The organism is Rugamonas sp. GW822-FHT03B10 (genome assembly GCF_058801745.1).
Window position 1 is genome coordinate 56,259 of the sequence record NZ_JBXANP010000006.1, and the last position, 56,417, is coordinate 112,675.

Below are 56,417 nucleotides of genomic sequence, written 5' to 3' on the forward strand. Positions count from 1 at the left end.
GGTGGCCATCGGCGTGGCGGCGGGCGCCGTGCTGTCGGCCTGCTTCATCACGCTGCGCAAGTCGCTCACCGTGATCCCGCTCGGCATCGCCATGGGCGGCATCGTGATGGGCATGACGCTGGTGCATTCCGTGTGGCTGGCCTACCCGCTGCTGATCCTGGTGGGCGTGCTGTCGGGCTTCTTCCTGGTGCCGATGAACGCGCTGCTGCAGCACCGGGGCCACGTCCTGATGAGCGCCGGTCATTCGATCGCGGTGCAGAACTTCAACGAGAACCTGTCCATCCTGACCATGCTGGCCATCTACTCGCTGATGCTGCGCCTGCACCTGGAGCTGGATGGCATCATCATCCTGTTCGGCCTGTTCGTGGCCGGCGTCATGCTGCTCATCATGCGCAAGCACGCGGCCAATCAACGCGAGCATGATTCGCTCGCGCTGATCGGCGAGATGAAGCACTAAACCATCACGACGGCAGCGTGCCGGCCAGCCGGCGCGCCGCCGCCTGGCTGCGCCAATCGTCGGGCACCACGAAGCCGCGCGCACGCTCCACCCACCAGTCGCCGCGCCGTTCCAGCACCGCCACCATCTGCGGCGCGGCCACCGTCGCCATGTGGCGCTCCAGCGCCTGCCCCAACTCGGCCCGGTCCAGCACCGGCGCCGTGGCCAGCGGCGCCTTCATGGGCGCCAGCCATTCCAGACGCGGCATCAGCATGAAGTGCTCCCCCTCCAGCGCCACCGACTCGGTCAGCGTGCGCCAGAAACCGTGGCAATGCGGTTGCGAGATGCCGTCCAGCGCGCGCCACACGCCGCCCGGATAGAACAGCCAGCCCTTGACCAGCGCCTGCGCGCAATCAACGGGCTGCGGCAGCAGCGCCTGCGCGGCCGGATGGCTGGCCAGCGCCAGCTGCTTGTCGAGGATCTTGCGCATCTTGGCGCCCAGCGTGTCGGCCAGGTTGGGGCCGATCAGGCAATTGAAGCGGCCATCGTCCACATCGGACGGCGCCGCGCTGTCGAGCAGATAGAATTTTGTCGCCAGTTCCCAGTGCAGCAGGCGGGCGCCATCGCGCAGCAGGAAGTCGAACTCGCCCACCGTGTCGTTGCGGTTGGCGCGCACCTGCAAACCGTGCGCTTCCAGCATGCCATGCTGTTGGAAGTAGAAGGCCATCAGCTTTTCCGCGTACAGGCCAAGGCGGGAATAGGAACGCTGGCCCAGCGCGGCGTCGAGCGGCGCCGGATCGGCCTCCAGCGCGGCCAGCCAGTCGACCACGGCCGGCGTGACCGCGCCCAGCGTGGCGATGCGGCCGCGCCAGTGCGGCGAGGCGGGGTCCAGCAGATCGGGCGCGTCCAGCAACCAGGCCAGCGCACGCACGGGGGAACAGGTCAAATGCCCCCAGCGACGCTCGAAACGCGCCTGGTAGTTGTCGGCGTCGATGTCAGGTGGCCTGGTCACGCGTGGCCCTGGCCAGGCACAGGTCGGCCCATGCCTTGCCTTTGTCTTCCGGTCGTCGCAGCAGGTCGGCCGGATGGTAGGTCGCCACCACGGGCAACGCGCCGTGGCGGTGCACCTTGCCGCGCGAGGCCACGCCCAGCAGGCCCTTGGCGGCGGCCCCGCCGAAGGTGAGCACCATGCCGGCACCCGTCAGCGCCAGCTCCCGCTCCAGGAATGGCCGGCAGGCCGCCACTTCGTCAGGGGTAGGCGCACGGTCGGCGCCGTCGTCGCCGGACGGGCGGCATTTGACGAGGCCAGTCAGGTAGACATCCGATTCCGTCGTCAGGCCGATCGCCTTGAGCATATTGTCGAGCAGTTGCCCTGCCTCGCCGGCCACGGCGCGGCCCTCTTTTTCATCGAGCCTGCTGGGCGCGCCGACAAGCGCCATCCATTGCGCGCCCGTGTGGCCACGGCCTTGGACGGCGGCGCGGCGCGTCGCGCACAGGTCGCAGCGGGTGCAACTGGCGATGGCGGTCTTCAGCGCCGGCCAGTCCATGGCGGCGATGGCTTGCTCGCTGACCGGCGCCGGACGGGCGGGCACAGGCGCATCGTCGAACCATGCCGTCGAATCTTCCTCGCCGATGTCGGCGGCCGACGCGTTGACAACGTCGATCGCGGCCACATCGTCGTCGGCGTCGGGCATGCTGGCGGCAGCAGCCACCGGCACCTCCACCGGCACGACAGGCGCAACAACCACCGGCGCCACTTCAACGGCGGCGGGTTCCGCCTCGCGCGCGGGCGCAGGCGCAGGCGCGATTGCGGGCGCGGGTGCGGGTGCGGGCGCGGGTGCGGGTGCGGGTGCGGGTGCGGGTGCGGGTGCGGGTGCGGGTGCGGGCGCGGTTGCGGGCGCGGCCGCCTCCAGCGGCGCTTCCGTCAATTCGGCTGGCGCCCCGGGCAGCGCCGGCACCGGATGGCGCAACCGCCACTGGGGCCCGACACCCATCTCGTCGAGGAAAACGGAACTGCGCGCAGACTGCTGACTCATATGCCGAACCGCATGACGATCGCGTCCTCGCGTTGTTGATTGGCCGCCGGGTAATACGCCTTACGCCGGCCAATTTGCTGGAAACCATAGCGCTGGTAGATTTCCAGCGCGCGCGTGTTCGAGGGCCGCACTTCGAGCAGCACCGACTCCATGCCCAGTCCGCGCGCGCACGCGACGGCCTGATTCAGCAGGAAGCGCCCCAACCCCTGCCCCTGGCGCTCGGCCGACACGGCCACGTTCAGCAGGTGGGCTTCATCGACGATCACCATCAACAGGAAATAGCCGAGCAACCCGCCGGCCGCATCGCGCAGCACCCAGGCCTGGTAGCCGCTGGCCAGCGAATCGTCGAAATTGGCGCGGCTCCACGGATGCGGATACACGGTCTGCTCCAGCGCCACCACATCGTCCAGATCGGACGCCTGCATCGGCTCGTATTGGAGCCGGGCCAGATCCCACACAGGCTTCATGCGCCCGCCCCATCCGCCTGGGCCGCCTTGGCCGCCTGTATGTCGCGTCGTTCGGCGCTGGTGTAGGCGATCTTGTTGCGCAGGTAGAGCGGCTGCGCCTCGGCGGCAGACACGGTGTGGCCGGCGGCGAACGCCACGGCGGCCAGTTGCGCGATCTGCGCCGCGTGCGGCATCACCTCGCCGTGGGCCGACGGCGCGCAGGCCAGACCGGACAAGGCCTCGGCGTAGGCCGCGAAGCCATTGCCGCAAGCGGCAGGCTGGCCCTGCGGCTGCACCGCCTCGGGCGCCGCCAGTGCCGGCGCCAACACCACGGCCGGCGCCACCGCGCCCGCTTCAAAGCGATACTGGGCCCAATAGACTTCGCCCATGCGCGCGTCGAGCACGGTCAACACCTCGTCCGCGCCGAATTGCTGATGGCAAGCCAGCGCCATCGCATCGAGCGTCACCACCGGCACCACGGGCAGGCCGGCGCCGAACGCCAGGCCCTGCGCCACGCCGCAAGCGGTGCGCACGCCGGTGAAGGAGCCGGGACCGGAACCATAGGCGATGGCGTCGCACTGTTTGAGCGCGATGCCGGCTTCGGCCAGCAGTTCCTGCACCATCGGCAGAATGGACTGGGAGTGGGTGCGCACGCCGGACGAGGCGCGGGCGATGACGGCTCCCTCGCGCAGCAGCGCGCAGGAAGCCAGTTCGGAGGACGTTTCAATGGCAAGTATCGTAGGCATGCCGTATTTTAACCTGCCGTGCCGGGGACAAGTCCAGCGGGCCGCCGAAATCGGCCGGACAGGGAGGCGCCGCCTTTTGCGGGCAACGGCCGCGCCGGCGCCGGTTGAAATACATTTGTACAAATGCATTCTTCATTCCGTAGTACAATAGCGCCCCATCAATATAACGCCCCACCATCAAGAAACGCGGCCGGCCTCCCATGGCCGGCCCGGCATTCTATTTTCGCCTGCAACCAATGGCCGCGCGCCTTGTTGCTTCCGCGCGTGTTGTGCTGCGTCCCGCCGCAAGCCGCACGCTAACTGGTCTGGTGCACTCACCTGGCGCCGGACGCATCGCTGTTAAAGGATGAATTGTTATGACAGTTGTGGAATCTCTCCGCCCATCTTCCCGCCTCCCCCAGGGGCATTTTTTGTTGGCCACGGACTTGGACGGCACATTGCTGGCCGGTAGCACCGAGGGCCGCCGCCACGTGCGCGAACTGTTCACCGCGACGCCGCGCAATGCCAGGCTGGTGTTCGTGACCGGTCGCGGCCTGGAATCCATATTGCCACTGCTCAGCGATCCCACGATCCCCACCCCCGACTACATCATCGCCGACGTCGGCGCCACGATAGTCCATGGCGACGATCTGCGCCCGGTGGAGAACCTGCAGCAGGAAATCGCTGCCCGCTGGCCCGGCTCGCAGGCCGTGTTGAAGGCGCTCGCCGATTTTCCGCAGCTGCGCCGCCAAAGCGTGCCGCAGGAGCGTCGCTGCTCGTTCCTGGCCAGCGAAGCCGACGTGACGCCGGCCTTGCGGGCGGCAGTCGGCGCGCTGGACTGCGACCTGCTGCTGTCGGCCGGTTGCTATCTGGACGTGCTGCCGCGCGGCGTCGGCAAGGGCCCGGCATTATTGCGCCTGGCGCAGGTGCTGAACATCGCCCCCGACACCATCGTGGTGGCCGGCGACACGCTCAATGACCTGTCCATGTTCGAGACCGGATTGCGGGGCATTGTCGTCGGCGGCGCCGAACCGGCGCTGGTGCAGCGGCTGCGCCGTCGGCCGCACGTGCACATCGCCATCGGCGAGGGCTGCGACGGCATCCTGGAGGGGCTCGCCCATCACGGCGCGCTGGTGCGCCCGCGCCATTACGCCACGCCGGCCGACCGGCCGGGCGACGCGGAACTGGTCATGGTCTATCACCGCCTGCCTTTCGACGAGGCCATGGACGGCGGCGTGCCCACGCGCAGCAGGCCGAAAAGCCCGAACGGCATCATCCCGACGCTGCTGCGCTTCTTCGCCGGCGGCCGCAAGGGCTCGTGGGTGGCCTGGTCGCAGCAGGAGAGCCGCGCGCCGGCCGGTTTTGAAGCCCGGCTGATGGTCGACGAGGTCGCCTATCCGCATCTGCGCGCGGCCCGCATCGCCCTCACGGCGGAGGATGTGGACCTGTTTTACAAGAAGTTTTCGAAGGAAGCGTTCTGGCCGATCATCTTTTCATTCCCCGACAAGGCCGAGTTCCATCAGCGGCACTGGGAACGGTTCCTGGAAGTGAACCAGCTGTTCGCCGAACACACCGCGCGCGAAGCGGCGGAAGGCGCCGTGGTCTGGCTGCACGACTACAACCTGTGGATGGTGCCCGCGTTCCTGCGCCCGCTGAGGCCGGATCTGCGGATCGCGTTCTTCCACCATACCGCATTCCCCTCCAGCGACGTGTTCAACATCCTGCCGTGGCGGCGCGACATCATCGGCAGCCTGCTGCAGTGCGATTACGTGGGATTCCATATTCCGCGCTATGTGGAGAATTTTGTCGACGCCGTGCGCTCGTTCTCGCCGGTCGAAACCGGCCCCGCGCAGCCATGCGCGCCGCGCTTCCTGACCTACGGCTGCGCATTGGGCGTCGACACCGTGACGAGCTGGCTCGAGACGAGCGACCGCACCATACGGCTCGGCGTGCACCCGGTCGGCACCGACGTGGCCTTGATCGAGCGCATGGTGATGCAGCCGGATGTGCGGGAAATGGCCGGCACCATCGCCAACTACCTTGCCGGCGTGACGGGCATCGTCTCGATCGAACGGCTCGACTATGTGAAGGGTTCGCTGGAAAAGCTGCAGGCCTTCGAACGGCTGCTGGAGACGCACCCCGAACATGTGGGCAAGGTGACGCTGCTGAACATCATCACGCCGGCGGCGCCGGGCATGGAGATCTACGATGCGCTGCGCCTGGAGGTGGACCGCGCCGTCGGCCGCATCAACGGCCGCTTCTCGACGCTGGACTGGGTGCCGGTGCGCTACTTCTACCGCTCGCTGCCCTTCCACGAGATCGTCGCCCACTACGCCGCCTGCGACATCGCCTGGATCACACCGCTGCGCGACGGCCTGAACCTGGTGGCCAAGGAGTACGTCGCCGTGCGCAAGGCGGTCGACAGACCCGGGGTGCTGATCCTGTCGGAGTTCGCCGGCGCCGCCGTGGAGGTGCACGGCGCCCTGCTGACCAACCCGTACGACAGCAACGCGATGACCGCCTCGCTGCATCAGGCGCTCACCATGGGCATCGAGGAGCGCGCCTATCGCACCGCGCGCATGGCGATGATCGTCACCGAGCATGATGTCACGCGCTGGGGGGACGATTTCCTCGCGGCCGTCATGGCGCCTGACGTCGGCGAAGCATTGGCCGCGGCATGAGGGCGGAGCGATGACCTACATCCTGCTTGGCAATACGCTCGGCGCCTGGCTGGTGGCGCTCGGCATCGCCGCGGTGGCGGCCATGCTGCTGAAAACGGTGCATGCGCTGGTGTTGCGGCGCCTGGGCCAGATCGCCGTCAAGACCGAGACTTTTCTCGACGACCTGGCCGTTGCCGTGCTGGCCGCCACCAGCGAGCTGTTCCTCGCCGGCATCGGCATCTACGCCGGCGCGCAATGGCTGGTGATGACGCCCAAGACCGCCGGATTGCTGTCGCATGGCGCGATCGTCGTGTTGCTGCTGCAGGTGGCGCACTGGGGCGATGTCGGCATCCGCAGCTGGCTGGACCATTACCGGACGCGCCGCAGCGCGGAGGACATGGCCAGCACGACCTCCACCGCCGCGCTCGGATTCATGGTGCGCGCGGCGTTGTGGCTGATCATAGCGTTGATGCTTCTGGATAACTTCGGCGTCAATATCACCACGCTGATCGCCAGCCTCGGCATCGGCGGCATCGCGGTGGCGCTGGCGTTGCAGAACATCCTCGGCGACCTGTTCTCGTCGCTGTCGATCGTGTTGGACAAGCCGTTTGCCGTGGGCGACTTCATCATCGTCGACAGCATCGCCGGCACCGTGGAATACGTCGGCCTGAAGACCACCCGCATCCGCAGCCTGGACGGCGAGCAGATCGTGTTCTCCAACAGCGACCTGCTGAAAAGCCGCATCCGCAACTTCCAGCGCATGGAGAGCCGGCGCGTGGTGTTCAGCGTCGGGATCACCTACGAAACGACGGAACAGCAGCTGGAGCGGGTCCCGGGGATACTGCGCGAGATCGTCTCAAGTCAGCAGCCGGTTCGTTTCGATCGCGCGCATTTCAAGAGCTACGGCGATTCCTCGCTGGACTTCGAGGTGGTCTATATCATTGAATCGGCGGACTACACCCGGTACATGGACATCCAGCAGGCCATCAATCTCGCCATGTTCAAGCGTTTCGCGCGGGAAAAGATCGAGTTCGCCTATCCGACCCGCACGGTCAAGCTGTTGACCTCCCCCCCGGCCTGAAGGCGGGGACGACGACGGCGCCTGGTCGCTTGCGCGGCCGGGCGCGGCCTGCCGGCCACCGAAGCATGCCTCGACCGGCCGGCTGCCATGTAGAATATGCACGTTTGGCGCTGCGGGCGCCCCTGAAAGCCGATTTCCCATGCACAGTCTGACCCTCAGCACCGACAACCATCGCGACATCGCCGCCGCCCTCGCCGGCGAGCGCTGGATCGTGGCCTGCCTTTGCGCCGCCTGGTGCGGCACCTGCACGTCCTACCGCAACACGTTCGAGGAACTGGCGGCCCGCCATCCCGACAAGTGCTTCATCTGGATCGACATCGAGGACAACGCGGACGTGGTGGGTGAACTGGACGTGGAGAACTTCCCCACCCTGCTGATCCAGCATGGCGAACAGGTGGCCTTCTTCGGCACCATGCTGCCCGACGCGGGTGTGGCGCACCGCCTGGTGCAGGCCCAGTCGGGCCACAGCGACGCGGAACTGGCCGCGCTGACGGCCGCCAGCGAGGAGCGCCGCCAGTGGCAGCACGACTGCAACCTGCGCACGCTGCTGCGCGCCGCGCGCGGCTGACCCCGGCGCGCATCCGGGCGGCCGCCGCGGCGGCGCCCCGTTGAACGACCGCCTTACGCCGGCACGCGCCAGCGCAGCAGCATTTCCTCGGCCAGCATCGGCTTGCTGTACAAATAACCCTGCGCCAGACGGCAGCCCTGGCGCAGCAGGAAGGCGGCCTGCTGCTCCGTCTCCACCCCTTCCGCGATCACGGACAGATTCATGCTCTTGCCGAGCTGGATGATGGCGATGGCGATCGCCTCGTCGTTCACGTCGGTCGAAATGTCCTGGATGAACGAGCGGTCGATCTTCAGCGTCTGCACCGGCAGCTGCTTGAGGTAGGCCAGCGACGAATAGCCGGTGCCGAAATCGTCGATCGCCAGTCCCACGCCGATCGAGTGCAGGTCGTTGATGAAGTTGAGCGCGTCGCCCGTGTTCATGATGACGGACTCCGTCACCTCCAGCTGCAGGCGCTCCGGTTCCAGCCCCGTCTCGCGCAGGATGTCGGCCACCATGTTGACGATGCTGCCCCGCTCGAACTGCTTGACCGACAGGTTGACGGCGATCTTGGGCACATGCAGCCCCGCCTCCTGCCAGCGCACCATCTGGCGGCAGGCCTCGTACAGCACCCACTTGCCGAGCTGGTTGATGAAGCCCGTGTCCTCGGCCAGCGGGATGAAGCGCACCGGCGGCACCAGCCCCAGTTCCGGATGGTTCCAGCGCACCAGCGCCTCCACGCCCACCAGGCGTCCGGTGTCGATCTCCACCTGCGGCTGGTAGTTGAGGAAGATCTCGTCCTTCTCGATCGAGCGGCGCAGGAAGGTCTCCAGCCGCAGGCGCTCGACGCCCTCGCCCGTCATGGACGGCGCGTAGAAACTGTAGCCGTTGCGGCCGCGCGCCTTGGCCTGGTACATGGCCACGTCGGCGTTGCGGATCAGCATATTGAGGTCGGTGGCGTCGGTCGGGAACAGGCTGATGCCGACGCTGCAGGTGACGAACAGTTCGTGTCCGGCCACCATGAACGGCTGCTCGAACATGGCCACCAGCTTTTCCGCCACCAGTCCGGCGCCGCGCTGGCCATCCACGTTCTCCAGCAGCACGATGAATTCGTCGCCGCCCAGCCGCGCCAGCGTGTCGCCCTCGCGCAGCTTTTCCTGCAGCGCCTTGGCCACCTGCTTGAGCAGCTCGTCGCCGATGTGGTGGCCCAGCGTGTCGTTGACGTTCTTGAAGCGGTCCAGATCGATGAACAGCAGCGCCAGTTGCTCCTGGTCGCGCGAGGCCCGCTGCAGCGCGTGCTGCAGGCGGTCGTTGAACAGCAGGCGGTTGGGCAAGGCCGTGAGCGGGTCGTGGTGGGCCAGATGGTCGAGCTTCTCCTGCGACTCCTTGACCTGCGTGATGTCGCTGAACACGCCCACGTAGTGCGTGGTCTGGCCCCGGTTGTCGCGCACGGCGCTCACCGTCAGCCATTCCAGGTACAACTCGCCGCTCTTGCGCAGGTTCCACATCTCGCCGCGCCAGAAGCCGGTGGTCACCAGTTCCGTCCACAGGCTCTGGTAGAACGCGTCGTCGTGGCGGCCCGAACGCGTGAGCGTGCGGTCCTTGCCCAGCGCCTCCTGCTCGCTGTAGCCGGTGATCTGCGTGAAGGCCGGGTTGACGGCCACGATCCTGCCGTCCGCGTCCACCACCATCACGCCGTCGGCGATGTGTTCGAGCACCGTGGCCGACAGGCGCAGCTTCTCCTCGGCCTCCTTGCGGGCCGTGATGTCGGCGTAGACCCAGATGCTGCCCTCGTTGGGGCGGTTCTGGTCGATCGCGCAGCCGCTCACCATGCACCAGAACAGGGTGCCGTCCTTGCGCCGGTAGTGGCGCTCCTCGCTGAAGTAGTCGCCCGAGGCCAGCGACGAATACTGGCGCGCGCCGGCAGCCTCGAAGTCGAAGGCGTTGGGGAACACGATGGCGGTGGAACTGCCCGTCATGGCGCCGGGCTCGTAGCCGAACAGTTCCTCGCAACGGCGGTTGACGGACACGATCACGCGGTTACGCACGAACATCACGCCGAACATCACGTTGTCGAGAATGGCGCTCTGCTCGGCCAGCAGGGCTTCGATGCGCATCTCGTTGTGCTTGCGCTGGCTGATGTCGGAGATGATGCCGTCCACCCACGGCGCGCCGCCGTCGCCGTCGGCCACCTGGGGCTGGCCGTTCTCGGCCACCCAGCGCTCGGTGCCGGTGGCGTCGATGATGCGGTATTCGATCTCGTAAGGCTGGCCGTCGCGCACGGCCTGGGTCACGCAGCGGCGCTGCGCCTTGCGGTCCTCGGGGCAGATCAGGTTGGCCCACGCGTGGGTGGTGCTGCGCATGAACTGGGCCGCCGAATAGCCGGAGATGTCCTCGATGGCGTCGGACACGAAGTCGATCGGGCCGTCCGGACGGAAGCGGAACACGGCGCCCGGCACCTGGGTGACGATGGTGCGGAAACGCTCCTCGCGCTGGCCGATGTCCTCGAACAGGTGCTTGATGGCGACCCGCATCTGCTCCAGCTGGCCGGCCAGCCGCCCCAGCTCGTCGCTGCCGGTCAGGTCGAGCCGGGTCTCGAAGTCGCCATGGGACAGGCGGTCGGAAAAGCGCATCAGCTTGCGCAAGGGCTTGAGCAGGCGCTTGTTCAGGAACAGCACGATCAGCAGCAGCGACACGGTGAGCTGGGCCGCCAGCACGAACACGTACGACAGCTGCTTCTCGCGCAGGTCCTGCTGGCTGCGCGCGTCGTCCATCTCGACCATGATGCGGCCTATATGCTCGCCGCGCACCAGGATCTCGCGCTCGGCGCGGAACACGTGGCCGGTGGCGCGGCGCGGCGACTGCACGCTGATGAACTGGGTGTCGGCCTGGCCGGTCACCTCCACCTGCAGCACGGAGCGGTCGCGCATGACCGATTCGACCAGCGAATGGGCCGATTCCGCGTTCATGTTCCACAGCGATTCCTGCATGCCCAGCGCCAGGATGTCGGCGTTGCGCTGCAGCGCCTCGTTCAACGCGACCTTGGCCGACTGCTGCTCGTGCACGCCGATCAGCAGGTAGCTGCCTATCATGGCCGGAATCACCAGGCCGCCGAACACCACCAGCAGCAGCGCGCCGTAGATGGACAGGCCATACAGCGCGGTCAGCCGGGCGCGCACCTGCTGGTAGAGGGCACTAGTCATGCATGTGCCGCGCCACAGCGGCCTGTTTTGTCAGTTTGCATCATCAAGCTGTGTTGGTTCGATTCGTGTGGCGCCGCCGACCGCCGCGGCACCGGATCTCTTAAAACGCAAACTCTGTTTGTCCTGCACGGAATTATGCACGGAAAAACACGGAAAAGTCATCCGCAAGCCGTTTCGATGTAACAGTCGTGGCGCTATCAGCGAAAAAACCGCAGGCAGGCTATGATCTGCGCTCCCCCAACCTGAGGAATCGCCATGACCCTATCCATGTACTCCGCATCCGTGCCCGTGTTCAAACAAATGTTGAACAGCCTGCTGGCCATCCTCGACAAGGCCGAAACCCACGCCGGCGAGAAGAAAATCGACCCGCAAGCCCTGCTGCAGTTCCGTCTGTATCCGGACATGCTGCCGTTCACCCGCCAGATCCAGATCGCCTGCGACTTCGCCAAAGGGTGCAGCGCCCGCCTCGGCGGCATGGACGTGCCCGCATTCGAGGACAACGAGCACAGCTTCGCGGAACTGAAGGCGCGCATCGCGAAGACGCTGGCCTTCATCGACACCGTGCCGGCGGAGCAGATCGCCGGCAGCGCCGAGCGCGCCATCACCACCGGCAGCGGCGAGAAGACCAAGCACTTCACGGGCCAGACCTATCTGCTGCATTACGCGCTGCCCCACTTCTTCTTCCATGCCACCACGGCTTACGACATCCTGCGCCATAACGGGGTGGAGATTGGGAAGAAGGATTTCATCGGCAGTTATTAATTACTTCTGAAACCGGCCTCTGACCCCATGAAGCTCTTCTGAAACCGGGGGCAGCCCCCTTGGAGCCGCTTCGGAAACCGGGGTCAGACCCCTTGAAGCCGGGGTCAGACCCCAGACTTCCGGAGCCGCCTCCAAAAAAACGCCGGGGGGCGTCGCTTGGGATCAGGTGTTGCGGCGCGGGTAGCCCTGCGCCAGGATGCGCTGCCACACCGTTTCCTTCTGCTCGGCCGTCATGGCCACCCAATGCGCCACCTCCACCACGCTGCGCCCGCAGCCGCGGCAAATCTCGTCGAAGGTGGTGGAGCAGACGGCCACGCAGGGGGTGTCGGGCCGCACCGGCAATTCGTTCGTCATCTCAGTCCACCTTCAGGCCCAGCTTGTCCCAGCCTTCGTGGCCGAGGGCCTCCAGGGTGGCGATGTTCTTCTCGAAAATGTCGCTCGCCTCGGGGAAGGCCTCCACCGCCCGCTCCACGCTGGCCTCGCGCAGCAGGTGCAGGGTCGGATACGGCGAACGGTTGGTGTAGTTGCTGATCTCGTCGGGCGCGGTGTCGGCGAACTGGTATTGCGGGTGGAAACTGGCCACCTGCAGCTCGCCCGCCAGATCCATGTCCTCCAGCGCGGCGTCGGCCACGTCCAGGAATTCGTTGTAGTCCTGGAAATCGGTCAGCACCTTGGGGTGGATCAGCAGCGTGGTGTCGACGGCTTCCGGGTCGGCGTCGGACAAATATTGCAATTCATCCATCAGCGCCGACAGCAGCGCCTCCGGCGTGTCGGCGTCGCACACGACGTAGCGCACCTGTTTCTTGACGTGCACGGCCTTCGCGAACGGGCACAGGTTCAGGCCGATGACGGCCTTCTCCAGCCATTGTTCAGTCGCGGCGATGATGGCGGCGTGGTCGTCGGCGGTGGTGCGCATAGTGTGTCCCTGGATTCAAAACCCGAATTGTACGCACTCTTTGCGCCATCTCATATATGTATCGCGCCCGCCCTGGCGCGCCGCTTGCGCCAGCGCCCGGCCCGGTCCATGCTGGCCCGGTGGCGCCGCCGATGAGCGGCCAATTACCCTGAATTCCACGACAACTGTATTGTACTCACCGGCAATTATTGCCAAAAAGCACCAACCGGCGAGGCCGTCACGCGGCTGACATATTTCTTGACTCCGCTAGTCGACCTTCGTACACTCCACGTTTATTCATGTCCGTCCGGTGTTTCTGCGCCGACAACAATGGAATACTATGCAAGCACGCAATAACACTTCCGCTGCACTGGCGGCGCTGGCCCTGATGCTGGCACCGGCGTTGAGCCAGGCCGCCGACGCGGGCCTGCCGGCCGTCCCGGCCTTCCAGCCGGCCCCGGCCAAAGCCCCCGACCTCACCCTCACCACCAAGGCCGACACCAAGTCGGCCCGCCCCGCCAGCGAAGACGCGCTGCGCGAGACGGACGTGTGGGGCCGCATCCGCTCCGGCTACGCCATCCCCGATCTGGACAATCCGCTGGTGGCCAAGCACATCACGTGGTACAGCAGCCGTCCCGACTACATGGCCCGCACCACGGCGCGCGCCTCGCGCTACCTGTTCCACGTGGTCACGGAACTGGAAAAGCGCGGCATGCCGACGGAACTGGCGCTGCTGCCCTTCATCGAGTCCGCCTTCAACCCGCAGGCGCTGTCGAGCGCCAACGCGGCCGGCATGTGGCAGTTCGTGCCCGGCACGGGGCGCGACTTCAACCTGAAACAGACCGTGTTCAAGGATGAACGGCGCGGCATCGTGGCCTCGACCGACGCCGCCCTCACCTACCTGCAGCGCCTGTACGACATGTTCGGCGACTGGCAACTGGCGCTGGCCGCCTACAACTGGGGCGAAGGCTCGGTGCAGAAGGCCATCCAGCGCAACCGCGCGCTGGGCAAGCCGACCGACTTCGAGAGCCTGTCCGAGCTGATGCCGGCCGAAACCCGCAACTACGTGCCCAAGCTGCAGGCCGTCAAGAACATCATCGCCAACCCCGGCCAGTACGGCCTGACCCTGCCGCTGATCGACAACCAGCCCTACTTCACGGCCGTCGACAAGACCAGCGACATCGACCTGACCATCGCCGCCCACCTGGCCGAATTGTCGGTCGACGAATTCAAGGCGCTCAACCCGCAGTTCAACCGCCCCGTCATCACGGGCGGCGAACACACCAAGATCCTGCTGCCCCAGGAGAACGCGGAGAAGTTCCACCTGAACTTGGCCCAGTGGGGCCGCGCCCTGTCGACCTGGACCACGCACAAGATCACCAGCGCGCGTGAGCGGATCGAAACCCTGGCCTCCAAGTTCCACACCACGCCCGAAGTGATCCGCCAGGCCAACAACATCCCGCAAAAGACGCTGCTCAAGGCCGGCTCCACCATCCTCGTGCCCAAACTGGCCACCTCGGCCAACGTGGACATCGCGCCGGAAGTGGCCGACAACGCCATCGTGGCGCTGGAGGCCGACCGCGGCTTCAAGCGCGGCCGCGGCTACAAGGCGGCCCGCCGCCAGAGCGATGACGGCGCCAACGCGCCGGTCAAGCTGGTCAAGGCCCGCGTCTCCCGCTACCACAAGTCCCGGCACCGCAGCGAGGACTGAGGCCCGTGTTGGCGACGATGAAAAGTTGCCAGCGCGGCGCACACGCCCTACAATCTCGGTCTTGCGGCAGCCAGACCTTGAGCGCGCAAAGTTGCGTCCCAGGACGGCGCGAATCGCCGCGCCGGCCTGGCCACCACTACCAAACAACCCATACTGTCGCCGTCACCGCCTATCGGGCGGCGCCGCGGCGCAGCAGTAGCAATCGGAGTCTATATGGCGTTCTTGCAAGGCAAAAAAATCCTCATCACCGGTTTGCTGTCGAACCGTTCCATCGCCTACGGCATCGCCAAGGCATGCCACCGCGAAGGCGCCGAGCTGGCCTTCACCTACGTCGGTGAGCGCTTCAAGGACCGCATCACGGAATTCGCCGCCGAATTCGGCAGCACGCTGGTGTACGATTGCGACGTCTCGAGCGACGAGCAGATCGCCGCCCTGTTCACCGACCTGGCGCAAAGCTGGTCGCAGCTGGACGGCCTGGTGCACGCGATCGGCTTCGCGCCGCGCGAAGCGATCGCCGGCGAGTTCCTGGACGGCCTGACCCGCGAGAACTTCCGCATCGCCCACGACATCTCCGCCTACAGCTTCCCGGCCATGGCCAAGGCCGCGCTGCCGCTGCTCAAGGAAGGCTCGTCGCTGCTGACGCTGTCGTACCTGGGCGCCATCCGCGCCATCCCGTACTACAACACCATGGGCCTGGCCAAGGCCTCGCTGGAAGCGTCGGTGCGCTACCTGGCCGAGAACCTGGGCAAGATGGGCATCCGCGCCAACGGCATTTCGGCCGGCCCCATCAAGACCCTGGCCGCCTCCGGCATCAAGGACTTCGGCAAGCTGCTGGGCTTCGCCTCCTCGCACGCGCCGCTGCGCCGCAACGTCACCATCGAGGAAGTGGGCAACACGGCCGCCTTCATGCTGTCGGACCTGGCGTCCGGCATCACGGGCGAAATCACCTACGTGGACGGCGGCTTCTCCCACGTGATGGGCCTGAACGCCGAAGACTACACCTGATCGCCCCCCGGCGCATCCGACCAGCCGCCCCGCCGGGCGGCTTTTTTACATCCGGGCCCGACCGGCCCACCTGCCCCCCCCCCCCGCCACCACCATGAGCCCCACCCAACTCTCCGCCCCCTTGTCCGACGACGAATACGAAGCGCTCGGCGTGCTGCTGGCCGCGCCCGGCGCGGGCGCGCGCCTGACCGACGTCTCCACCCTGGAAGGCTTCCTGACGGCGCTGGTCGTCGCCCCCGGCCTGACCACGCCTGGCGACTGGCTGCCGGCCGTGTGGAACATGGAAAGCGGCGCGCCGGAGCGCGAACGCGCGCTGGAACTGGTGCTGCGCCATTACAACCATCTGGCGCAGTGGTTCGCGGACGACGCGGCCAGCTTCGAGCCGATCTTCCACTGCGGCCCGGAATGGGGCATCGCGGCCTGGTGCCAGGGCTTCCTGGCGGGCATGGAACTGGACGCGGCCGGCTGGGCACCGCTGCAGGCGGCGCAGCCGGACTGGTTCACCCCCATGCGCGCACTGGCCGCGTCCGACGGGCGCGAGCCACCGATGCCGGACGAGGAAACGGAACAATGGATGGATGCCGTGGCGCCGGCCATCATCGCGATCCACGGCGCGCGGCCACGCCCGCAGGGTGCGGGCCGCCCGGTCCAGCGCGCCACGCCCAAGGTGGGGCGCAACGATCCCTGCCCTTGCGGCAGCGGGAAGAAGTACAAAAAATGTTGCGGCGCGGCCGACGCCTGACGTAGGACGGCCCGCGCGCCTAATCCGACCCGCCCAGCGCCTGGGTGATCTTGTCCGTCTGCGACGCCTGCGCGATCACCTGCCGCACCCGGGATGGCTTCCTGGCCGCCACCTTGGGCGCCGGCCGCGCCGCGCTCGCCTGTTCCAGCGCCGGCCTGGGCGCCGTCATGTCGCGCATGACATGCATGGCGCCCAGGGCCGTGCCCAGCGCCACGCCGCCGACGATCAAGATATGGGGAAAACTCCTGCCACGCATGATGCACCTCGTGCGCCAGCCCATGGCTAGCTTTTAGAAAGTAGCTAACGTTATACTTTTTATAAAGTATAGCGTCTCATACGCGCTTGTTTCTCTCCAATTAACACGCCACCCCGGTCACAAGGAGATTTTCCACACCTGCACCGGCCACGACCACCCGGTGCCCGCGTACAACGTGCCGTGGCCATCGGACACCAGCGTCATGATGTAGGGCATGTTGCCGTTGGCGAAGTGGATGGCGTCCACCGTGCCGTCCGGCGCCACGCGCTGGATCGCGCCATCCGTGGGCACGTAGATGTAACCATGATCGACGGCGATCGAACCATCGGCGGGGTTGACGCGCTTGGGGATCCTGGCCACCGTCGTCACCGTCCCGTTCGGCAACACCTTGCGGACCGCGTCGTAGTCGTTGACCAGCAGCGCGCCATCGGCGTCGACGGCCAGGCCGGACGGCCCGTGGAAGGCCGCGTTGACGCCGACCCCGTCGTTGCCGTCGCCCGAGCCGCCGCCGGCCAGCACGCTGACCACGCCGGCGGCCGTGATTTTCAGGATGCGCCGGTTGCCGTAATCGGCGCGGTAGATGGTGCCGGCGCCGTCGATGGCCAACTGGCCGCCGTTATTGACCATCACCTTGCTCCAGTCCGGGCCCCACGGGCGCTCGACGCCATCGGGGGTGCGGCGGTACAGCGCGTTGGTGGCGCTGTCGGTGCCGTAGATATTGCCTGCGCCATCGACCACCACGCCCTCGAACGTGAGCGTCGCGGAGGCGGCCAGCGTGCTGACGACGCCGGCTGGCGTGATGCGGCGCAGGCGGCCCCGGTCGGAGCCGATCAGGTTGCCCGCGCCATCGGGCGTCAACTGGAACAGGCCGCCGAAGCGGACCTGGTCGCCGGTGCCGTCGACCGGCTGATACGCGCCCACGGCGGATGGGCCGGCCAGCAATTGCGCGCTCACCGTGGCGCCCGCGACGGCCGCGCTGGCCACCACCGTGTTGTCGGCCGTGCCGGTGGCCGAGGACGGCACCCGCACCACCGCGCCCGCCGCCACGTTGACCGTGTTGTTCGAACCGCTGAGATTGATCGTGCTGCCGTCGGACGTGATGATGGTGCCGGCCGGCACCATCACCTTCTCGCCGGCGGCCATGGTATGGCTGCCGCCGGCCGGGATGATCTGCGCCCCGTTCGCGCCGCTGAAAGGGGTGTCGAGGTACGGCGCCACCACGATGGGGCCGCTGGGCACGCCCGCGCCGCCGCCGCACGCGGCCAACGCCAGCGCCACCACGGCGCCCAGATAGTTGCGGGTAGGGATGCGGACAGTTGCCATGATGAGTATGCAAAAAATTAAGCAAAGAACATCTTACTATGAATCGGCAAGCTTATCTTTTTGAAAATTAGAACCGCACATCCATAAGCGCATGCATATTAAAGCGTGCAATCGCAGTGGAAATCGGGTATAGTCCTGCCTCTGCGCTACCTCACGGTGGTCGCCCGAAAAATAACTAGCAGCTTCGCAAGCCTTAGCGCATCGCACTGATGTCGCTTATAAAGCCCTCCCGCCTTGTGTGTCGCACCTGACACCGTCCCGGCGCAAAGCTTTTGTGCCGAAATTTCTTTCGATTTAGATTGAGTCATTTCGTTTTGGTTGGCGTTGCTATTTCGCGTTCTGCTTGTTTGCACGAACGCTGATTTTTACGAAAGATAAGAATGACATTTGAAGCACTTGGTCTCAACACGTCCATCATCAAAGCCCTGACCGACGCCGGCTACACCGCGCCGACCCCGGTCCAGCAGCAGGCCATCCCTGCCGCCATCGCAGGCAAGGACTTGTTGGTATCCTCGCAAACCGGTTCCGGCAAGACGGCGGCCTTCATGCTGCCCTCGCTGCACCGCCTGTCCGAGATCGAACCGGGCGCCGCCGGCCGCACCAACAACCAGGAAATGCAGGCCGCCCGCGCCCGTGGCGAACGCCCGCGCTTCAAGGCCGCGCAGCCGAAAATGCTGGTGCTGACCCCGACCCGCGAACTGGCCCTGCAGGTGACCACCAACACCGACAAGTACAGCGTCAACCTGCGCCGCCTGAAGGCCGTCTCCATCCTGGGCGGCATGCCCTACCCCAAGCAGATGCAACTGCTGGCCAAGAATCCTGAAATCCTGGTGGCCACGCCGGGCCGCCTGATCGACCACATGGAGTCGGGCAAGATCGACTTCTCGCAACTGGAAATCCTGGTGCTGGACGAAGCGGACCGCATGCTGGACATGGGCTTCATCGACGACATCGAAAAGATCGTCGAAGCGACGCCGGCCACGCGCCAGACCATGCTGTTCTCGGCCACGCTGGACGGCGTGGTGGGCAACATGGCGCGCCGCATCACCAAGGATCCGCAAGTGATCCAGATCCTGAGCGCGGCCAACAAGCATGAGAACATCACCCAGCGCGTGCACTTCGTGGACGACCTGTCGCACAAGAACCGCCTGCTCGACCACCTGCTGCGCGACGACTCGCTGGACCAGGCCGTGGTGTTCACCGCCACCAAGCGCGACGCCGACACCATCGCCGACCGCCTGAACATCGCCGGTTTCTCGGCCGCCGCCCTGCACGGCGACATGCACCAGGGCGCGCGCAACCGCACCCTCGACAGCCTGCGCCGCGGCCAGGTGAAGATCCTGATCGCCACCGACGTGGCCGCGCGCGGCATCGACGTGCCGACCATCACCCACGTGTTCAACTACGACCTGCCCAAGTTCCCCGAGGACTACGTGCACCGCATCGGCCGCACCGGCCGCGCCGGCCGCAACGGCCTGGCCATCTCGCTGGTGAACCACGCCGAGGGCATGAACGTGAAGCGCATCGAGCGCTTCACCAAGCAGCTGATCCCGGTCAACGTGATCGAGGGCTACGAGCCGAAGAAATCGGCGCCGGCGCGTTCGACCTCCCGTCCGGGCGGCTGGAAGCCGGGCGACAACCGTACCGGCGCCAAGCCGGGCCAGCGCACCTTCAGCAAGCCCAACGCACCGCGCCGTGACGGCGCCAGCGGCGGCGGCTACAAGGGCAGCAACCCGCGCAGCACCGACGGCGCCCGCCGCAGCTACGGCGACCGCTAATCGCGCACCGCGCCCGTCCTGACGGCCGCGCACAACCACCCCTCCTCGCGGACGGGTGGTTTTTTTACGCCCGTAGCCGCAGCCCCCGGTGTCGCGATTCGACCGCGTCGAAGTCGCAGCCGTCCGGTCATCCATCAGGAAGCGGTCTTCCCCTATCACGACATCCCTACCGGCCATGCTGCGGGCCCGGCGATCCGGCATGGCCGCGATCTCAGCGCAGTCGACTGCCTTGGCGACGCACAGCTTGCACAACGGGCTAAAATTTGGCAATATGTCCAATCCTAGACAAAATATCTTATTCCAATGCAGCCATCCTCATTCCTCGATCCCGCGCCTTGCCGGGCGCGCCCACAGGCATGTTCGGCCGGGCACGACGCACGGGCCAAGGACAAGCATTTGCAGGGCCGGCCATGACGCGTGACACCGATGCATCCGGCGCTAAGCTCCAGGCCGCACTGATCGAGCAGGTCAAGCAGATTGCCGACGGCCTGGCCCAAACGTTTGCGCCGTTTTGCGAAGTAGTCGTACACGATCTGCGCAATCCTGAGCATGCGGTGCTCGCCATCCACAACAACCTGTCCGGGCGGTCAGCGCGCGACCCGGCCACCGAACTTGGCCTGGCGCGCATCGAGGACAACGCCTATCCGCAGATCGTGGCCAACTACGCCAATCAGTTTGCGGACGGCCGGCCGGCCAAGAGCACTTCTATCGGCATCCGTGATGCGGAAGGGCGCTATATCGCAGCCCTTTGCCTGAACGTGGACCTGACTTTGTTCCGCTCGATGCGCAGCGCGCTGGAACAGTTCACCGCAACCGACGCCTCCCCAGTACCTGAAACGCTGGACCCAACCAATGCCGAGATGCTGCGCAAACGCATCGACCAGTATGCCGCGCGCCTGGCATCGTCGCCGCAACTGCTGAAGGCCGACGAGCGGCGCGCACTGATGCGGGAACTGAAGAACGATGGTTTCCTGGAGGTGCGGCGCGCCATGGAAATCGCCGCCTCGTGCCTCGGCATCTCGCGTGCCACGGCCTACAACGACATCAAGTAATCGAAGGAATCCAAGATGAACACGCTTAACCTGCCCACATACGATGACGTGGTCCAAGCGACAGCACGCATTGCGAACGCCGCCAACCACACCCCCGTGCTGACTTCGCGCACCGTCAACGAAGAATTTGGCGCCGAGCTGTACTTCAAATGCGAAAACATGCAAAGGATGGGCGCATTCAAGTTCCGCGGCGCTTATAACGCGCTGTCGAACTTCACTCCCGAGCAGCGCGCCTCCGGCGTGGTCGCTTTCTCGTCCGGGAATCATGCCCAAGCCATCGCACTGGCGGCCAGGTTGCTCGGCATGCCAGCGACGATCGTGATGCCGCACGACGCACCGGCGGCGAAGGTGGCGGCAACCAAGGGTTATGGCGGCAATGTCGTGGTCTACGATCGCTACAAGGAAGACCGCGAACAGATCGGCCGCGAACTCGCGGACAGACACGGCCTGACGCTGATTCCGCCGTACGACCATCCGGACGTCATTGCCGGCCAGGGCACCGCCGCCAAGGAGCTGTTCGAAGAGACCGGGCCGCTCGACGCCTTTTTCGTTTGCCTGGGCGGCGGCGGCCTGCTCGCCGGATCCGCTTTGTCGACCCGGGCCCTGTCGCCTCGGTGCAAGCTGTACGGCGTCGAGCCAGAGGCCGGCAATGATGGGCAGCAGTCGTTCCGCTCGGGCGCCATCGTCCATATCGACACACCGCAGACCATCGCCGACGGCGCCCAGACCCAGCATCTCGGCCAATACACGTTTCCCATCATCCAGCGCGACGTCGACGATGTCCTGACCGTGTCGGACGACGAACTCGTGCAATGCTTGCGCTTCTTCGCAGAGCGCATGAAGATCGTTGTCGAACCGACAGGCTGTCTTGGTTTCGCGGCCGCACGGCGCATGAAGAACGAGCTGCGCGGCAAGCGAGTCGGCATCCTTGTGAGCGGCGGCAATATCGATCTGGCCCGCCTCAGCGGCTTCCTGGCTGCTTGACTGCCGGCGCTGGCCGCCTCATCCCCTGGCCTTGCCAAGCCCGTTCAGCGAACCATTGGTTTCGCTCGATCAGACGCGCTTCAGGCGACCGCGATAGCGACCAGATGATCGTCGACTGCCCCCCCCCCCGCCGCCCGCCAAGGACATGCCACACCCGGTCGCGCCACCCCGCATCCGGCCGGTTGCAAGGGGACGCGGGCGCCGCGACGTCACCACAGGCGCTATCGCAAACAACTCTTGCAAATATTTTCAATTGCCATATACTTGCGTACTCAAGCATTATTCAACAATCAATCAAGTAATGCGCAAGCATTTTTTGGCGAGGCACACCATGAGCGAACACATCAACGACACCACCGACTCCATCAGCCCGCAGCTCGACGTCGCCCTGCGCCTCGCGCGCGCGCAAGCGATGCTGGTGCGCCGGCTCGACACCACGCTGGGCGGCCACCACGGCATCAGCTTCAGCGACTTCATGCTGCTGTTCTACCTGCAGCGCGCGCCGGGCGGCCGGTTGCGCCGGGTCGACCTGGCCGAGCGCCAGGGCTTGACGGCGTCCGGCGTCACCCGCACCCTGCTGCCGCTGGAGAAGATCGGCCTGGTCGAGCGCCAGCAAGACCCGCGCGACGCGCGCGTGGGCTACGCCGCCATCACGGCCACGGGCCGCGAACTGCTGGCCAACGCCACCGTCATCGCCCAGCAGACCAGCGCCGAACTGCTGCGCAGCTGTCCGCCCGACCAGCTGGCCGCGCTGTCGGCCGTGCTGGGCCAGATCGCCGGCATGGGGCCGTCGAACTCCTGAGGGGCACACCATGACCACCCACAACACGGCGCCGCCCGCCCCGCGCGGCGCGGCGCTGCGCGATCCGAACTTCCGCTGGCTGCTGCGCGGCGGCGCCATCTCCATGCTGGGCGACCAGCTGACCATGATCGCCCTGCCCTGGCTGGTGCTCAAACTGACCGGCGACACGCTGGCCCTGGGCCTGGTGATCGCCCTCATGAGCGCGCCGCGCGCGTTGTTCATCCTGATCGGCGGCGCGCTGGTGGACCGCCATTCGCCCAAGCGCGTGCTCATGCTCAGCAAATTCGCCAACGCCGCGCTGCTGGCCATGCTCACGCTGCTGGTGCTGAACAACGCGCCCACGCTCACGCTGGCGCTCACGTCCTCGCTGTCGGTCACGCTGGCCCTGAACGCGCATGTGACACTGTGGCTGGTGTACGCGCTGGCGCTGGGCCTGGGCCTGGCGCAAGCGTTCGGCATCCCGTCCGGCACCTCCATCCTGCCGCGCGTGATGGCGCCGCAGCAGCTGGAGCAAGCCAACGGCATCCTGATGGGGATGCGCCAGCTGACCACGCTGGCCGGCCCGCTGCTGGCGGCCCTGCTGATCGCGCTGGCCGGCGACAGCGGCGGCGCCTTGCGCGACGCGCGCGGCCTGGCGCTGGCGTTCGGCTTCGATTGCGCCAGCTTCCTGGTGTCCGCGTGGACGCTGGCCAAGGTGCGCGAACTGCCCGGCGCATCGGCGCCGCACGCGGCGCGGACGACACAGGCGGCACAGGCAGCACGGGCGAGCCAAGCGGACGAAGCACCCCAACCGCCCCACCCCGGCGCCAACGATCATCCACCATCCGTCTGGCGCGCCGTCGGCGCCGGCCTGGTCATGGTGTGGCGCGACACGGCGCTGCGCCTGTGCTTCAGCTACTGGGGCATCGTGGCCCTGTTCATCGGCGGCGCCATGCAGGTGGCCCTGCCCGCGCTGGGCAACGAGCGCCTGCACGGCGCCACCGCGTACGGCCTGCTGATGGCGGCCAACGGCGCCGGCAGCCTGGCCGGCATGGCGGCCGCCGCCATCGCCGGCGCGCGCCTGCGCATGGCCAGCTTCGGCGCCATGGTGCTGCTGGCCGACATGCTGGTCGGCGCGCTCGTCATGCCGCTGGGCCGCATCGACAGCACCTGGCAAGGCGCCCTGCTGCTGCTGGCCGTGGGCGCCGTGTCGGGCTACATGCAGGTGGCCGTCTTCACCTGGATACAGCGCCGCGTGCCGCCCCACATGATGGGCCGCACCATGAGCATCTTCATGTTCATCTTCATGGGGCTGGCGCCGCTGTCGGCCGCCGTCACCGGCTGGCTGCTGCAATCGATCACGCTGGCGCAACTGTTCAGCGGCGGCGGCGCCGTGCTGATCGCGCTGGCCACGCTGGCCTGGCTGTTCACGCCCATGCGCGCGATCCGCACCAGCACCACCTCGGCCGCCACCCAGCAAAACTAAGGAGCAATACGATGGAAACCAAATGGCTGGAAGACTTCATCTCGCTGGTCGAAACCAATAACTTCAGCCGCTCGGCGGCGCTGCGGCACGTCACGCAACCGGCCTTCTCGCGCCGCATCCAGTCGCTGGAGAACTGGCTGGGCACGGACCTGATCGACCGCACGTCCTACCCCACCCGGCTGACGTCGGCCGGCATCGTGTTCTACGAGCAGGCGCTGGAGATGCTGGCGCAGATCAACGGCGCGCGCGACATGATGCGCAACAAGCGCGCCGCCGCGCTCACCAGCATCGACCTGGCCGTGCCGCACACGCTGTCGCTGACCTTCGTGCCGAAATGGCTGTCGGCGCTGGAGCACGATTTCGCCCCCATCAAGAGCCGCCTGATGGCGCTCAACGTGCACGACGCCGTGCTGCAACTGGTCGAAGGCGGTTGCGACCTGCTGCTGTGCTACCACCATCCGCGCCAGCCGGTGCAGCTCGATCCGGGCCGCTACGACATGCTGGTGATGGGGCGCGAGGCGCTGCGCCCGTACGCGCGCTGCGACAAGACGCGCACCCCGGCCTACGCGCTCCCCGGCGCGCCGGACGCGCCGCTGCCCTTCCTGTCGTACACCAACAATGCCTACCTGGGGCGCATGGTGGACCTGATCCTGGGCGACGCCAAACAGCATCCCTACCTCGATCCGCGCTACGAGACGGACATGGCCGAGGGCTTGAAGATGATGGTGCTCGAAGGGCGCGGCATGGCCTTCCTGCCCGAATCGGCGGTCACGCGCGAGATCAAGCAAAAGCAGCTGGCGTGCGCCGACGGCGGCAGCGGCGGCTGGGAGATCGAGATGGAAATCCGGCTCTACCGCGAGCGTCCGTCGCCGCAGCGGCGCGGCAAACCGATCGTCGAACGGCTGTGGGAGTTCCTGGAAACGCAGCAGAAAAAGGCCAATCGCAAGCGCCGCGCGCCCGTCTCGGAGCGCTGATTTTCCGGCCGCGCACGCTGCCGGCCGGGCGCCGGCCGGGTGTTGATAGTGCCTTGATTTTGCGCTGATTTTGCGGCGATGCCGCCGCAAAATCCGTCCTCGAAAAGCACGTTCGTTCATGCACCGTTACAGTGCATAACTATGCAAAATTTGCATAATAGGATGCGCATACAGCATTGGCCGGGCCAACTCATCCGGGCCTATGATTCGTCCCACTGATCGCAGCCAAGAGCCGCGTCACTCACGAACCCATAGGAGTTATGAGCATGACCACCGAACACGCACTGCCTTCCTACCTCAACGCCGACGACCTCGGCCCCTGGGGCGTCTACCTGCAGCAGATCGACCGCGTCACCCCGCACCTGGGCAACCTGTCGCGCTGGGTCGAGACCCTGAAGCGCCCCAAGCGCATCCTGACCGTGGACGTGCCGATCGAGCGCGATGACGGCTCGATCGCCCACTACGAAGGCTACCGCGTGCAGCACAACATGTCGCGCGGCCCCGGCAAGGGCGGCGTGCGCTTCCACCAGGACGTGACCCTGTCCGAAGTGATGGCCCTGTCGGCCTGGATGACGGTCAAGAACGCGGCCGTGAACGTGCCGTACGGCGGCGCCAAGGGCGGCATCCGCGTCGATCCCAAGACCCTGTCGAAGGGCGAACTGCAGCGCCTGACCCGCCGCTACACGAGCGAGATCAGCCTGATCATCGGCCCCACCAAGGACATTCCGGCGCCGGACGTGAACACCAACGAACAGGTGATGGCCTGGATGATGGACTCGTACGCCATGATCGAAGGCAACCTGTCGACCGGCGTGGTGACCGGCAAACCAATCTCGCTGGGCGGCTCGCTGGGCCGCCGCGAAGCGACCGGCCGCGGCGTGTTCGTCGTGGGCCGTGAAGCGGCCGCCAAGCGCGGCGTGAAGATCGAGGGGGCGCGTGTCGCCGTCCAGGGTTTCGGCAACGTAGGCGGCGTCGCAGCAACGATGTTCGCAGAAGCCGGTTCCAAAGTGATCGCGGTGCAGGACCATACCGGCACCGTGGTCCACCAGGGTGGGCTGGATGTGGCCCGCCTGCACCAGCACGTGGCCGAATGCGGCAGCGTCACCGGCTTCGCCGGCGCTGAAGCGTTCCTGGACCGCGACGCGTTCTGGGACGTCGAATCCGACATCCTGATCCCGGCCGCGCTGGAACAGCAGATCACGGCCAAGAACGCGCCGCGCATCCGCACCAAGATCATCCTGGAGGGCGCCAACGGCCCCACCACGCCGGAAGCGGACGACATCCTGACCGACAAGGATGTGCTGATCGTGCCGGACGTGCTGGCCAACGCCGGCGGCGTGACCGTGTCCTACTTCGAGTGGGTGCAGGACTTCTCCAGCTTCTTCTGGAGCGAGGACGAGATCAACGCCCGCCTGACCCGCATCATGCAGGAAGCGTTCAACGCCGTGTGGAACGTGGCGCAGGAGAAGAAGGTCACGCTGCGCACCGCCACCTTCATCCTGGCCTGCACCCGCGTGCTGCAAGCGCGCGAAGTACGCGGCCTGTACCCATAAGCCCCGACCGGGCACCTTAACGTATGCGCCTGCCCGAGCGACGCTCGCGCAGGCGCATTTTTTCCATTCACGGAGACAGACAGCATGAGCACCATGGAACAGAAAGCGCTGGCGTATCACAAGGCCGGCGGCGCCGGCAAGATCGCCATCGAAGTGACCAAGAGCGTCAGCACCCAGGACGACCTGGCGCTGGCCTATTCGCCCGGCGTGGCCGCGCCCTGCATGGAGATCGAACGCGATCCGGCCAAGGCCTACGACTACACGGCCAAGGGCAACCTGGTGGGCGTGATCACCAACGGCACCGCCGTGCTCGGCCTGGGCAACATCGGCGCGCTGGCCGGCAAGCCCGTCATGGAGGGCAAGGTGGTGCTGTTCAAGAAGTTCGCCGGCATCGACGCCTTCGACATCGAGATCGACGAACGCGATCCGGACAAGCTGGTCGACATCATCGCCGCGCTCCACCCCACCTTCGGCGGCATCAACCTGGAGGACATCAAGGCGCCCGAGTGCTTCACCATCGAGCGCAAGCTGCGCGAGCGGCTGGCCATCCCCGTGTTCCACGACGACCAGCACGGCACGGCCATCGTGGTGGCGGCCGGCATGCTCAACGCGCTGGCCCTGACCGGGCGCGACATCGCCACCGCCAAGGTGGTCTGCTCGGGCGCCGGCGCGGCCGCCATCGCCTGCCTGGAACTGCTGCTGGACCTGGGCGCCAGGCGCGAGCACATCTTCGTGTGCGACAGCAAGGGCGTGCTGACCACGGCCCGTGAACTGGACGGCGAAAAGGCCGCCTGGGCGCAGCAGACGTCGGCGCGCACGCTGTCGGACGTGATCGCCGGCGCCGACGTGTTCCTCGGCGTGTCCGGCCCCGGCGTGCTGTCGCCGCTGGACGTGGAGAAGATGGGCAAGTCGCCGATCGTGTTCACGCTGGCCAATCCGGAACCGGAGCTGCGGCCCGAGCTGGTGCGCGAAGTGGCGCCGGACGCCATTATCGCCACCGGCCGTTCCGACTATCCGAACCAGATCAACAACGCGCTGTGCTTCCCCTACCTGTTCCGCGCGGCGCTCGACTGCGGCGCCTCCACCATCAACCAGGAGATGAAGCGCGCCTGCGTGATGGCGCTGGCGGAGATGGCGCGCGGCGACGCCCGCTTCGGCAAGGATTACGTGGTGCCCGGCCTGCTCGACCCGCGCCTGCTGGCCGGCGTGACGCCGAAAATCGCGGCCGCCGCCATGCGCAGCGGCGTGGCCCGCAAGCAGCTCGACGAGTCGGAGTACGCGGCCGACCTGGAAGACCTGGGCGCCTCGCTGCTGTAAGGCCACGCGCGCGGGCGCGGGCGCGGATGCGACCGCCCGCGCCTGCGTGCGCGCCGCCCGACGCTCGCCGCCCGACGCTCGACGCCCGACGCTCGCCGTCCGCAGCGCGGCGTTACTGGCGGGTGACGAGCGCCGTTTCGAGGTGGTTTTCGTCGCCGATCAGCAGCACGGCGTGGTCGGCGAACAGCATCTGGCGCACGATGGGCGCCTGTCCCAGCGGCGCAGCGGCCGGGTCGCGCCGCACATACTCCACGTTGACGGTGGCCGCCGACACGGGCCCGGCGCCATAGCTGTAATCGGCCAGCAGCAGCAAGTCGCCGAGCGGATCGCTGGCGTTGAGCCGCCCCGTGGCCACGTCGGCGATCAGCAGCGTGCCGTTGGCCGCCGTGCGCGCGTCGAAGGTGACGCGGTCGCGGCGCGTGAACTTCCACGTGGCCGACAGCGATTCCTGCGTCAGGTCCTGGCGGCCGGCTTCGATGATGGGATTGCCGTTGTCATTCAACGCCACGCCCAGCAGGTTGCTGGTCATGCCCACCTTGTAGTTCCACAGCACCCCCACCTTGCCCGTGCTGGCCATGGCCACCGGCAGCAGATCGGGCGCGCCGCCGCCCGTGCCGGCCACCGAATGCACCACCGGCCGCGGCCCGCCGTAAGGCCAGTAGGCCTGCATGGGCGTGCCGCTGTCGAGCCACGTCACCAGCACCGAGCCGCCGGACACCACCATGCGCGGCTGCATGAACTTGGTCGACATGGTCAGCTTGAACGGCGGCGTCATCTCCTTGCCGTTGGCGTCGAGCTTGACCAGCATCATGCTGTAGATGGCGTTCTTTTCGCTGTTGGGAATCGGCCGCTCGACCAGCGTGGTGGCGTACCAGAAGCCGTTGCCGTCCACGGCGGCGGCGCTGGCCACCACGGTCGGCAGCGGCGAATCGACGGGCTGCACCGCGTACAGGTCGATGCCGGCCGCCGCGCCCGCCATGGCGCCCTGGCGGTCGAGCCGGAACAGCTTGGAGCCGGCGCCGGTCTGCACCATGAGCACGTCGCCGCCCAAGGACAGCATGGCCCATTCGCCCAGGTAGTCGCTGGCCAGGGTGTTGCCGTAGTCATGGGTGGCCACGAACCTGCCTTGCGCGTCGAGCACGCTGACGCGGGTGCCGGGGTGGATCAGGTCGCGGTCGACCTGGATGGTGGAGGCCGAATCGGAACGCACCAGGATGTGATCGTCCACCACGATGGCGTCGCGCATGCGGCTCAGCGCCACGCCGGCCGGCTGGCCGGGATCGGCCGAGGCGGCCCGCACCTCCTGCTGGGCGCTCACCGTGATGGCGCCCCTGGCCTGGTTGCCGCCCGTGTCGACCACGGTGCCGGCCGCCACGCTGGCGCCGCCGCCGCCACCACCGCCGCAGCCGGTCAGCATCAACGCCGCCAGCAAGGCGGCAAAGGTGAACTTGGAGCGGTGGCGCATACGAATTCCCGGCATGATCTGATGAAGGAATGAGTATAGGGGATGACAACGTGCGCCAACGGCCAGCGACATGGCCTGGGGAGCCATCGCCGTGACCTGGCGGTCCAGCCGTCCTCAGGCCGCGCGGCTGCCGGTGCGCGCCACCACCAGCCGCATGGCGCCGCCCAGATGCCAGCCGTCGCCGCGTCCGCCCAGGTAGTGGGTGCGCAGCGCGTCGGCCGCGTAGTCGGACACGCCGGCAAAGCCGAGCGCCCGCAGTTCGCTTTGCAGCACGGCCGGCGCGAACAGCGATTTCCACGGCTCGCCGGCCGCCTCGAACTTGGCGGCGAAATAGGCCATGCCCATGCGGTCGAACAGGTCCAGCAGCTCGGGCACCACGCCGTAATCGAACACGATGGCGCTGCCGGCCGGCAGGCCCGCCACCACGCGCAGGGTGTCGAACACGGCGTCGTCGCTCAGGTACAGGGTCACGCCCAGCCAGGACAGGAACACGGGCAGGTCGAGCCGGCAGCCGGCGGCCGCCAGCGCCGCGTCCAGCGTGTCGCGCTCGAAGTCGAACGGCACGAACGTCAACGCGTCCGGCGCGTCGATGCCGGCATGGCGCAGCTGGTCGCGCTTCCACTGCTGGGTGGCCGGATGGTCGACTTCGAACACGCGTAGCGGGGCGCCATGGCAACGGTAGGCGTAGGTGTCCAGGCCCGCGCCCAGCACCACGTATTGCCTGACGCCGCAGGCGACGGCGACGGCCAGCTCCTCCTCGGCCAGGCGGCTGCGCACGGCCGTGGCGCCGCGCAGCTGGCGCGCCGGCCCGTGCGCGTAGCGCGGCAGCTGGGCGCGCAACTGCGCCTCCAGCGCCGGCCCCAGGATGGGCAGGGCCAGCGGATCGGCGAACAAGGGCGGATCGTCAAGCAGCTGGTGCGCCGCGCGCAGCGTGGCCACGAGCAAGGCCGAGCGGCTGGGCAGACCCAGCCGCAGGATGCTTTCCGTGTGCGCCAGCGATGAAAGGATGCGCTCCATACCGTCCCGCTTCTCCCACCTGGACGTGGACTATGCGCGTGGCCAATGGCCGTGACCTGCGCGCGTGACTGATGCGAGTCGCCATTTTAGCGCGGACGGCCGGCGCCGGGGCCGCTCGCGTGCGCGTCCCGCGCGCCTCAGCGGCGGACCACGGCGCCGCCCTTCATCACGAACGACACGCGGGTCAGCTCGGCCACGTTGGCCAGCGGGTCGCCCTTGACGGCGATGATGTCGGCGAACTTGCCGGCCGCGATGGCGCCCACCCGGTCCTTCCAGCCCAGCAGATCGGCCGCCTGCACCGTGGCCGACTGGATCGCCTGCATCGGCGTCATCCCGTACTGCACCATGTAGGCGAACTGGCGCGCGTTGTCGCCGTGCGGGTAGACGCCGGCGTCGGTGCCGAAGGCCATCTTGTCGCCGGCCTTGAATGCCTTGCGGAAGTTATCGCGCTGCAACTGGCCGAGCGCGCGCTCCTTCTCGATCGACTCGGCCAGCATGCCGGCCTTGGCGCCCTCCTGCAGGATGAAATCGTCGTCGTAGATGTCCATCACCAGGTAGGTGCCCTTCTCGCGCGCCAGGCGCATGCCCTGCTCGTCGATCAGGCTCGCGTGCTCGACCGAGTCGACACCGGCCGTGATGGCGGCGCGGATGCTGCTGGCGCCGTGCGCGTGGGCCGCCACCTTGCGGCCCAGCTTATGGGCCTCGTCGACGATGGCTTGCATCTCCTCCAGCGTGTACTGCTGGGCGCCCGGCTCGTCGCCCTTGGACAGCACGCCGCCCGAGGCGCAGATCTTGATCACGTCGGCGCCGTACTTGGCCATCTCGCGCACCTTGGCGCGCGCCGCCCACGGGCCGTCGGCCACGCCGCGGTCGGTCACGTTCATGTCGGCCGGCAGCAGGTTGTTGTCGCAGTGGCCGCCCTTGATGCCGATCGCGTGGCCGGCCGTGCGCATGCGCGGGCCGATCACATCGCCGTCGTTGATGGCGTCGCGCAGCGCCACGTCGCCGAAGCCGCCGGCGCCCACGTTGCGCACGGTGGTGAAGCCGGCCTCCAGCGTGACGCGGGCCGCGCGCGCGCCGTACAGCGCGGCGCGGATGTCGGACACGCCCAGCGCCGCGTAGCCGCTTTGCATGGGATCGGCCGTCAGGTGGGTGTGCATGTCGATCAGGCCCGGCAGCACGGTCTGGCCCGACAGGTCGATCCGCTCGGCCCCGGCCGGCACGTTGGCGCTGGCCGTGGGGCCGACCGAGGTGATGCGATCGCCGGTGACGATGATGGTCTGATCGGCCAGCACGGTGCCGGCCACCACGTCCACCAGCTTGCCGGCACGGATGGCCAGCACTTTGGCCGGCGCCGGGTCGGCGAACGACGGGCCGGCGGCTTGGATGGCGCCGAGGGCGGTGGCGGTGACGACGAGATGCTTGAATTTCATGGCTTGCGCTCTTTCCAGGTAAAAGGCCGGGGGCCGCCTGTTTTTGATCGAAAAACTTCCCCGGCGGCAAGGATAGCAGAATCGTCACGGGCCGACGCGGCATTCCGTCCCTGCGCGCGGCGCGGCCCCGGTTGTATCTTCGCCACAACAACACGCCGCGCGAAGCCTGCGGCGATCGGCGCCCGCAGCAGGTAGAATTGCAATCAGGAATTTAAACCGCCGATACGGAAGAACGACCTCAGGATGCCCAAACCCCGCATGCGAGACTGGACCGCGCTGGCGCTGACGCCGACCCTGGCGCTGGCCATGGCCGGCGCCGGCGCGCAGCCGGCGGCCACCGCGCCCGCCACGCCGCCGGCCCCGGCCACGGTGAAGTTCGCGCCGATTCCCGTGCTGTCGATCTTCCGCCCGCTGCAGGCCAGCGGCACGGCCGACGACGCCATCGCCAGCGGCCACGTGGTGGCCGGCCACTACCCGATGGCGGCGCGGGCCAGCAAGCACTGGCGCATCGCCTTCCTGTTCCCGCACCTGAAGGACCCGTACTGGGTCGGCTGCAGCTATGGCGTGATCAGCGAGGCGCACCGGCTGGGCGTGGCGGCCGACATCCTGGCCGCCGACGGCTACGACGACCTGCCCGGCCAGTTGCGCCAGATGGACCATGCCATCGCGGCCAAATACGACGCCATCGTGCTGTCGCCGATCGGCATGACGGCCAACAACGCCTCGATCGCCAAGGCGCGCGCGGCCGGCATCCCCGTGTTCGAACTGGCCAACGACAGCCGCAGCGACGATTTGACCATCAAGGTCACCACCTCGCTGCGCGCCATGGGCCTGGAGGCGACCGGCTGGGTGGTGCGCGACGCCCAGCAGCGCGGCATGAAATCGGTCAACATCGGCCTGCTGCCCGGCCCCATGGGCGCGGGCTGGGTCAAGGGCGAGGTCGATGGCGCCCGCATCGGCGCGCAACAGGCGCCGCTCCAGGTCAACATCATCGACATCCGCTACGGCGACAGCGACTTCAAGGGGCAGACCAGGCTGGCCACGCAGATGCTGGCCAAGTACGGCGGCAAGCTCGATTACCTGATCGGCTGCACCGGCTGCGCGCCGGCGGCCGTGCGGCCGGTCAAGGATGCCGGCCTGGCCGACAGGATCCGCATCGTGGCCTTCGACCTCACGGACGACATCGCGCGCCTGATCCACAACAAGGAAATCTATGCGGCCGCCGACACCAAGGGCGTGAGCCAGGCGCGGGTGGCCATCAACGCGGCCGTCAACGCGCTCGAGGGGCGCAACAAGGAACTGCCGCACACCATCCTGATCAAGCTGGGACTGGTGGACCAGCTCAACTTCGCCAGCTACCCGTTCGACACCTCGATCGCGCCGGACGGCTACAAGGTCACGCTGTCGTACGACCCGGCGAAGAACTGAGCGGCCGGCCTCAGGACGGTTTCTTGCCCGCGATTTCGCTCAGCAGCTCGGGCGGGATCGGCTGGCCGTTGGCGCTCAGATTGCGCACGGTCTCATGCAGCAGGTGCAGGCGCGTCACCTTCAGCACCGTGTTGGCGATGATGCCGACGATGGGGATCAACAGGGCGACCACGGGGATCAGGATGGGCGACAGGTCGGTCAGCGTGTTCATGTTCACTTCCACAGGTAGATGCGCGCCACACCAGCGCCGCGATGTTAATTAGATAATATTAACACAATATTCTTTCCGGCAAACATCTTGTTGATGATGCCGGCGACGCGCGCGGCGGCCCGGCCACTCAGCCCGGCCAGGCGCAGGTGCGCAGGCCGGCGAAGATGTCGTCCCGTTCCGGGCGGTAGAAATTGCGGAACTTGGCCGACCCGAGCCGCTCCGGGGTGGCGAACGACGCGCCGCGCAAGGTCTGGTGGGTGCCGAACCACGGCGCCGAATACTCGCGGTAGCGGTCGGCCTGGAAGCCCGGATACGGCTCGAACGGCGAGGCCGTCCACTCCCACAGCTGGCCCCAGCGGAACGCCGGGTGGCCCGACAGGGCCGCGTATTCCCACTCGGCCTCGGTGGGCAGGCGGCGCCCGGCCCAGGCGCAATAGGCCTGCGCCTCGTACAGGTTGATGTGGCGCACCGGCTCGGCGCCGGCCAGCGTGTGCGGCTGGCCGAAACGCATGGTGCGCCACTGCGCGCCGTCGCGCTGCCAGTAGCGCGGCGCGCTGCGCTCCTGGCGCATCAGCCACGCGCTGCCGGCCGCGCTCCAGTACTGGCGGTTGTCGTAGCCGCCATCGGCCACGAAGTCCGCGTACTGGGCGTTGCTCACCAGCGTGCTGTCGATGGAAAACGGCGCCACGTGGACCGGGTGCGCGTCGCGCTCGTTGTCGAACACGAAGCCGCCCTCCTGCGCGCTGCCCAACTGGATGGTGCCGCCGGGGAAGCGGATCTCGGACGGCGTGAACAGGCTCGCCTCGTCGTGCGTGAGCTGGGCCGGCGCGGCCAGGCCCAGCGTCTGCAATGTGTACAGGAACGCCTCGCCATGCATATCCTCGTGCGCCAGCGCCAGCCGGTATGGATAGAGGGCCGCGTCCGTGTTCGGCTCGCGCGACAGCTTGTCGAGCACGCGGTCCAGCACTTCATGGCAGTAGGTCTTGAGCGCGCCCGTGCTGGGCAGGTCCAGGTTCCAGCGGCTGCGGTGCGGCACCGTGTTGGAGTCGAACCAGTCGTCGCCGCGCGTGAGCAGGGAGTTGTACAAGGCGTCGGCCGGATGGCTGGACGCCGCCTCGCGCAGGATGAACCATTCGGCGAACCAGGCCGTGTGGCCCAGCTCCCACAACGGCGGATTGACCGTGACCAGCTGCGGCACGCGCGATGGCGCGTCCAGCCCCGCCGCCGCGAAACAGTCGAACAAGCGCAGCGTATAATCACGCGCTGAATGGAGCGCCTCGGCCAGTTGCATCGGGCGGGCGTGGCGGAACGAAGCATGGATAGCACTCATCGCTCGATTGTAGCGGCTTTTGCGCCGGAATACAGGTGCGCGATCAAACGGCGGCGGACGGCGTCCCCACATCACGACAGGCGGCAGTGAAGCGACCCCACATCTGGATCATCAGCCCGGCCTCGGCCAAGGCCAACAACGGCAACTGGCAAAGCGCCAGCCGCTGGGCGCGTTTCCTGCGCACGCGCTACCGCGTGACGATCGCGCAACAATGGCCCGATCCAGGCAGGCCCGCTCCCGCCGTCCCTTCCGAATCCGCCGACCTGCCCGATCTGCTCATCGCGCTGCACGCGCGCCGCTCGGCCGCCTCGCTGGACGCGTTCGTGCAAGCGTATCCGCAACGCCCGACCATCCTGCTATTGACCGGCACCGACCTGTATCGCGACATCGCCCACGACGCCAGTGCGCAGGCCGCGCTGCGCCAGGCCGACGCGCTGGTGGTGCTGCAAGCGGCCGGCCTGGCCGAACTGCCGCCACCGCTGCGCGCCAAGACCAGCGTGATCCACCAGTCGGCGAACGCGCTGCGCCCGGCCGCCGGCGCGCGCCGCCACCTGGACGTGTGCATGGTGGGCCACCTGCGCGACGAAAAGGACCCGGCCACCTTCATGCGCGCGGCCGCCCGCGTGCGCGACGCGCGCGTGCGCCTGCTGCACATCGGCGGCGCGCTCGACCCGGCGCTGGGCCGGCTGGCCGAGGCCACGGCGCGCGCCTGTCCGCGCTACCGCTGGCTGGGCGCCCTGCCCCACGCCACCACGCGCCAGCGCCTCAAGCGCAGCTTCCTGATGGCCATCACCTCGCGCATGGAGGGCGGCGCCAACGTCATCATCGAAGCCGTCACCAGCGGCGTGCCGGTGCTGGCCAGCGACATCGGCGGCAACCGCGGCATGCTGGGCGACGACTACGCCGGCTACTTCGCGCCCGGCGACGATGGCGCGCTGGCGGCCCTGATCGAGCGCTGCGCCGCCGATCCGGCCTTCCACGCGCGCCTGCAGGCGCAATGCGCGGCGCGCGCGGCACTGTTCACGCCGGCGGCCGAGCAGACGGCCCTGCTCGAGTTAGTGGATAATCTGCTGCAGACGAATCCAACCACGGCCGCCCCGACGGCGGCCGCACCACACTGAGGAAACCACCATGAGCGACGCTCCCATCAAACTCACCTCCTTTTCCCATGGCGGCGGCTGCGGCTGCAAGATCGCGCCCGGCGTGCTGTCGGAGATCCTGAAGAACTCGTCCGGCTTCCCCGTGCCCAAGGAACTGCTGGTGGGCATCGAGACGGCCGACGACGCCGCCGTCTACCAGCTCAACGACGAGCAGGCGCTGATCGCCACCACCGATTTCTTCATGCCCATCGTGGACGACCCGTTCGACTTCGGCCGCATCGCCGCCACCAACGCCATCTCGGACGTGTACGCGATGGGCGGCACGCCCATCATGGCGCTGGCCCTGGTGGGCATGCCGGTCAACAAACTGCCGCTGGAGACCATCGGCCAGATCATCAAGGGCGGCGAGGCCATCTGCGCCGAGGCCGGCATCCCGATCGCGGGCGGCCACACGATCGACTCGGTGGAGCCGATCTACGGCCTGGTGGTGATGGGCCTCGTCCATCCGTCCAAGGTCAAGCGCAACGCCGACGCGCGCGCCGGCGACGTGCTGGTGCTGGGCAAGCCGCTGGGCGTGGGCGTGCTGTCGGCCGCGCTGAAGAAGGACAAGCTCGACGCGGCCGGCTACGCGGCCATGATCGCCAACACCACCAAGCTCAACAAGCCGGGCAAGGCGCTATCGGAACTGGCCGGCGTGCACGCGCTGACCGACGTCACCGGCTTCGGCCTGCTGGGCCACCTGCTGGAGATCTGCCGTGGGGCGGGCCTGACGGCGCAGCTGAACATGGCGCAGGTGCCGCTGCTGCCGGGCGTGGAACAACTGGCGCACGACGGCTACTTCACGGGCGCCTCGGGCCGCAACTGGGATGCCTACGGCAAGGATGTGCAGTTGTCGCCGTCCATCACCCAGGCCCAGCACATGCTGCTGACGGACCCGCAGACGTCGGGCGGGTTGCTGGTGTCGTGCGATCCGTCCAGCGTGGACGAGGTGCTGGCCCTGTTCCGCCGCGAAGGCTTCGGCGAGGCGGCCGTGATCGGTGAGATGGTGGCCGGCACGCCGCGCGTGCAGGTGGCGGCGTAGGTTATTCCCGCTTTTAAACCAGGGTCTGACCCCGAGGGGTCAGACCCTAATGCAGACCCTTAGGCGCATGCGCACTAGGCGGTGTTGCGCTTGGCCAGGTACATGGCCGAGTCGGCGTGCTTGAGGATCTCGTCCGGATCGCTCTGGTCGCCGCAGAACAAGCGCCAGCCGATGCTGATGGTGCAGCTGTAGTACAAGTCGCCCAGCTGGTATTCCTGGTTCAGGATGCGCGCGATCTTTTCCGCCAGCGCCTCCACGTGGTGTTCGGCGGCCACCGCGTCGCCGCCCAGTTCCTCGACCAGCACCACGAATTCATCGCCGCCCAGGCGCGCCACCGTGTCGGCCTGGCGCACCAGCGCGCGCAGGCGCCGCGCCACCTTCACCAGCAACTGGTCGCCCGCGTCGTGGCCGTGGGTATCGTTGAGCTGCTTGAACTTGTTCAGGTCCAGGAACAGGACGGCCGCGTAGCTGGTGTGGCGCTGGCTGGTCAGTGTGGCCTGCTTGAGCCGGTCCAGCAACAGGCGCCTGTTCGGCAACTGGGTCAGCGCGTCGTAGAACGCCATCATGCGCAGCTCCTGCTCCAGCCGCTTGCGCTCCGTCATGTCCACGAACTGGGCCAGCAAATGGCTGCCGCCCTCGGCCTCCACCGGCACGATGCGCGATTCGAGCCAGATGTCGCGCCCCTTGCTGGTGCCCACCTGCACCTCGCGCCGCTGCACGCTGTTGCTGGCCAGCGCCTGGCGGCAATCGTCCACCAGCGCGGCCACGTGCCAGCGGCTGACGTCGTAGGCGCCCTGCGCCAGCAACTGCTCGCGCGTGACACCGATCAGCCGCGCGAACGCCTCGTTCGCTTCGATGCAGCGGCCGTCGGCCGCGAACACGCGCATCGGCAGCGGCGAGTTGAGCAGGATGGAGGCGTTGAACTTGAGGACCGAGCGCAGCTCGCGGTTGACCGATTCGGCCACGCCGCGCGCATCGCGCAGTTCCTGCTGCACGCGCTGGCTCGCGTCGAGCGCGTCGCGCAGCCGGCCTTCCATCTCGTGACGCTCGGTCATGTCGAGGAACTGCACCAGCAGGTGGCGCTCGCCATTGAGTTCGGTGACCATGATGTGGCACTCGCCGCTGATGGCGCGCCCGAACGCGGTCAGCACGGCGCCCTCGATGCGGCGCGGCCGGCCGTCCTCCAGCGACAGCTTGGCTTGCTCCAGCAGCCCGGCCTCGCGCCACTTGTCGATCTGGTGGAAGTTGTACTGCATCAGCTTGGCGCGCGTGGTGCCCACCATGCGGGCATAGGCCTCGTTGGCCTCCACGCAGCGGCCATCGGCCGCATACACCCCGATCGGCACCGGCGAGTACAACACGATGGTCTCATTGAAGCGCAGCACGGCGGCCAGTTCCTGGTTGGCCTTTTCCGCCCGCCCCAGCGCGGCCGCCAGTTGGTTCTGCAAATCCATCTCGATGCCGTAGTTGGCCTCGTGGCTGGCGACGAAGTACCACACCATGAAGCCCGTGAAGCCGATCACCACCACGTGCACCACGGCCCACACGCTCGCCGAACGCAGCGGCACCGTCAGCACCAGCCAGCCGCGCATCTCGGCCAGCCAGTACAACGCCACGCCGATCATGAACAGCAGCGTCAGCGCCAGCAGCGCGCGCCGGCCCAGCAGCCAGCCCGTCATCATCAGGATGGGCGCCATGGTCAACAGCACCGGCGTGCGCAGCCCGTTCAGCAGCATCGGCACGCACAACACGAACAACGACCACAGGCCAACGATCATGCAGCGCGCCTGCCTGGTATGGCCCAGCAGCACCGCCATCTTGGTCAGCACGCCGGCGGCCACCATCAGCATGCCAGGGTACTGGACGGCGGGCGCCGTCATGTATAGCCCCAGCCACAGCGCCGCGCCGAACACGATCCACGCGTCGACGAAACGGCGCACGAAACGCTCGCTGGTGTCGGCCACCCGCAGCCGGGCGGCCTCGCCCTCCTGCGTCAGAACGGCGGCCGATCGTGGCGCAAGGCGGGGCAAACCCATGGTCATGTGCGCGGAGCTCCGGTGGGGTCGGACAGGAATTGTCTACGACACATTGTACATGGCGCGACCGGCCCGGCAAGGCGGCGACGGTGCGCGCCGTGTTGACGGCACAACAAGTGCGCGGCGGCGGCACGATCCGCGCCGCCGCGCCACAAGGCCCATCATTTTGCTTGACAAGTCCGCGCGCCAGCCCTTACATTGAAGGCATGACCGCGCATCTGCACCTATCCTCTTTCCTGCCGGCCGCCCTATCCCTAGCGGCGCACCTACCCGCACGCGCTTAATCCGCACGTCGCACCCCGCGTTCCGCAGCACCCGAACGCACCCAATCAAGTTCTCGTTACACTCCGCCAGGCCACGAGCCGCACGGATCTTCGAACCCAGGAAAGCTTGCACCGATGTCCACCAAGGCCCACCGCGTATCCGTCCGCCCCAGCGCCCCCGTCGCGCTGCCGCTGGGCGTGCGCGCCCTGTCGCGCCTACTGCTATCGCTACCGACCGGTTGTCAGGTCTAGTGTCCCGTGGCCACCTGCCAGCCCATCGCCACCCGCGCCGCCCGTAACGGCTTTCCCCATTCAAGATTCCAGGAGTCCCCCATGATGTTGCAGAACCCCGCAGCGAAGTACCGCGCCTTCCCCCCCGTCCAATTGTCCGACCGCCAGTGGCCGAACAACGTCATCACCAAGCCGCCGATCTGGATGAGCACCGATCTGCGCGATGGCAACCAAGCCCTGATCGAGCCCATGAGCGCGGAAAAGAAACTGCGCTTCTTCGAGCTGCTGTGCAAGATCGGCCTCAAGGAAATCGAAGTGGGCTTCCCGTCCGCCTCGCAGACCGACTTCGACTTCGTGCGCAAGCTGGTCGACGAGAACCGCATCCCGGACGATGTGACCATCATCGTGCTGACCCAGTCGCGCGATGAGCTGATCCGCCGCACCGTGGCGTCGGTGGCCGGCGCGCGCCGCGCCGTGGTCCACCTGTACAACTCGGTGGCGCCGGTGTTCCGCAAGGTGGTGTTCGGCATGTCGCGCGAACAGATCACCGAGATCGCCACCACCGGCACCCGCCTCGTGAAGGAACTGGTGGCCCAGCATCCGCAGACGGAATGGGTGTTCGAATACACGCCCGAATCGTTCTCCACCACGGAGCTCGATTTCTCCAAGCACATCGTGGACGCCGTCAGCGCCATCTGGGAGCCGACCCCGCACAACAAGATGATCGTCAACCTGCCGTCGACGGTCGAATGCAGCACGCCCAACGTGTACGCCGACCAGATCGAATGGATGTCGCGCAAGCTGGCGCGGCGCGATTCGCTGATCATCAGCGTGCACCCGCATAACGACCGCGGCACGGCCGTGGCCTCGGCCGAACTGGCCGTGATGGCCGGCGCCGACCGCGTCGAAGGCTGCCTGTTCGGCAACGGCGAGCGCACCGGCAACGTCGACCTGGTGACGCTGGCGCTCAACCTGTACACCCAGGGCGTGCACCCGGGCCTGGACTTCTCGGACATCGACGAGGTGCGCAAGTGCGTGGAGGACTGCAACCAGCTGCCCGTGCACCCGCGCCACCCCTACGTGGGCGACCTGGTGTTCACGGCCTTCTCCGGTTCGCACCAGGACGCGATCAAGAAGGGCTTCGCCCAGCAGCAGCCGGGCGCGCTGTGGGAGATCCCCTACCTGCCGATCGACCCGGCCGACCTGGGCCGCAGCTACGACGCCGTGATCCGCGTCAACAGCCAGTCCGGCAAGGGCGGCATGGCGTACCTGCTGGAGCAGGACTACGGCCTGGTGCTGCCGCGCCGCCTGCAGATCGAGTTCTCGCGCGCCGTGCAGGCCGTGGCCGACGCCACCGGCCTGGAGATCACGGCCGCCGGCATCCACGAGATCTTCAGCCGCGAATACCTGGAGCAGAACACGCCCTACGCCTACAGCGGCCACCGCATGGTGGAGGACAGCAGCAGCGACGAGCCGGTGCAGATCGACATCGCCGTGATCCACAACCAGGCGCCGCTGGCCCTGCAGGGTGGCGGCAACGGCCCGATCGACGCCTTCGTCGACGCGCTGGGCCTGGACCTCAAGCTGATGGACTACCATGAGCACGCGATCGGCTCGGGCGCCAACGCCAGGGCGGCCTGCTACGTCGAGCTGCGGCTCGACAACGGCCCCACCCTGTTCGGCGCCGGCATCGACAGCAACATCGTCACGGCCTCGTTCAAGGCCGTGCTGAGCGCCGTCAACCGCCAGCTCAGGCAGACCAAGGCCGGCGCCACGCCGGCAAGCGTCGCGGCCTGACGCGGCAAGGCCGCCGTTGCGCGCAACCGCCAGTCGCTTGCGCGCAACGCTTTCCGCTCTCAAAAGTGGAAAATATGATAACTATCTGACGGATTGCACTACACTGGACTTTTAGTCTGGAGTGCGATCCGTGAAACCGACCGAGTTCTCCGCTATTCCCTTCCTTGAGCTGCCGCCCAGGCAGCGGCTGCTGCTGGCCGTGGCGCTGGGCGCGCTGCTGCATTTCGCGCTCGCGCTGGACCCCGTGTGGTGGATGGCCTGGCTGGCGCCCGCCCCGCTGCTGGCGGTGGCGCTGCGCTCGCGCACGGGCGCGGCCCGCTGGGGCACGCTGGTGGCCGCGCTGACCGCCTTCGCCCCCGACCTGCCCTACCTGTATTCCGTCGTCGGCCTCGCCGGCGCGCCGCTGTTCGTGCTGCTGCTGTCGCTGCTGTGGATGGCCATCGTCATGGCCGCGCGCCGCATCGTGCTGCGCTATCCGCGCTGGTGGGCCGTGTTCGCCTATCCGCTGCTGTGGGCCGGCGCCGACACGCTGATGGCCAACCTGCTGCCGGACGGGAACTGGAACAGCCTGGCCTACACCCAGGCCGGCTTCCCGCCCGCGCTGCAGGTGGGCGCGCTGGCCGGCGCGGCCGGCGTGGTGTTCGTGCTGTCGCTGCCGGCGTCCGCGCTGGCGCTGCTGGTGGCGCGCGGGTCCGCGCTGCGCCACGCGTGGCGTGCCGGCGCCGCCGCCGCCGTGCCCGTGGCCGCCGCGCTGGCCTACGGCGCGCTGCGCCTGCAGACGCCGCTGGAGGGCCAGCAGACCACCTTTGGCCTGGTCGCCATCGACGACGCCATCGGCCTGCAGGCCAGCGCCGCCTACGCCGCGCCGATCTGGCAGCGCTACGAGCAGCAAGCCGAAGCGCTGGCCCGGCAAGGCGCGCGCATCATCGTGCTGCCGGAAAAAATCGCCATGCTGTCGCCCGGGCAGGCGGCGGCGCAGCGCCAGCGGCTGGCCGCGCTGGCCGCGCGGCTCGGTGTCTGGATCGAGGCCGGCGTGGGCACCGACGATGGCCAGCACCGCCAGAACCTGGCCTGGCTGCTGGCGCCGCAAGGGGAATCGCCGCCGACCTACCAGAAGCATTTCCTGGCGCCGCCGGAGCGCGACTACCAGCCCGGCACCGACTACACGCTGCAAAACGTGGGCGAGCTGCGCTACGGCGTGGCCATCTGCAAGGACATGCATTTCGGCGTGTTCGGCCGCGCCTACGGCGTGCGCGGCGCGGACGTGATGCTGGTGCCGGCCTGGGACTTCGGCGCCGACCGTCATCTGACGGCCGCCATGACGGCCCTGCGCGGCGTGGAGAACGGCTACACGGTGGTGCGCGCCGCGCGCGAGGGCCTGCTGACCGTGCACGATCCCTACGGCCGCGTGCTGGCGCAGCGCGACAGCGCGCCCATGCCGGGCGCGTCGCTGCTGGCCACGGTGCGGGCCGGCCCGCAACTGGCCACGCTGTACACGCGCACCGGCGACGCGTTCGGCTGGCTGTGCACGGCCATCGCCGCCGCGCTGGTGGTGCTGAGCCGGCGCCGCCCGTCGCTGACCGCCGCGCGCATCGCCGTCGCCACCTGAGCGGCTCGCGGCGCCGCCGCCTGGCCAGGCAATATGGACAATTGCACCATCATTGTGCCCGCGTGGGCGTGCGTACCACAGCCGCGATCGCTTACATAGGGGATAGCTGGCCCAATTCATGCATAAATTGTCCTGGATCATGCCGATTTTTGCTGCACCGCACTATAGTGTGGCGCTGTCATGCACCATTCTGATCATTTCGCCGCACACTGCACCAATTTGACGCAACGATCCGACTGCTCCGCATCCCCTAGTCTTCGAATAAGAAACGAGTCCATCATGAACCTGATCCTGCGACGCCTGCTGCTCTGGCAAAAATTCCTGGTCCTGTCACTGCTCTGCGCGGTGCTGGTGGCCATCCCCCTGCTGCTCTACATCGTCCAATCGGGCCAGGAAGTGAGCGTGGCGCGCCAGGAAGCGCAAGGCATCGCGCCCATCCGCGCCACCATGAACGCCATCAAGCTGGCGCAGCAGCACCGTGGCCTGTCGGCCATCGTGCTCGGCGGCGACGCCAGCGCCGCCGAGCGCCGCCGCGCCAAGCAGCAGGAGCTGGCGCAGGCGCTGACCACGGCCGAGGGCTTGCTCAAGGACGCCGCCCCGCCCCTGGTCGAGCGCTACGCCAAGCTGCGCGACGAGTTCGGCGCGCTGACGGCGCGCGTGGACCAGGGTGGCCTGAGCGGCAAGGAAAGCTTCGCCGCCCACAGCGCCCTGATCGGCCGCCTGATGCGCTTCAACGAGGCGCTGGTCGACCACTACAAGCTGAGCCTGGACCCCCAGTTCGAGACCTTCTACCTGATCGACTCGGCCCTGATCAAATCCCCCACCCTGACCGAGGCGCTGGGCCGCCTGCGCGCCAAAGGTTCGGCCGTGCTGGCCGCCAAGACGGCCACGCCGGAAGACCGCGTGACCATCGCCGCCATGGCCGCCGGCATCGGCGAACTGTATGACAGCGCCGCCAATTCGCTGCGCAAGGCCAGCGATGGCGACGCGGCCATCAAGGCGCAACTGGACGCGCCGCTGGAAACCAGCCAGGCCACCGGCCGCACCGTGCTGCAGATGATCGAACGCCAGATCGTCCAGGCCGAGGAATTGACGCTCACGCCGGCCGACTATTTCGGCCAGCTCACCAACGCCATCGACAATCAGCTCAAACTGAACGACGCCGCGCTCGACCTGGTGCACAGCCGGGTGGACGCGCGCCTGGCGCACCTGACCGCCGTGCGCTATGAAGCGCTGGCCGTCATGCTGGTGGTGGCCTTGCTGGCCGGCGTGACCTGCGTGGCCATCGTCAAATCCGTCACCGTGCCGCTGGCCGAAGCCGTGGAAGCGGCGCACCGCCTGGCCCAGGGCGACCTGACCGTGGACTTCGACGCCCACTCGGATGACGAGGCGGGCCAGCTGATGCGCGCCCTGCACGCCATGGTGGCCAGCCTGACCGCCATCGTCGGCACCGTGCGCGCCGGCAGCGACGCCATCGTCAGCGCCTCGACCCAGATGGCGACCGACAATGCCGACCTGTCGAGCCGCACGGAATCGGAAGCGAGCGCGCTGGAGGAGACGGCGTCGGCGCTGGAACAGCTGGCGTCGACCGTGCACCAGAACGCGGAGAGCGCGCGCCAGGCCAACACGCTGGCCGCCTCGGCCTCGGACGTGGCCGTGCGCGGCGGCACCGTGGTGGCGCAGGTGGTGCAGACCATGGAATCGATCAACGCCTCGGGCCGCGAGATCACCAACATCATCGGCATCATCGACGGCATCGCGTTCCAGACCAACATCCTGGCGCTGAACGCGGCCGTGGAGGCGGCGCGCGCCGGCGAGCAGGGTCGCGGCTTCGCCGTGGTGGCGACGGAAGTGCGCAACCTGGCGCACCGCTCGGCGGCGGCGGCCAAGGAGATCAAGACCCTGATCGACGCCTCGTCCGAGCAGTCGAACGCCGGCGCCAAGCTGGTGCAGCAGGCCGGCGCCACGATGGACGAGATCATCGGCAGCATCTCGCGCGTCAACCACATCGTCGGCGAGATCAGCACGGCCAGCAGCGAACAGGCGATCGGCATCGAACAGATCACCGAGGCCGTCACCCATCTCGATTCGGTCACGCAGCAGAACGCCACCATGGTGGAGGAGGAGGCGGCCGTGGCCAAGTCCCTGAACCAGCAGGCCAGGGAGCTGCAGTCGGCCGTCAGCGTGTTCAAGCTGGGCTTCGCGGACGGCCCCAAGGCCGAACGCGAGAGACAGCAACAGCGCCAGCGCCTGAAACTGGCGGCCTGACAAGCGCCGGTCCGGTGGCCGGACGCCGGCCGCCTGATACCGGCTGCCATAAGGCGGCTCCCCGAAGCCGGCTGACCGACGCCGGCCGTCTGACTACGGCTGGCGCGCCAGCCGGATCCCGGTGAACTGCCAGCGCGCGCCGGCCGGGAAGAAATTGCGGTAGCTGGCGCGCGCATGGCCGGCCGGCGTGGCGCACGACGAGCCGCGCAGCACGTACTGGTTGACCATGAACTTGCCGTTGTATTCGCCCAGCGCGCCCGGCGCGGCCCGGTAGCCCGGATAGGGCGCGTAGCCGCTGCTGGTCCATTGCCAGCAGTGGCCGAACATCTGGGCCAGCTCCTGCCCGTCATGGGCTGGCGCCACGCCAGCCGGGTGCAGCCAGCCCGTTTCCACCTCGGCCGCGCGGGCGGCCAGCTCCCACTCCCCTTCCGTCGGCAAGCGCGCGCCCGCCCAGTGGGCATAGGCGTCCGCCTCGAACAGCGAGATGTGGGTGACGGGCCGCGCCAGGTCCAGCGGCAACGCGCCGTGCAGCGTGAATTCGCGCCAGTCTCCGGCGCCGTCGCCGCGCCGCCAGTACAAGGGGTGGCGCAGGCCGTTGGCCCGCACCCAGTCCCAGCCCTCGGCCAGCCACAGGGCCGGATCGTCGTAGCCGCCGGCCTTGATGAAGGCCATAAACTCGCCATTGCTCACCAGCCGCGAGGCCAGCGCGAACGGCGCCACGTATTGCCGGTGGCGCGGCAGCTCGTTGTCGAAGCAGAAGCCGTCGCCGTCGTGGCCGATGTCCAGCAGGCCGCCGTCGAACGTCCGCCATGCCAGCGGCGCGGCCGGCGCGGCGCCGGCCGGCGCCTCCTCCAGATAAGCGGGCAGCAGCGGATTCTGCGCCAGCAGATGCTTCACGTCCGTCAGCATCAATTCCTGGTGCTGCTGTTCGTGCTGCATGCCCAGCGTGAGCAGCGCGCCCAGTTCCCGCGCCTGTTCCGCGTCGCGCACGCGCTCCGTCAGGCGCGCGATGCGGCGGTCCACGTCGGCCCGGTAGGCGCGCACCTGCGCCATCGCTGGCCGCGTGAGCAGGCCGCGCTGGGGCCGTGGATGCTTCTCGCCCACGCCGTTGTAGTACGAGTTGAACAGCACCCGGAACGCCGGATGGAACGGCGCGAAGCCCTCCTCCATGCGTTCGAGGATGAAGGTCTCGAAGAACCACGTGGTGTGGGCCAGATGCCATTTGACGGGGCTGGCGTCGGGCATCGACTGCGCGCCGCAGTCCTCGTCCGACAACGGCTCGGCCAGCGCCAGCGTACGGCGCCGCACGGTCTCATAACGGGCGCGCCACAGGGACTGGGCGCCGGCCAGTTGCAGGGGTTGGTGCATGCTCATGGGCTCAGGCGCCGTCGCGGCGCACGCGCGCGTGGATCACGGCGAACCAGCCCTCGGGGTCGGTCCAGATGCGGCCCGCCTCGAAGCCGGCCCGTTCCAGCAGCGCCACGAAGCCGGCGCGCGTGTACTTGTAGCTGTATTCGGTGTGGATGCGTTCGCCCGCGCCGAAATGGCGTTCGCCGCCCCGCCAGCGCACGCTCAGCGCATGGCGCGCCTCCAGATGCATCTCGATGCGGCCGGCCTGCTCGTTGAAGAACGCCCGGTGCAGCCAGTCGCGCACGTCGAAGTCGGCGCCCACCAGATGGTTCAGGTGGTTCAGCAGGTTCAGGTTGAAGGCGGCCGTCACGCCCAGCGCGTCGTCGTAGGCGGCGTCCAGCACGGCCGTGTCCTTGACCAGGTCCACGCCGATCAGCAAGCCGCCGTCCTCGCCCGCGCTGTCGCGCAGGCCGCTCAGGAAGCGCTGCGCCTGCTCCGGCCCGAAATTGCCGATCGACGAGCCGGGATAGAAGAACAGGCGCTGCGCATGGCGCACGCTGTCGGGCAGCGCGCAGCCCTGCGAGAAATCGAGGCCCAGCGCCAGCATGCCGATTTCCGGGAAGCGCTGCTGCAGGCCGCGCACGGCGTCGGCCAGGAAATCGCGCGAAATATCGACCGGCACGTACTGCGCCGGCTGCAGCAGCGGGAACAGCGCGGCGGCCTTGGCGCAATTGCCCGCGCCCAGGTCGATCAGCGTGCAGCCGGTGCCCACGGCGCGCGCGATGTCGCTGCCATGGCGGGCGAAGATGGCGGCCTCGGTGCGGGTCGGATAGTATTCGGGCAGCGCGCAGATGGCCTCGAACAGGCGCGAGCCCAGGCTGTCGTAGAAGAACTTGGGCGACACGGCGGCCGACGGCGCCAGCAAACCGGCGGTGATCTCGGCCTGCACGGCGGGGGCGCCGTGGGCCGGGCGCGTGCTGCCGCCGGTGTCGTCGATAGCGTTGGCGTCGTGGTCGTTGCGGGGTGCGGGCGAAACGATGCGCATCGCCGGGGAAAGGGGCATCAGCATAGTGGACTCGGTCGTTGGGTGGATGACGGTCTTGCCTGCCGGCGCTGTCGCTGCAACTGGCCACGCCGGCCACTGCTTCCGATAACAATTTTGTTATCATAGCCGAATATCCAATTTGCGGCGCCACGCTGCGATAGCGATCGAACAACTACCCGAACAGAAAAGGCCACCACACCATGACCACCTCCGCCCTGCGCACCTTCAAGTCCGCCCTCACCGCCGCTTTGAGCGCCACCCTGCTGCTGGCCGCGCCGCTGAGCCACGCCCAGAGCCAGGTGTTCCGCGTCTCGGCCATCCCGGACGAGGCGCCGACCGAATTGCAGCGCAAGTTCAAGCCGCTGGGCGAATACCTGGAAAAGAAAATCGGCATGAAGGTCGAGTTCACGCCCGTGACCGATTACGCCGCCTCGGTCGAAGGGCTGATCAACAAGAAGATCGACATGGTCTGGTTCGGCGGCTTCACCTTCATTCAGGCCAAGGACCGCAGCAAGAACCAGGTCACGCCGCTGGTGCAGCGCGCCGAGGACCAGCAATTCCACTCCGTGTTCATCACCACCAAAAACGACATCCACAAGCTCGCGGACTTGAAGGGCCACACGCTGAGCTTCGGCTCCGAGTCGTCCACCTCGGGCCACCTGATGCCGCGCGCCTACCTGCTGGAGGCCAAAGTCAATCCCGACACGGACCTGAAGCGCATCGCCTTCTCCGGCGCGCATGACGCCACCGTGGCGGCCGTGGCCGGCGGCAAGGTCGACGCGGGCGCGCTCAACATCTCGGTGTGGGACAAACTGGTGAGCGAGCACAAGGTCGATCCGGCCGTGGTGCGCGTGTTCTACACCACGCCCGGCTACTATGACTACAACTGGAGCGTGCGCACCGACATGGACCCGGCCCTGAAGAAGAAGCTGACCGACGCCTTCCTGTCGCTGGACCCCAAGAACCCGCAGGACAAGGCCATCCTGGACCTGCAGCGCGCCTCGAAGTTCATCCCGACCAAGGCTGAGAACTACACCGCCATCGAGGCGGCCGCCGTCAACGCCGGCCTGCTGAAGAAGTAATCGACGATGCAAGACAGCAGTCACACCGGCGATGCCGGCGCCACCTACCGCCTTGAGCATCTGACGGTGCGTCATCTGGCCGCCGCCCAGGCATCGGCCCAGAGCGCGGCCCTGCGCGACATCTCGCTGGTGGTGGACCAGGGCGAGCAGCTGGCCGTGATCGGCCCGTCCGGCGCCGGCAAGACCACGCTGCTGGCCGTGCTGGCCTGCGCCCACCGCCCGGCCGAGGGCGTGTTCCAGGCCTTCGGCCAGGATCCGTGGGCGCTGGCCGAGGCGCAGCGCCACAAGCTGCGCGCGCGCCTGTTCCTGGCGCCGCAAACGCCGCCGCTGCCGCCGCGCCAGCGCGTGGTGACGGCCGTGCTGGCGGCGCGCCTGCCGCAGTGGAGCCTGTGGCGCGCGCTCGCCTCGCTGGTCAAACCGGCCGATCCCGAGGCCGCCTACCAGGCGCTGGCCCGCTTCAACCTGGGCGACAAGCTGTACGCGCGGGTCGACCGCCTGTCCGGCGGCGAACGCCAGCGCTGCGGGCTGGCGCGCCTGCTGCTGTCGTCGGCGCAGGCGCTGCTGGTCGATGAACCGCTGTCGGCGCTGGACCCGGCCTTGTCCGAACTGACGCTGGCCACGCTGCGCCAGGAAGCGGCGCAGCGCAACGCCACCCTGATCTGCAGCCTGCACCAGGTGGACCTGGCGCTGACCCACTTCCCCCGCATCGTCGCACTGCGCGACGGGCGCATCGTGTTCGACCTGCCGCGCGAGCAGGTCACGCCGGCCATGGTGACGGCGCTGTATCAAGGCGAGGTGCCGGCCGCCAGCACGCCGACCACCGCCGCGCCGACCTCGCGCGTGGCCGTGGGCGCCTGCTTCTGAGCCATGCAAGCGACGCTCGATATGGCCAACAACAACGGCGCCACGCGCCATCCCGATCCCGCCTGGCGCGGCCGCGTGATCATGGCCGTGCTGGGCCTGGCCCTGCTGTGGCCCATGGTGGAGACCAGTGAATTCCATCCCTCCGTGCTGCTCGACTGGCAAAGCCTGGAGGCGACGGGCCGCTTCCTGGCCGGCTTCCTGCCGCCCGCGCACAGCCCCGAATTCCTCGCCATGCTGGTGCGCGAAACGTGGCAGACGGTGGCCATCGCCACCTCCGGCCTCACGCTGGCCCTGCTGGGCGCCATCCCCGCCGCGCTGCTGGTGACGGACAAGCTGTCCATCTCGCGCCTGGGCACCGGCCGCATGCGCCTGTCCTCGGCCCTGGTGCGCCAGGTGGCGCGCTGGCTGCTGGTGCTGCTGCGCAGCGTGCCGGAACTGGTGTGGGCGCTGCTGTTCGTGCGCATCATCGGCCTCGGCCCCACGGCCGGCGTGCTGGCCATCGCCCTCACCTATTGCGGCATGCTGGGCAAGGTGTACGCCGAGATCCTCGAATCGTCCGACGGCGGCGCCAGCGCGGTGCTGCTGGCCAACGGCAGCGGACGGCTGGCGGCCCTGCTGTACGGCACGCTGCCCGAGGCGGCCTCGGAACTGGTGTCCTACACCCTCTACCGCTGGGAATGCGCGATCCGCGGCTCGGTCGTGATGGGTTTCGTGGGCGCCGGCGGCCTGGGCCAGCGCATGGATGAATCGATGAAGATGCTGTCGGGCGGCGAGGTGTCGTCCATGCTGCTCATCTTCGTGCTGCTGGTGGCCGGCGCCGACACCGTCTCGAAGATGCTGCGCAGGTGGCTCGCATGACGGCGCCGCGCACCCCGGCCGGCATGCCGCCGGCGCCGCCGCCGGCCTGGCCCATCATCATCCTGGCCGTGTTGCTGGCGGTGCTGGTGGCGGCCAGCTTCGCCTCGCTGCCGCTGCAGTGGCGCGCCTTCTTCACGCTCGACGCCATCGCCAGCATGGGCGAATTCCTGGCCGGCTTCGCGCCGCCGGAACTGGGCCTGCCGTTCCTGACCAAGACGGCCGGCGCGGCCGCCGAAACGCTGGCCATGTCGGCCCTGGGCACGCTGCTGGCGGCGCTGGCCGGACTGGCGCTGGCCCTGCCCGGCGCGGGACGCTTCGGCCGCGTGCTGCGCGTCCCCGTGCGCGCGGCGCTCAACGTGCTGCGCTCGATTCCCGAACTGGTGTGGGCGTCCATCCTGCTGATCGCGGCCGGCCTGGGGCCGTTCGCCGGCACGCTGGCGCTGGCCGCGCACACGTCCGGCGTGCTGGGCCGCCTGTTCGCCGACGCGCTGGAGAACGCCGCCCCCCATCCGGAGGAAAGCCTGCGCACCAACGGCGCCGCGCCGATGGCCGCCTTCCTGTACGCCACCTTGCCGCAGGCGCTGCCGCAGATGATGTCCTACACGCTGTACCGCTGGGAGAACAACATCCGCGCGGCCGCCATCCTCGGCGTGGTGGGCGCGGGCGGCCTGGGGCAGATGCTCAAGTACCACCTGTCGCTGTTCCAGATGCAGCCGGCGGCCACCGTGATCGCCGCCATGCTGCTGCTGGTGGCCCTGGTGGACGCCGTCAGTTTCGCGCTGCGTCGCATGCTGACCCGCTGAAGGCCCCCCATGCTCGAACTGCGCCAGCTCACCAAATCCTACGCCAGCGGCCATCCCGTGCTGGACAAACTAAGTTGGCAATTCCGGGCCGGCGAGTTCGTCGCCATCATGGGCGACTCCGGGGTCGGCAAGTCCACGTTGCTGAACCTGATCGCCGGCCTCGACCAGCCCGACCCCGGCCCGCAGGCCTCGCCCATCCTGGTGGACGGCGTGGCCATGTCCGGCCTCGACGACGACGCCGCCACCCGGCTGCGGCGCGCCCGCATGGGCTTCATCTTCCAGGCCTTCCACGTGCTGCCCCACCTCACGCTGCTGCAGAACGTGGCCCTGCCCCTGCTGCTGAACGGCCTGCCGCGCGGGCGCGCCGGCCAGATGCTGGAGGCGGTGGGGCTGGGCGGCCGCGGCGCCGATTTCCCGCACCAGTTGTCGGGCGGCGAACTGCAACGGGTCGCCATCGCCCGTGCGCTGGTGCACCGGCCGGCGCTGGTGCTGGCCGACGAACCGACCGGCAATCTCGACCCCGACACGGCCGACACCATCCTCACCCTGCTGCGCCAGGAAATCAAAGCGACCGGCGCCTGCGCCATCATGGTCACCCACTCCCACGCCGCGGCCGCCATGGCCGATAAAACGTTGTTGTTAACGAAACTCGGGATACAAGAAACAACAATCGTCAATCCGTTTGAGCAAAAAACAAGATAATTTTTTTATCAAATCATCCTATCCAATTCTCTCCGTAGTATTATTGAAAGTAACTTGCTTGGTTATCAAGAATGTTGAGCCGCATTCCACATTCCGGAACCGAAATGTGGGATGGCTCGCCAGCGAGGACACGCCAACCCAACCACGTTTTTGAGCAAAGGAGGAGCAAAAATGAACGTACGGCAAAAAAAGTTGGAGTTGATCGAGGCCATGAACCGGGCGCGTGCGCTCGAACCGTCCAGCTTTGTCCCGAACAAGCTGCTGGACACCCTGATCGAGAAAATGAACCTGAAGAACGATGCGGAGCTGTGCCGCGTACTTGAAGTGCAGCCCCCCATCATTAGCAAGATCCGGCATCGCAAGCTGGCCGTCGGGGCCACCATCTTATTGCGCATGCACGAGAAATCGGACATCAGCATCCGAGAACTGAAGGAATTGTCGACCGCTTCCATGCACTGAGCAGCTACGCTGACCTTGCGATGCCAGGCGCCGGCATGCGGTTTCCGGCGCCCCAAACTGCGCCATAGAGAACACTTGCAGCCAGCCTGACGTACTTCCGCACCATTCTTTCAACGTCCAGCCCAAACCCCGCTGAACGACGTTTCAAAGTAATCCCCAGTCAACATTCTTCAGTAACCAAACGCGCATACAACTGGCTTAAGTTTGTAACTTCCGGTTTCACACAGCGACCACCGCCCGATTGCTACGGCGACGCTTCCGTGCTAAACAAAACACCGGCCGCAACGCGCCCTCGTTCGCTTAGCGCAGCCGCTCGCGCAGGCGGGCCAAGGCGCGCATGAACAACTGCGGTTGGTCGTGCGCGCGCGCCAGCACCAGCGCGCCCTGGATCCCGCCCACCACCTCCTCGGCCAGCCCGGTCGCCTCCTGCGCGTCGTGGCCCGCACGCCGCAGCGCGGCGGCCAGCGCCGCGATCCATTCGGCGAAATAACGCTGCACCTGCTCGCCGTGGCGGTCCCGTTCCTGGCCCAACGCGAACACGCCCACCAGGCACACTTTGCGGCCCGAGAGGAAGTAGTCGGCGACGGCGCTGAACATCCGGTCCAGCCCCGCCGCCACGTCCTCGCTGGCGGCCAGCGGCAGGAACACCTGCTCGCGGAACCAGGCTTCGATCTCGCTCAGCACGGCGTCGGCCATCTCCTCCTTCCCGCCCGGGAAGAAGTGGTAGATGCTGCCCTTGCCCAGCCCCGTGCACTGCGTGATGCGCGCCAGGCTGGCGCCCTCGAAGCCATAGGTGCGGAACACTTCCGCCAGCCGTGGCACCACGTCGCCGCGTTCCGCAATGGTTCTTGCCATATCGTTGCCCCGCTTTCTTCAGAAACCAAAATCGCTGAGGCCCGGATGATCGGCGGGCCGGGGGCCGTTCAGATCCCAGTGGAACTTGCGCTCGGAGGCCGCGATCGGCGCCTCGTTGATGCTGGCCAGACGGCGCGCCATCAGGCCGTCGGCGGCGAACTCCCAGTTCTCGTTGCCGTAGGCGCGGTACCACTGGCCGGAATCGTCACGGTATTCGTAGGCGAAGCGCACCGCGATGCGGTTGCCGTCGTGCGCCCACAACTCCTTGATCAGCCGGTACTCCAGCTCGCGCGTCCATTTGCGCGTCAGCAGGCCGACGATGGCGGCTCGCCCCTGCACGAACTCGGCGCGGTTGCGCCACAGGCAGTCTTCGGTGTAGGCCAGCGCCACTTTCTCGGGGTTGCGGGTGTTCCAGCCATCTTCGGCCAGACGGACTTTTTCGATGGCGGTGGCGCGGGTGAACGGCGGCAGCGGTGGACGGGACATGATGAGCCTTTCGTGAGTGGTTGAAATTGTACTGCTCGGTTTATATTGTACCACTCAGTACAATCTGGCGTCGAACAATGCCGCAGAATTTGACCTGTTTGCAAAAAATCAATGAGGCACTATACTCCGCACTACCCTGCCGTCCACCTGCCACGGAGCCCCTCTGCCCATGAACGACATCAAGCCTGGCCGCATCGAACCCTACACACACGCCGCCGCCGGCTGGGGCGCGCTGAAGCAGGTGGCGATCAACCTGGTGCGCGAGAAGGTCAGTGGCGGCAACTACCGCAGCCTGCTGGCGCAGAACCAGCCGGACGGCTTCGACTGCCCCGGTTGCGCCTGGCCCGACCGCGTGCACACGTCCACCTTCGAATTCTGCGAGAACGGCGTCAAGGCGGTGGCGGCGGAGGCCACCAGCAAGCGCGTGCCGCCCGAGTTCTTCGCCCGCCACACCGTGGGAACACTGCTGCAGCAGTCCGACTATGAACTGGAACAGCACGGCCGCCTGACCGATCCGCTGGTGTACGACCAGGCCAGCGACAAATACCTGCCCATTTCCTGGGACGGCGCGTTCGACCTGATCGCGCGCCAGCTGAAGGCGCTGCCCGATCCGAATCAGGCCGCGTTCTACACCTCGGGCCGCACCGGCAACGAGGCCGCCTTCCTGTTCCAGCTGTTCGTGCGCATGTACGGCACCAACAACTTCCCCGACTGCTCCAACATGTGCCACGAGCCCACCAGCCGTGGCCTGCCCGGCACCGTGGGCACCGGCAAGGGCACCGTCACGCTGGACGATTTCGAGCACGCGGACACGCTGCTGATCTTCGGCCAGAACCCGGCCACCAACCATCCGCGCATGCTGGGCGAGCTGCGTGACTGCGCCCGGCGGGGCGCCACCATCGTGTCCATCAATCCGCTGCGCGAGCGGGGGCTGGAGCGCTTCACGTCGCCGTCGCATCCGATGGAAATGCTGACCAATTCCAGCACCGCCATCGGCTCACTGTTCATCCAGCCGCGCCTGGGCGGCGACTTCGCGCTGATCAAGGCCGTGGCCAAGGGCTTGCTGGAGCTGGACGACGCGGCCCGCGCGGCCGGCCAGGCGCGCCTGCTGGACGTGGACTTCATCGCCGAACACACGAGCGGCTTCGAGGCCTTCGCCGACGACTTGCGGCGCCAGGACTGGCAGCAGCTGGTCGATGAATCGGGCGTGCCGCGCGACCAGATCGACCGCCTCACGCACGTCTACGCCCACGGCCAGCGCGTGATCGCCACCTGGGGCATGGGCCTGACCCAGCACAAGGGCGCCGTGGCCACGATCCAGATGCTGTCCAACCTGATGATGATGCGCGGGAATATCGGACGCCTGGGCGCGGGCCTGTGCCCCGTGCGCGGCCACTCCAACGTGCAGGGCGACCGCACCATGGGCATCGAGGAAAAACCGAGCGCCGCCTTCCTCGACCGGCTGGGCCAGGTGTTCGGCTTCACGCCGCCGCGCGAACATGGCTACGACGTGGTGGCCACCATCCAGGCCATGTTGGACGGCAAGGTGAAGGTGTTCTTCGGCATGGGCGGCAACTTCGCCATGGCCACGCCCGACACGCCGCTCACCTTCGCCGCCCTGCGCGCGTGCGACCTGACGGTGCACGTGGCCACCAAGCTCAATCGCAGCCACCTGGTGCACGGCAAGGCCGCGCTGCTGCTGCCCACGCTGGGCCGCACCGAGATCGACCTGCAGCACGGCGTGGCGCAAGGGGTGACGGTGGAGGATTCGATGAGCATGGTGCACCTGTCCTACGGCGGCAATCCACCGGCCTCGCCCAACCTGCTGTCGGAGACGGCCATCGTGGCGCGCATGGCCCACGCCACGCTGGGCAGCGCGCTGGTCGACTGGCACTGGTACGCGGCCGATTACGCCCGCATCCGCGACGCCGTGGCCAGGGTGTTCGACGATTTCCACGATTTCAACGCGCGCGTGGCCAAGCCGGGCGGCTTCCACCTGCGCGTGGCCTCGCGCGCGCGCGAGTGGCGCACGGCCAGCGGCCGGGCCCAGTTCCTGGTGCGCGCCGTGGACACCGACACCCCGATCCACCGCGCCCGCGCCATCCACGGCGAACGCCTGATGACACTGATGACGGCCCGCTCGCACGACCAGTACAACACCACCATCTACGGCATGGACGACCGCTACCGGGGCGTGTACGGCATGCGCCGCGTGGTGTTCATCAACCGCGCCGACCTGGCCATGCTGGGATTGCAGCCGGGCGGCTGGGTGGACATGGTGAGCGTGTGGGACGATGGCGTGGAGCGCCGCGCCGACGGCTTCCTGCTGGTGGAATACGACATCCCGCGCGGCTGCCTGGGCGCCTACTTCCCCGAGACGAACGCGCTGGTGCCGCTGCACAGCACGGCCGACGGCGCCGGCACGCCCACCTCGAAGTCGATCCCGGTGTTGCTGTATCCGGTCAACGCAACGGCCAACGCGATGGCCGGCGCCTGAATCAGGCGTACTGCACGCAGCCATCCTCGCGGCAGAAGCTCACCAGCGCGACCCCGGCCCGTTCGGCGATGTCGATCGCCAGCGTGCTGGGGGCGGAGATGGTGGCCAGCATGGGAATGTGCATGCGCGCGGCCTTGCGCACCAATTCGTAGCTGGCGCGGCTGGACAGGAACACGAAGCCGCGTCCCATGTCCTCACCCTGCCGCGCCAGATGGCCGATCAGTTTATCGAGCGCGTTGTGGCGGCCCACGTCCTCGAACACGTGGACGATGGCGCCGTCCGGCTGGCACCAGGCGGCCGCGTGGACGCCGCCGGTGGCATGCATCAATGATTGGTGTTGCGTGAGCTCGCGCGCGGCGCGCGCGACAGCGGGCGCGGGCGCGTGTTCCAGCGCCGG

The 56,417-nt window shown here is 67.8% G+C and carries 49 protein-coding genes (2 of these 49 cut by a window edge); 29 read left to right on the forward strand and 20 right to left on the reverse strand.

The annotated features are described in order from the left end of the window. Positions 1 to 457 carry the final stretch of a lysophospholipid transporter LplT gene (gene lplT / locus AC1RQG_RS11770; protein WP_493131465.1) on the forward strand. It extends 806 nt beyond the left edge of the window, so 457 of the gene's 1,263 nt are visible here — the last part of the coding sequence; the start codon falls outside the window, past its left edge; it ends in the stop codon at positions 455 to 457. 4 nt (positions 458 to 461) lie between these two features. Here the strand turns inward: lplT and AC1RQG_RS11775 are convergent, their stop codons facing one another. The 4 genes from AC1RQG_RS11775 to tsaB are packed head-to-tail and all read right to left on the reverse strand — an operon-like array spanning position 462 to position 3,664. Then, positions 462 to 1,448 (reverse strand): DUF1853 family protein, encoded by a 987-nt coding sequence (locus AC1RQG_RS11775; protein WP_493131466.1) that lies wholly within the window; start codon positions 1,446 to 1,448, stop codon positions 462 to 464. After that, positions 1,432 to 2,472 carry a uracil-DNA glycosylase gene (locus AC1RQG_RS11780; protein WP_493131468.1) on the reverse strand — a complete coding sequence of 347 codons (1,041 nt, stop codon included), beginning with the start codon at positions 2,470 to 2,472 and terminating at the stop codon, positions 1,432 to 1,434. The genes AC1RQG_RS11775 and AC1RQG_RS11780 overlap by 17 nt, the downstream gene beginning before the upstream one ends. Further along, positions 2,469 to 2,939, reverse strand: a complete 471-nt coding sequence (rimI, locus tag AC1RQG_RS11785) for a ribosomal protein S18-alanine N-acetyltransferase (RefSeq protein ID WP_493131470.1) — start codon at positions 2,937 to 2,939, stop codon at positions 2,469 to 2,471. Before rimI ends, AC1RQG_RS11780 begins: the two co-directional genes overlap by 4 nt. Then, the gene (gene tsaB, locus AC1RQG_RS11790) at positions 2,936 to 3,664 is read right to left on the reverse strand and encodes a tRNA (adenosine(37)-N6)-threonylcarbamoyltransferase complex dimerization subunit type 1 TsaB (RefSeq protein ID WP_493131472.1); all 729 of its coding nucleotides are present in this window, start codon (positions 3,662 to 3,664) and stop codon (positions 2,936 to 2,938) included. The genes rimI and tsaB overlap by 4 nt, the downstream gene beginning before the upstream one ends. Positions 3,665 to 4,020: 356 nt before the next feature. Here tsaB and ggpS point away from each other — a divergent pair, with 356 nt between their 5' ends. The 3 genes from ggpS (at position 4,021) to AC1RQG_RS11805 (ending at position 7,952) form a co-directional block, all read left to right on the forward strand. Beyond that, positions 4,021 to 6,324: a glucosylglycerol-phosphate synthase gene (gene ggpS, locus AC1RQG_RS11795; RefSeq protein WP_493131474.1), complete on the forward strand. Its 2,304-nt coding sequence runs from the start codon at positions 4,021 to 4,023 to the stop codon at positions 6,322 to 6,324. A gap of 10 nt (positions 6,325 to 6,334) precedes the next feature. Further along, positions 6,335 to 7,384 (forward strand): mechanosensitive ion channel family protein, encoded by a 1,050-nt coding sequence (locus AC1RQG_RS11800; protein ID WP_493131476.1) that lies wholly within the window; start codon positions 6,335 to 6,337, stop codon positions 7,382 to 7,384. 139 nt (positions 7,385 to 7,523) lie between these two features. Continuing rightward, complete coding sequence (locus AC1RQG_RS11805) at positions 7,524 to 7,952, forward strand: thioredoxin family protein (protein WP_493131478.1); 429 nt, start codon at positions 7,524 to 7,526, stop codon at positions 7,950 to 7,952. Between the two features lie 53 nt (positions 7,953 to 8,005). On the opposite strand, the gene AC1RQG_RS11810 is transcribed toward AC1RQG_RS11805, so the two are convergent. Continuing rightward, entirely contained in the window at positions 8,006 to 11,131 is a 3,126-nt protein-coding gene (locus AC1RQG_RS11810) for an EAL domain-containing protein (RefSeq protein ID WP_493131481.1), read from the reverse strand. A 255-nt stretch (positions 11,132 to 11,386) separates the two neighbouring features. Here AC1RQG_RS11810 and AC1RQG_RS11815 point away from each other — a divergent pair, with 255 nt between their 5' ends. Then, the gene (locus AC1RQG_RS11815; protein WP_493131483.1) at positions 11,387 to 11,893 is read left to right on the forward strand and encodes a DUF1993 domain-containing protein; all 507 of its coding nucleotides are present in this window, start codon (positions 11,387 to 11,389) and stop codon (positions 11,891 to 11,893) included. Between the two features lie 162 nt (positions 11,894 to 12,055). Here the strand turns inward: AC1RQG_RS11815 and AC1RQG_RS11820 are convergent, their stop codons facing one another. Next, positions 12,056 to 12,247, reverse strand: coding sequence for a DUF1289 domain-containing protein (locus AC1RQG_RS11820; protein WP_493131485.1), 192 nt, complete (start codon positions 12,245 to 12,247; stop codon positions 12,056 to 12,058). A 1-nt stretch (position 12,248) separates the two neighbouring features. Next, positions 12,249 to 12,809 (reverse strand): DUF1415 domain-containing protein, encoded by a 561-nt coding sequence (locus tag AC1RQG_RS11825; protein ID WP_493131487.1) that lies wholly within the window; start codon positions 12,807 to 12,809, stop codon positions 12,249 to 12,251. 319 nt (positions 12,810 to 13,128) lie between these two features. Here AC1RQG_RS11825 and AC1RQG_RS11830 point away from each other — a divergent pair, with 319 nt between their 5' ends. The 3 genes from AC1RQG_RS11830 to AC1RQG_RS11840 all read left to right on the forward strand — a co-directional run bounded on the left by AC1RQG_RS11830 (position 13,129) and on the right by AC1RQG_RS11840 (position 16,246). Next, the gene (locus tag AC1RQG_RS11830) at positions 13,129 to 14,499 is read left to right on the forward strand and encodes a transglycosylase SLT domain-containing protein (protein WP_493131489.1); all 1,371 of its coding nucleotides are present in this window, start codon (positions 13,129 to 13,131) and stop codon (positions 14,497 to 14,499) included. Between the two features lie 213 nt (positions 14,500 to 14,712). After that, positions 14,713 to 15,504 carry an enoyl-ACP reductase FabI gene (gene fabI, locus AC1RQG_RS11835; RefSeq protein ID WP_493131491.1) on the forward strand — a complete coding sequence of 264 codons (792 nt, stop codon included), beginning with the start codon at positions 14,713 to 14,715 and terminating at the stop codon, positions 15,502 to 15,504. Positions 15,505 to 15,598: 94 nt separating this feature from the next. Continuing rightward, complete coding sequence (locus AC1RQG_RS11840) at positions 15,599 to 16,246, forward strand: UPF0149 family protein (protein WP_493131493.1); 648 nt, start codon at positions 15,599 to 15,601, stop codon at positions 16,244 to 16,246. 19 nt (positions 16,247 to 16,265) lie between these two features. Here the strand turns inward: AC1RQG_RS11840 and AC1RQG_RS11845 are convergent, their stop codons facing one another. Together AC1RQG_RS11845 and AC1RQG_RS11850 are read right to left on the reverse strand one after the other, a co-directional pair. Further along, entirely contained in the window at positions 16,266 to 16,502 is a 237-nt protein-coding gene (locus AC1RQG_RS11845) for a hypothetical protein (protein ID WP_493131494.1), read from the reverse strand. Between the two features lie 117 nt (positions 16,503 to 16,619). Continuing rightward, positions 16,620 to 17,825 (reverse strand): NHL repeat-containing protein, encoded by a 1,206-nt coding sequence (locus AC1RQG_RS11850; RefSeq protein ID WP_493131496.1) that lies wholly within the window; start codon positions 17,823 to 17,825, stop codon positions 16,620 to 16,622. 380 nt (positions 17,826 to 18,205) lie between these two features. Between AC1RQG_RS11850 and AC1RQG_RS11855 the strand changes: the two genes are divergently transcribed. The 8 genes from AC1RQG_RS11855 to AC1RQG_RS11890 all read left to right on the forward strand — a co-directional run bounded on the left by AC1RQG_RS11855 (position 18,206) and on the right by AC1RQG_RS11890 (position 27,750). Further along, a complete protein-coding gene (locus AC1RQG_RS11855) occupies positions 18,206 to 19,603 on the forward strand; it encodes a DEAD/DEAH box helicase (protein ID WP_493131498.1) in 1,398 nt (465 codons plus the stop codon). Between the two features lie 410 nt (positions 19,604 to 20,013). Continuing rightward, positions 20,014 to 20,655 (forward strand): helix-turn-helix transcriptional regulator, encoded by a 642-nt coding sequence (locus AC1RQG_RS11860; RefSeq protein ID WP_493131500.1) that lies wholly within the window; start codon positions 20,014 to 20,016, stop codon positions 20,653 to 20,655. Positions 20,656 to 20,670: 15 nt separating this feature from the next. Then, complete coding sequence (locus AC1RQG_RS11865) at positions 20,671 to 21,639, forward strand: threo-3-hydroxy-L-aspartate ammonia-lyase (protein WP_493131502.1); 969 nt, start codon at positions 20,671 to 20,673, stop codon at positions 21,637 to 21,639. Positions 21,640 to 21,970: 331 nt separating this feature from the next. After that, the gene (locus tag AC1RQG_RS11870) at positions 21,971 to 22,441 is read left to right on the forward strand and encodes a MarR family winged helix-turn-helix transcriptional regulator (RefSeq protein ID WP_493131504.1); all 471 of its coding nucleotides are present in this window, start codon (positions 21,971 to 21,973) and stop codon (positions 22,439 to 22,441) included. Between the two features lie 10 nt (positions 22,442 to 22,451). Then, positions 22,452 to 23,906, forward strand: a complete 1,455-nt coding sequence (locus AC1RQG_RS11875; protein ID WP_493131506.1) for an MFS transporter — start codon at positions 22,452 to 22,454, stop codon at positions 23,904 to 23,906. Positions 23,907 to 23,917: 11 nt separating this feature from the next. Further along, positions 23,918 to 24,880 carry a LysR substrate-binding domain-containing protein gene (locus AC1RQG_RS11880; RefSeq protein WP_493131508.1) on the forward strand — a complete coding sequence of 321 codons (963 nt, stop codon included), beginning with the start codon at positions 23,918 to 23,920 and terminating at the stop codon, positions 24,878 to 24,880. Positions 24,881 to 25,146: 266 nt separating this feature from the next. Continuing rightward, positions 25,147 to 26,433, forward strand: a complete 1,287-nt coding sequence (locus AC1RQG_RS11885) for a Glu/Leu/Phe/Val family dehydrogenase (RefSeq protein ID WP_493131510.1) — start codon at positions 25,147 to 25,149, stop codon at positions 26,431 to 26,433. Positions 26,434 to 26,517: 84 nt separating this feature from the next. Next, positions 26,518 to 27,750 (forward strand): malic enzyme-like NAD(P)-binding protein, encoded by a 1,233-nt coding sequence (locus tag AC1RQG_RS11890; protein ID WP_493131512.1) that lies wholly within the window; start codon positions 26,518 to 26,520, stop codon positions 27,748 to 27,750. Positions 27,751 to 27,862: 112 nt separating this feature from the next. On the opposite strand, the gene AC1RQG_RS11895 is transcribed toward AC1RQG_RS11890, so the two are convergent. The 3 genes from AC1RQG_RS11895 to AC1RQG_RS11905 all read right to left on the reverse strand — a co-directional run bounded on the left by AC1RQG_RS11895 (position 27,863) and on the right by AC1RQG_RS11905 (position 31,665). Beyond that, complete coding sequence (locus AC1RQG_RS11895) at positions 27,863 to 29,215, reverse strand: hypothetical protein (protein ID WP_493131514.1); 1,353 nt, start codon at positions 29,213 to 29,215, stop codon at positions 27,863 to 27,865. A 114-nt stretch (positions 29,216 to 29,329) separates the two neighbouring features. Next, entirely contained in the window at positions 29,330 to 30,232 is a 903-nt protein-coding gene (locus AC1RQG_RS11900) for a class I SAM-dependent methyltransferase (protein ID WP_493131516.1), read from the reverse strand. 137 nt (positions 30,233 to 30,369) lie between these two features. Further along, complete coding sequence (locus tag AC1RQG_RS11905) at positions 30,370 to 31,665, reverse strand: Xaa-Pro dipeptidase (protein ID WP_493131518.1); 1,296 nt, start codon at positions 31,663 to 31,665, stop codon at positions 30,370 to 30,372. A 258-nt stretch (positions 31,666 to 31,923) separates the two neighbouring features. Here AC1RQG_RS11905 and torT point away from each other — a divergent pair, with 258 nt between their 5' ends. Continuing rightward, positions 31,924 to 33,093, forward strand: coding sequence for a TMAO reductase system periplasmic protein TorT (gene torT, locus AC1RQG_RS11910; RefSeq protein ID WP_493131520.1), 1,170 nt, complete (start codon positions 31,924 to 31,926; stop codon positions 33,091 to 33,093). A 10-nt stretch (positions 33,094 to 33,103) separates the two neighbouring features. Here the strand turns inward: torT and AC1RQG_RS11915 are convergent, their stop codons facing one another. Together AC1RQG_RS11915 and senA are read right to left on the reverse strand one after the other, a co-directional pair. After that, a complete protein-coding gene (locus tag AC1RQG_RS11915; RefSeq protein WP_493131522.1) occupies positions 33,104 to 33,304 on the reverse strand; it encodes a hypothetical protein in 201 nt (66 codons plus the stop codon). 127 nt (positions 33,305 to 33,431) lie between these two features. Further along, the gene (senA, locus tag AC1RQG_RS11920; protein WP_493131524.1) at positions 33,432 to 34,634 is read right to left on the reverse strand and encodes a selenoneine synthase SenA; all 1,203 of its coding nucleotides are present in this window, start codon (positions 34,632 to 34,634) and stop codon (positions 33,432 to 33,434) included. 86 nt (positions 34,635 to 34,720) lie between these two features. Here senA and senB point away from each other — a divergent pair, with 86 nt between their 5' ends. After that, the gene (senB, locus tag AC1RQG_RS11925; protein ID WP_493131526.1) at positions 34,721 to 35,755 is read left to right on the forward strand and encodes a selenoneine biosynthesis selenosugar synthase SenB; all 1,035 of its coding nucleotides are present in this window, start codon (positions 34,721 to 34,723) and stop codon (positions 35,753 to 35,755) included. A 10-nt stretch (positions 35,756 to 35,765) separates the two neighbouring features. Next, the gene (gene selD, locus AC1RQG_RS11930) at positions 35,766 to 36,815 is read left to right on the forward strand and encodes a selenide, water dikinase SelD (RefSeq protein WP_493131528.1); all 1,050 of its coding nucleotides are present in this window, start codon (positions 35,766 to 35,768) and stop codon (positions 36,813 to 36,815) included. Positions 36,816 to 36,889: 74 nt separating this feature from the next. On the opposite strand, the gene AC1RQG_RS11935 is transcribed toward selD, so the two are convergent. Further along, a complete protein-coding gene (locus AC1RQG_RS11935; protein WP_493131530.1) occupies positions 36,890 to 38,851 on the reverse strand; it encodes a sensor domain-containing protein in 1,962 nt (653 codons plus the stop codon). 596 nt (positions 38,852 to 39,447) lie between these two features. On the opposite strand from AC1RQG_RS11935, the gene leuA reads away from it, so the two are divergent. The 3 genes from leuA to AC1RQG_RS11950 all read left to right on the forward strand — a co-directional run bounded on the left by leuA (position 39,448) and on the right by AC1RQG_RS11950 (position 45,019). Continuing rightward, entirely contained in the window at positions 39,448 to 41,142 is a 1,695-nt protein-coding gene (gene leuA / locus AC1RQG_RS11940) for a 2-isopropylmalate synthase (protein WP_493131532.1), read from the forward strand. Positions 41,143 to 41,272: 130 nt separating this feature from the next. Then, a complete protein-coding gene (locus AC1RQG_RS11945; protein WP_493131534.1) occupies positions 41,273 to 42,751 on the forward strand; it encodes a nitrilase-related carbon-nitrogen hydrolase in 1,479 nt (492 codons plus the stop codon). Between the two features lie 279 nt (positions 42,752 to 43,030). After that, positions 43,031 to 45,019: a methyl-accepting chemotaxis protein gene (locus AC1RQG_RS11950; protein WP_493131536.1), complete on the forward strand. Its 1,989-nt coding sequence runs from the start codon at positions 43,031 to 43,033 to the stop codon at positions 45,017 to 45,019. A gap of 93 nt (positions 45,020 to 45,112) precedes the next feature. On the opposite strand, the gene egtB is transcribed toward AC1RQG_RS11950, so the two are convergent. Continuing rightward, positions 45,113 to 46,393, reverse strand: a complete 1,281-nt coding sequence (egtB, locus tag AC1RQG_RS11955; protein ID WP_493131538.1) for an ergothioneine biosynthesis protein EgtB — start codon at positions 46,391 to 46,393, stop codon at positions 45,113 to 45,115. A gap of 4 nt (positions 46,394 to 46,397) precedes the next feature. Then, a complete protein-coding gene (gene egtD, locus AC1RQG_RS11960) occupies positions 46,398 to 47,438 on the reverse strand; it encodes an L-histidine N(alpha)-methyltransferase (RefSeq protein WP_493131540.1) in 1,041 nt (346 codons plus the stop codon). A gap of 176 nt (positions 47,439 to 47,614) precedes the next feature. Here egtD and AC1RQG_RS11965 point away from each other — a divergent pair, with 176 nt between their 5' ends. The 6 genes from AC1RQG_RS11965 to AC1RQG_RS11990 all read left to right on the forward strand — a co-directional run bounded on the left by AC1RQG_RS11965 (position 47,615) and on the right by AC1RQG_RS11990 (position 52,182). Next, complete coding sequence (locus tag AC1RQG_RS11965; RefSeq protein WP_493131542.1) at positions 47,615 to 48,496, forward strand: putative selenate ABC transporter substrate-binding protein; 882 nt, start codon at positions 47,615 to 47,617, stop codon at positions 48,494 to 48,496. Positions 48,497 to 48,502: 6 nt separating this feature from the next. Beyond that, positions 48,503 to 49,360 (forward strand): phosphonate ABC transporter ATP-binding protein, encoded by an 858-nt coding sequence (locus tag AC1RQG_RS11970; protein WP_493131544.1) that lies wholly within the window; start codon positions 48,503 to 48,505, stop codon positions 49,358 to 49,360. Between the two features lie 3 nt (positions 49,361 to 49,363). Continuing rightward, a complete protein-coding gene (locus AC1RQG_RS11975) occupies positions 49,364 to 50,218 on the forward strand; it encodes a PhnE/PtxC family ABC transporter permease (RefSeq protein ID WP_493131546.1) in 855 nt (284 codons plus the stop codon). Next, positions 50,215 to 51,021, forward strand: a complete 807-nt coding sequence (gene phnE / locus AC1RQG_RS11980; RefSeq protein WP_493131548.1) for a phosphonate ABC transporter, permease protein PhnE — start codon at positions 50,215 to 50,217, stop codon at positions 51,019 to 51,021. Before AC1RQG_RS11975 ends, phnE begins: the two co-directional genes overlap by 4 nt. 9 nt (positions 51,022 to 51,030) lie before the next feature. Beyond that, positions 51,031 to 51,723, forward strand: coding sequence for an ABC transporter ATP-binding protein (locus AC1RQG_RS11985; protein WP_493131550.1), 693 nt, complete (start codon positions 51,031 to 51,033; stop codon positions 51,721 to 51,723). A gap of 171 nt (positions 51,724 to 51,894) precedes the next feature. Continuing rightward, positions 51,895 to 52,182, forward strand: a complete 288-nt coding sequence (locus tag AC1RQG_RS11990) for a hypothetical protein (protein WP_182152738.1) — start codon at positions 51,895 to 51,897, stop codon at positions 52,180 to 52,182. Between the two features lie 300 nt (positions 52,183 to 52,482). On the opposite strand, the gene AC1RQG_RS11995 is transcribed toward AC1RQG_RS11990, so the two are convergent. Both AC1RQG_RS11995 and AC1RQG_RS12000 read right to left on the reverse strand, forming a co-directional pair. Further along, on the reverse strand, positions 52,483 to 53,037 hold the full coding sequence (locus AC1RQG_RS11995; protein ID WP_493131552.1) for a TetR/AcrR family transcriptional regulator: 555 nt from the start codon (positions 53,035 to 53,037) through the stop codon (positions 52,483 to 52,485). Between the two features lie 18 nt (positions 53,038 to 53,055). Then, on the reverse strand, positions 53,056 to 53,523 hold the full coding sequence (locus tag AC1RQG_RS12000; RefSeq protein ID WP_493131554.1) for a nuclear transport factor 2 family protein: 468 nt from the start codon (positions 53,521 to 53,523) through the stop codon (positions 53,056 to 53,058). A gap of 169 nt (positions 53,524 to 53,692) precedes the next feature. On the opposite strand from AC1RQG_RS12000, the gene AC1RQG_RS12005 reads away from it, so the two are divergent. Beyond that, positions 53,693 to 56,020 carry an FdhF/YdeP family oxidoreductase gene (locus tag AC1RQG_RS12005; protein ID WP_493131556.1) on the forward strand — a complete coding sequence of 776 codons (2,328 nt, stop codon included), beginning with the start codon at positions 53,693 to 53,695 and terminating at the stop codon, positions 56,018 to 56,020. A gap of 1 nt (position 56,021) precedes the next feature. On the opposite strand, the gene fdhD is transcribed toward AC1RQG_RS12005, so the two are convergent. Then, on the reverse strand, positions 56,022 to 56,417 hold the final stretch of the coding sequence (gene fdhD / locus AC1RQG_RS12010) for a formate dehydrogenase accessory sulfurtransferase FdhD (RefSeq protein ID WP_493131558.1). 408 nt of this gene lie beyond the right edge of the window; the window shows 396 of its 804 coding nt (coding positions 409-804); its start codon lies off the right edge, out of view; the stop codon is at positions 56,022 to 56,024.

What these genes read in the sequence shown, in the direction of transcription:
- AC1RQG_RS11800 (WP_493131476.1), top strand. Translation starts at nt 6,335, where the DNA reads ATGACCTACATCCTGCTTGGCAATACGCTCGGCGCCTGGCTGGTGGCG.
- AC1RQG_RS11880 (WP_493131508.1), top strand. Translation starts at nt 23,918, where the DNA reads ATGGAAACCAAATGGCTGGAAGACTTCATCTCGCTGGTCGAAACCAAT.
- AC1RQG_RS11950 (WP_493131536.1), top strand. Translation starts at nt 43,031, where the DNA reads ATGAACCTGATCCTGCGACGCCTGCTGCTCTGGCAAAAATTCCTGGTC.
- rimI (WP_493131470.1), bottom strand. Translation starts at nt 2,939, where the DNA reads ATGAAGCCTGTGTGGGATCTGGCCCGGCTCCAATACGAGCCGATGCAG.
- AC1RQG_RS11975 (WP_493131546.1), top strand. Translation starts at nt 49,364, where the DNA reads ATGCAAGCGACGCTCGATATGGCCAACAACAACGGCGCCACGCGCCAT.
- AC1RQG_RS11935 (WP_493131530.1), bottom strand. Translation starts at nt 38,851, where the DNA reads ATGGGTTTGCCCCGCCTTGCGCCACGATCGGCCGCCGTTCTGACGCAG.
- egtD (WP_493131540.1), bottom strand. Translation starts at nt 47,438, where the DNA reads ATGCTGATGCCCCTTTCCCCGGCGATGCGCATCGTTTCGCCCGCACCC.
- AC1RQG_RS11855 (WP_493131498.1), top strand. Translation starts at nt 18,206, where the DNA reads ATGACATTTGAAGCACTTGGTCTCAACACGTCCATCATCAAAGCCCTG.
- AC1RQG_RS11820 (WP_493131485.1), bottom strand. Translation starts at nt 12,247, where the DNA reads ATGACGAACGAATTGCCGGTGCGGCCCGACACCCCCTGCGTGGCCGTC.
- tsaB (WP_493131472.1), bottom strand. Translation starts at nt 3,664, where the DNA reads ATGCCTACGATACTTGCCATTGAAACGTCCTCCGAACTGGCTTCCTGC.
- AC1RQG_RS11870 (WP_493131504.1), top strand. Translation starts at nt 21,971, where the DNA reads ATGAGCGAACACATCAACGACACCACCGACTCCATCAGCCCGCAGCTC.
- AC1RQG_RS11845 (WP_493131494.1), bottom strand. Translation starts at nt 16,502, where the DNA reads ATGCGTGGCAGGAGTTTTCCCCATATCTTGATCGTCGGCGGCGTGGCG.
- AC1RQG_RS11915 (WP_493131522.1), bottom strand. Translation starts at nt 33,304, where the DNA reads ATGAACACGCTGACCGACCTGTCGCCCATCCTGATCCCCGTGGTCGCC.
- AC1RQG_RS12000 (WP_493131554.1), bottom strand. Translation starts at nt 53,523, where the DNA reads ATGTCCCGTCCACCGCTGCCGCCGTTCACCCGCGCCACCGCCATCGAA.
- leuA (WP_493131532.1), top strand. Translation starts at nt 39,448, where the DNA reads ATGATGTTGCAGAACCCCGCAGCGAAGTACCGCGCCTTCCCCCCCGTC.
- AC1RQG_RS12005 (WP_493131556.1), top strand. Translation starts at nt 53,693, where the DNA reads ATGAACGACATCAAGCCTGGCCGCATCGAACCCTACACACACGCCGCC.
- AC1RQG_RS11875 (WP_493131506.1), top strand. Translation starts at nt 22,452, where the DNA reads ATGACCACCCACAACACGGCGCCGCCCGCCCCGCGCGGCGCGGCGCTG.
- AC1RQG_RS11865 (WP_493131502.1), top strand. Translation starts at nt 20,671, where the DNA reads ATGAACACGCTTAACCTGCCCACATACGATGACGTGGTCCAAGCGACA.
- ggpS (WP_493131474.1), top strand. Translation starts at nt 4,021, where the DNA reads ATGACAGTTGTGGAATCTCTCCGCCCATCTTCCCGCCTCCCCCAGGGG.
- AC1RQG_RS11860 (WP_493131500.1), top strand. Translation starts at nt 20,014, where the DNA reads ATGACGCGTGACACCGATGCATCCGGCGCTAAGCTCCAGGCCGCACTG.
- AC1RQG_RS11900 (WP_493131516.1), bottom strand. Translation starts at nt 30,232, where the DNA reads ATGGAGCGCATCCTTTCATCGCTGGCGCACACGGAAAGCATCCTGCGG.
- AC1RQG_RS11905 (WP_493131518.1), bottom strand. Translation starts at nt 31,665, where the DNA reads ATGAAATTCAAGCATCTCGTCGTCACCGCCACCGCCCTCGGCGCCATC.
- selD (WP_493131528.1), top strand. Translation starts at nt 35,766, where the DNA reads ATGAGCGACGCTCCCATCAAACTCACCTCCTTTTCCCATGGCGGCGGC.
- AC1RQG_RS11970 (WP_493131544.1), top strand. Translation starts at nt 48,503, where the DNA reads ATGCAAGACAGCAGTCACACCGGCGATGCCGGCGCCACCTACCGCCTT.
- AC1RQG_RS11995 (WP_493131552.1), bottom strand. Translation starts at nt 53,037, where the DNA reads ATGGCAAGAACCATTGCGGAACGCGGCGACGTGGTGCCACGGCTGGCG.
- senA (WP_493131524.1), bottom strand. Translation starts at nt 34,634, where the DNA reads ATGAGTGCTATCCATGCTTCGTTCCGCCACGCCCGCCCGATGCAACTG.
- AC1RQG_RS11885 (WP_493131510.1), top strand. Translation starts at nt 25,147, where the DNA reads ATGACCACCGAACACGCACTGCCTTCCTACCTCAACGCCGACGACCTC.
- AC1RQG_RS11850 (WP_493131496.1), bottom strand. Translation starts at nt 17,825, where the DNA reads ATGGCAACTGTCCGCATCCCTACCCGCAACTATCTGGGCGCCGTGGTG.
- AC1RQG_RS11895 (WP_493131514.1), bottom strand. Translation starts at nt 29,215, where the DNA reads ATGCGCCACCGCTCCAAGTTCACCTTTGCCGCCTTGCTGGCGGCGTTG.
- torT (WP_493131520.1), top strand. Translation starts at nt 31,924, where the DNA reads ATGCGAGACTGGACCGCGCTGGCGCTGACGCCGACCCTGGCGCTGGCC.
- AC1RQG_RS11780 (WP_493131468.1), bottom strand. Translation starts at nt 2,472, where the DNA reads ATGAGTCAGCAGTCTGCGCGCAGTTCCGTTTTCCTCGACGAGATGGGT.
- egtB (WP_493131538.1), bottom strand. Translation starts at nt 46,393, where the DNA reads ATGAGCATGCACCAACCCCTGCAACTGGCCGGCGCCCAGTCCCTGTGG.
- fabI (WP_493131491.1), top strand. Translation starts at nt 14,713, where the DNA reads ATGGCGTTCTTGCAAGGCAAAAAAATCCTCATCACCGGTTTGCTGTCG.
- phnE (WP_493131548.1), top strand. Translation starts at nt 50,215, where the DNA reads ATGACGGCGCCGCGCACCCCGGCCGGCATGCCGCCGGCGCCGCCGCCG.
- AC1RQG_RS11985 (WP_493131550.1), top strand. Translation starts at nt 51,031, where the DNA reads ATGCTCGAACTGCGCCAGCTCACCAAATCCTACGCCAGCGGCCATCCC.
- AC1RQG_RS11990 (WP_182152738.1), top strand. Translation starts at nt 51,895, where the DNA reads ATGAACGTACGGCAAAAAAAGTTGGAGTTGATCGAGGCCATGAACCGG.
- AC1RQG_RS11840 (WP_493131493.1), top strand. Translation starts at nt 15,599, where the DNA reads ATGAGCCCCACCCAACTCTCCGCCCCCTTGTCCGACGACGAATACGAA.
- AC1RQG_RS11805 (WP_493131478.1), top strand. Translation starts at nt 7,524, where the DNA reads ATGCACAGTCTGACCCTCAGCACCGACAACCATCGCGACATCGCCGCC.
- AC1RQG_RS11890 (WP_493131512.1), top strand. Translation starts at nt 26,518, where the DNA reads ATGAGCACCATGGAACAGAAAGCGCTGGCGTATCACAAGGCCGGCGGC.
- AC1RQG_RS11810 (WP_493131481.1), bottom strand. Translation starts at nt 11,131, where the DNA reads ATGACTAGTGCCCTCTACCAGCAGGTGCGCGCCCGGCTGACCGCGCTG.
- AC1RQG_RS11815 (WP_493131483.1), top strand. Translation starts at nt 11,387, where the DNA reads ATGACCCTATCCATGTACTCCGCATCCGTGCCCGTGTTCAAACAAATG.
- AC1RQG_RS11830 (WP_493131489.1), top strand. Translation starts at nt 13,129, where the DNA reads ATGCAAGCACGCAATAACACTTCCGCTGCACTGGCGGCGCTGGCCCTG.
- AC1RQG_RS11825 (WP_493131487.1), bottom strand. Translation starts at nt 12,809, where the DNA reads ATGCGCACCACCGCCGACGACCACGCCGCCATCATCGCCGCGACTGAA.
- AC1RQG_RS11965 (WP_493131542.1), top strand. Translation starts at nt 47,615, where the DNA reads ATGACCACCTCCGCCCTGCGCACCTTCAAGTCCGCCCTCACCGCCGCT.